Here is a 57,671-nt window from a genome sequence, read left to right as displayed (position 1 = left end):
AAACGCTGGATGCCGGTAGATCTTTACATTGGCGGAGCGGAACACGCAGTATTGCATCTATTGTATGTACGCTTCTGGCATAAATTCTTGTATGATATCGGTGTGGTGCCAACCAATGAGCCATTCCAAAAATTATACAATCAAGGAATGATTTTGGGTCAAAGCTTCCGTGATAGCCGTGGAGCACTTGTACCAACCAACATGGTAGAAAAACGTGATGGTAAATGGTTCAGCATTGAAACTGGTGAAGAATTAGAAGAAGCACCTGCCAAAATGAGTAAATCATTGAAGAACGTTGTAAACCCTGACGATGTGGTGGACAAATACGGTGCAGACACGCTGCGGATGTATGAAATGTTCATGGGTCCATTGGACGCTTCGATTGCTTGGAGCGAAAACGGTCTTGAAGGTTCGCGGAAATTCTTGGATCGTGTATGGCGCCTGATTGTCGATGAAGAAGGTAAAATGCGTGACCATATCACGACCTTTAACGATGGTTCATTGACGAAAGTCTACAATCAAACGGTTAAAAAAGTAACCGAAGACATGGAACATCTGCATTTGAATACCGCTATTTCTCAACTGATGGTCTTCATAAATGATGCGTATAAAGCAGAAGCATTAACTTATGAATATGTGGAGGGCTTTGTGCAATTACTAGCACCAATCGCGCCGCATATCGCCGAAGAACTTTGGGCGATCTTAGGACATGATGAAGACATTTCTTATGTTGCATGGCCAGTTTATGACGAAGAAGCCTTAGTTGAAAATGAAATTGAAGTAATCTTGCAAGTTAACGGCAAAGTGCGTTCAAAAGTTATGGTCGCTGTGGATCTAGCTAAAGACGAGCTGGAAAAACTTGCGATGGCTGATGAACATATTCAACGTAATATTGAAGGCAAGACAATCCGTAAAGTAATCGTTGTGCCAAATAAATTAGTCAATATTGTCGCTAATTAATAGTTAGAACTCCGCAAATTTTTGCGGGGTTCTTTTTTTGTGCGGGGGAATATCGAATATCGTGCTAGTTTTTTTCTTTAAATAGTAGCAAGCGCGCTATTCAAATATGCTAGGATGTAGAAAAAGGAAATGAGGAGATCTCATGGAAAAGATCACTGAACTGTTAGGGATTCAATATCCGATTTTTCAAGGAGCGATGGCTCATATAGCCCGCTATCCACTGGTCAGTGCGGTTTCTGAGGCAGGCGGATTAGGGATTATTGCGGCAGGAGGTTTAAGCGGAGAGGAATTGCGGGAACAAATTCGAGAGACTAAGAAACGTACAAAGAACCCTTTCGCTGTAAATTTGATGCTGCAGATGGAAAATATTTCGGAGCAGGTCGATGTGCTGATCGCCGAAGATATTAAGATCGTAACGACTGGCGCAGGGACACCAAAACCGTATATGGAAAGACTAAAGCAAGCTGGGATCAAAATATTTCCTGTGATTCCTTCAGTAAAAATAGCACAAAAAATGGAACAGTTGGGTGTGGACGGTGTGATCGCTGAGGGGATGGAAGCCGGCGGACACATTGGTGAAACAACGACCATGACATTAATACCGCAAGTCGCACAAGCTGTAAATATACCTGTGATTGCGGCCGGTGGTATCGGGGATGGACATGGAATGGCAGCCGCGTTTGCATTAGGCGCATGTGGTGTTCAGATGGGCACGGCTTTTCTAACAACAACAGAATGTCCGATCCACGAAAATTATAAACAGGCGATCCTACAAGCCAATGATACGGCGACCGTGGTTATTCATAAGGAAAAAGGCGGAGCGATTCGCGGATTAAGGAATGAACTATTGGAAGGTTATTCCAAAAATGAATCAGGGGAGGTCTTTTCTTTAGCAGCCTTGCAACGGGCGGCGGATGATGGCGATGTTCAGCAAGGCAGTGTTATGTCGGGCCAAATTGCAGGAATGCTAACGCAAGTGCGGCCAGTTAAAGAGCTGATTGAAGCAGTTTATGCTGAAGCAGAAGCTGTCAGTCAGAAGATAGTTTTAAGGTAAGGATTTTTGAAGATAAAAAAAAGACTAACGGGAGGTCCCGTTAGTCTTTAATAAATGTTTCGGCCAATTGATAGTCGCCTTCGTAGGGAAGGTCTTCACCGTTAACAGTCATATATTTGTCCGTCCCTTTGCCGGCCAAGATGATCGCATCTTTTGGTCCCGCTTGGTGAATGGCATCTTTGACTGCTTTTTTGCGATCAACTTCGAAAAGGACACGAACGTGATCGTTTTGGATTCCTTGCTGAATTTCAGCAGCGATTTTTTTCGGATCTTCGAAATTAGGATCATCACTTGTTAAAACGGCCACGTCGGCGTACTCACCGATCGCTTGGCCTAATCCTTCTCGGCGCGACTCTGCTTTGTTACCAGTCGAACCGGTGATCACAAGTAGTTCGCCGTCAGGGTGCTGTTCTTTGGCGAATGCCAGCAGTGATTTCATACTTAAATAATTATGAGCATAGTCGACATAGATGTGTGCGCCATTCGGCTTTAAGAGTAAATTCATCCGACCGGGCACCAATGCTTTGGCTAAACCTTGGCGACCAGCGGTTTGATTCGCACCAACTAAAGCACTAGCGATCAGAGCGGCTGCGGCATTTTCTTTATTGAAATCGCCAGCTAATAGAATTTCATAATCTCCATTTAAGTTGAAGCGATCTTTTGTGCTTGATAGCGCAAAGGCCAATGGATGTTCCAACGGTTTTACTTGATAATCAGCGGCTGCATTGCCGTATGTGATAACAGGAATCGCTTGTTTTTCCGCTAATTCGTTTAATAGATCAAAATGGTCAATTTCATGCTGCAAAATAACCTGACGAGAATTGGCAACTAATTGTCGTTTACAATAGAAGTAATCTTCAAAAGTCGGATGCTCGATCGGTCCAATATGGTCTGGCGAGATATTCAGAAAAATCCCTACATCAAAGGTTAAACCGTAAACCCGGGCCACTTTATATGCTTGGGAAGAAACCTCCATGACAAGGTGGGTCATGCCGTTGGCAACGGCCTCTGCCATCATCCGATACAAGTCTAGTGATTCCGGCGTCGTAAGTTTTGATTTGAAAAAAGTCACGCCATCTAGTGTTGTATTTAATGTAGATAAAAGTGCAGTCTTTTTATTTGTTGTGATATCTAGAATTTGTTTCGTGAAATAGGCAACGGTTGTTTTGCCTTTCGTTCCGGTGATTCCGATCAATTTCAATTTTTCTTGAGGATAATCGTAAAAGGCCATACTTAATACAGCCAAGGCTTTGCGAATGTCCGTGACAATGATCGCTAATTCTGCTGGAACTTCATACGGCTGCTCTGCGATGTAGCAGGTCAAGCCTTCTGCTAGGGCTTGTTCCAAGAAACGTTGTTGAAAATTATTGCCTTTACAGAAGAAAAGTGTGTCGGCATCGACCTCACGCGAGTCATAAGAAATTTTTTGAAAGTCCTTGTCAAAAGGAGCGGTCAACGTCCAACGCGTTGGCGTAATGAATTCTCTTAATAACTTTTCTTTTTCAAGGATCTGTTGGATTTGGGTAATTGTCAGCATATCGAGACCTCCAATATATAGTCTAGGCTATTATAGCATAGCTGATCGGTAGTAGAAAAAGTAAAGAGTGATTGTCAGAAGTGTGATTTAGCTTTACTATAAGGGTAACGATTTTGAAGGAGGAGACCATGAAAGAGACACAACCAAGTGATCTGACCTATCAAGAAAAAATGATTCAAGGTTCGGCATGGATGTCGATCGGAAGCATTTTTTCGCGACTGCTAGGTGCGATTTACATTATCCCGTGGTATGCCTGGATGGGAGAAAATGCTCGGACGGCTAACGGATTATTTAATATGGGGTACACATTTTACGCATTGTTCATGATGATCTCTACGGCGGGTTTGCCAGGCGCTATTGCTAAACAGATCGCCCGTTACAACTCAATGGGCGAGTATCGAACAAGTCAGCGCCTATTTATCAAAGCCTTGCAAGCGACAGCTATTTTAGGAATTTTCTTTGGTGGAGTGATGTTTCTAACGGCACCGTTGCTGGCCAGTCTATCCGGTGGTGGACGCGCTTTAATTCCAGTTATTCAAGCGTTAAGTATCGCGGTTGTGGCGTTTCCTTGTATGAGCGTTTTACGCGGATATTTTCAAGGGCAGCAGGATATGCGGCCTTCCGCAATCTCACAATTAGTGGAACAAGCGCTTCGAGTGCTGTATATGCTTATAAGTGTTTTCATTATTATGAAGGTTATGAAGGGCGATTATTTGAGCGCAGTGATCCAATCAACCTTCGCAGCTTCGGTCGGGATGATCGGTTCCTATGGTGTACTGCTATTTTATTGGTTTAAGGATCGCAAACGTAGTGATCATCAAATGGCCTACAGTTTAAATAAAGCAGCGCCAGCAATTGATACAAAAAAGCTATTATTTGAAACCGTCAGACAGGCGATTCCGTTTATTTTACTAGGGAGCGGTATTACCTTTTATAAATTGATTGATCAGGTCACTTTTATTCACACAATGGACGCTAATACAAATTATAGTCATGATCAGTTGGTTGATCTCTATGCGCTTTTCAGTGCGAATCCAGATAAATTGACGATGGTGGTAGTTGCATTAGGAACATCGCTCGCATTGACAAGCCTGCCAATGCTGACGGAGCTTTTTACTCAAAGGCGCAGACCCGAACTGGCTAAACTGGTAAACACAAATATCCAACTTTTTGCGTTTATTATGCTGCCAGCAGTTTTTGGCATGATTCTATTGGCCTACCCTTTGAATACTGTTTTTTATTCGGCCGATGTTTTAGGCAGTCGAGTTTTGATCGTTGCTTGTTGGTCAGGTCTGGTCTCCGCCTTATTCATGATGCTGTCCACGACTCTGCAAGGAGTATCACATAGTCGTATCGCGGTAAGGTATTTGCTAGCCGGTTTATTATTAAAGGCAGTGATTCAAATACCGCTGATTGAACTGCTAGAAGTTTATGGTCCTTTAGTGGCAACTTTCTTCGGTCTAAGTCTAACTTGCGGTCTTTGTTTATGGAAGCTGCGAAGAGTTGTTCGTGCAAACTACCAGCTGGCTCTCCGCCGCTGTGTATTAATTTTGATCTTAACACTAGTGATGCTGGTTGTAGCTGTAATTGTGCGGCAATTGAGTTATCTTGCGTTTGATCCTTCATCCCGTTTATCAGCTTTAGTGATCTGTTTATTGACGGCAGGTGTTGGCGGCGGTGTCTATTTCTACCTAAGTTTGAAGATTAGACTAGTAGATAAACTCGTAGGCCCACAGGCGGTGAAATGGCGGCGACGCCTGAGAATAAAATAAAGATACTTCTACTCTTTGATTGAGAGTGGAAGTATTTTTTTGTTATAAACCAACGTAAAAATTCAAATTCAATAGAAATTATTTGCAAAATAATTTAAAAAGAACAAGGGTATTCCTATCTTTTTCTTTACAAAAAGATTTCAATGTTTCTAAAAATAATTTTTGTAATACAAGACTAAAACAGTTACATTTGATTGAGTCCGCTTGTAGCAGGCTTTTTGCCGAATGAGAAAAATGTAATATATTTCAAAGTGACACACGAGCCGAGGTTTTGTTACATTGTTTCATGTTATTGTAATGAACTGTTACATTATTATTACCCATGAAATACAAAAGGATGGTAAAGTAACTCTCGTAGTCAAGAAGACAGAAGAAAAATACATAAGAAAATTTGGAGGAAGTTACATAATGAAATTAGGGAAAACATTTCTTTTTAGTACAGTATTAGCAGCAGGTGCAGGTTTAGCGATGGGAGCTACAGATGCACATGCATCAGAAACGTATACTGTTGAAGCGGGAGATACTTTATCAACAATCTCTCACAAGTTTGCAGGTAACGACAGCTTAGTAAACGCAATTGCAAAAGCAAATAAAATCTCTAACGTAAATATGATCTTTGCTGGTCAAGAATTAACAATTGATGGCGAAGCTAAAGCTGATGCAGCTCCTGCAAAAGAAGCAGCTCCAGCTCAAGAATCTGTTTCTGTTCAAGAATCAACACACGCAGAACCAGTTCAAGAAGCAGCACCAGTACAACAAACTCAAGCAGCTGCTCCAGTTCAACAACAAGCAGCACCTGTTCAAGAAACTGCTCCTGCAGCGACTGCAGCAACAACTTCTTCAGCTAAAGAATGGATTGCTCAACGCGAATCAGGCGGTTCTTACTCAGCAACAAACGGTCAATATATCGGACGTTACCAATTATCATCTTCTTACCTAAATGGTGATTACTCTGAAGCTAACCAAGAACGTGTAGCTGACCAATATGTAACTTCTCGTTATGGTTCATGGGAAGGCGCTCAAGCTTTCTGGCAATCAAACGGCTGGTACTAAGATTAAGCATAAATTCTAAGCCCAAGTCATTGCGACTTGGGCTTTTTTTGTCAGTTCAACTTTTCGTAGTTTGTTTATTTTGAATGAGTTGGATATTAACTATTCTTCCCCAATAAATAGACAAGCCGTTTAGTTGAATGATATGCGTAGCGACAGACAAAATCATTTTTCCGTTTTTGGGAAAAATGATTCCCTTAATAGGAGTTAGCTGCGAGTTCCACTTTACTCTTTAGAGTAATTAGTGGAATCGTATGTCAACGATGATAAAAATTTGATTCAAATGTTCCTATTAATGGAGTTGCCTGCACTTTTCGCAGTTTATTTTGAATGAGTTGGATCTTAACTATTTTTCCAAACTTAAATAGACAAGTCGTTTAGTTGAATGATATGCGTAACGACAGACAAAATCATTTTTCCATTTTTGGGAAAAATGATTACTTAAATAAAAGGTACTTCCTCAATAAATTACCACAATCCTGGAAGTGCTTGAACAGCTATTTCTTTATTCGTAAATGGATGCAGCAGGTGCAGTTCATAGGCATGCAGCATCAATCGACCCTTAGGATGCTTGCTATATAAAGGATCGCCAACTAATGGATGTCCAATACTGGCTAAGTGGACACGAATTTGATGGGTCCTGCCAGTATCTAATTGACAAAAGACCGCCGTTTGATTCGTTAAGTGTTTCGCGACTGTGACGTGGGTGATTGCGGGTTTGCCACCTTTAGGATCGATCCGTCGTTTTTTGCGATCATGCCGATCTCGGCCGATTTTTTTATTGATCGTTAAGTCTTGTTTTATGCTGCCATGAACGATTGCTTGATAGCGGCGATAAATTTGTTTTTGTTCTAATAGTCGACCTAAAATCGGCAGCACAAAAGGATTTTTAGCAAATAAAATCGCACCACTGGTCTCTTTGTCTAATCGATGGACGACGTGGGGCTGAAAATCAGGTGCTAAATATGCGGCTAAATGATTCAATAGAGTTCCTTGTTCATCTGGTTGGTTAGGATGGGTCTTCATGCCTTGAGGTTTGTTTACGATGATCAGATGCTGGTCTTCGTAAAGCACATCAACCAATCGTTTGTCTCCAAGCAAAATATTGCGTTTGGGATAATCGCCGTCTTCGATCATGACCGTGATTTGATCGCCCGGATGGACTAGCGCGTGAAAAGGACTGACCTCGCCATTAATCAAGATTCCTTTGCGAGTTCGAATAAAATGGCGCACCTTTCGCGGAACTAACCATTCTTGCCCTAAGAGGTCATTGACGGACATCTCGGCAGATTGATCGGGCAGATTCATAGTAAATTTCATTAAATTGCTCCTTCTTATTTTCTCGCTATTTGAGTATAGTCGGACTGATTTCTTTCATTTTTTACCTTAAATAAAGGATTCATCCGGCCTATTGTATCACTTTTAACGGATATTTAAGAAAAAAATCAGCTTTTCCTTGAGAAGCCATGCTAGAATATTTTCAAGTGTGTATCCGTCTCAAGCCCCAAGCTTTAAATAGGCGATCTGTGATACACTGTGTCTGAATTTTGTATAGAATGGAGATCAAAAAAATGGATTTTCAGGAAATTTGGCGCAAATTTAAAAGTGGTGCAAAAATTTTTTGGCAAAAGTTTCGCAGCGGCACAAAAACTTTTTGGCAATGGATCAAGCCCTACTTGATTCGTTTTCACCATTGGCGCAAACGTATTTGGAAAAAATATCATATCAATAAAATCTTGCTATTATTAACACTCGTGGGTGTTTTAGTGATGAGTGTCTATCTGTTTTTCTTAGCGAAATCAGTCAATGTGGAGACGCTGCAATCCAGCTTGAAACAATCGACGGTTATCTATGATGAAAAGAATGAACAAGCAGGAACCCTCTACGGACAAAAAGGGACCTATGTAGAAAGCGATCAAATTTCTCCGTATTTAAAAGATGCGGTAGTTTCTACGGAAGATCGTAATTTTTATAATCACCATGGGTTTGACATCAAAGGGATCGGACGGGCGGCTTTAGGTCTGGTAACCTCTGGTCATATTACCGGCGGGGGGAGTACCTTAACCCAGCAGTTGGCAAAAAATGCGTACTTGAGTCTTGACCAAACCCTAGAACGAAAAGCCAAAGAAATTTTTATGGCGATCGAGATAGAAAAGAAATATGACAAAGATCAAATTTTAACGATGTACCTAAACAATGCTTACTTCGGTAATGGTGTCTGGGGTGTTCAGGACGCAGCTAGAAAATATTTCGGTGTGGATGCCAATCAATTGAGTATCGGCGAAGCGGCGACTATTGTCGGGATGTTGAAAGGGCCAAGTATTTACAACCCAATCGATAATTTGGAAAATGCTGTAAATCGTCGAAATACGGTACTTTCGGTTATGGTCGAAAATGGCAAGCTGTCGAAAGAGCAAGAGGATCAAGAAAAGGCAGCTGATCTTGGTTCAGAACTAAATGACACGTACTCTTCAGCTGATGCAGGTTATCGTTACCCATCTTACTTTGATGCGGTGATTGATGAGGCTGTGGAGCGTTACGGACTGTCTGAGAAGGATCTACTGAATAAAGGGTATAAAATCTATACCTCATTGGATCAGGATTACCAGAAGCAAATGGAAGCCGTTTACGAAAACAATGCGAATTTCCCTGCCAATGCAGCAGATGGCGCGATGCCACAATCGGCTTCGGTCGCAATGGATCCAAAAACAGGTGGTGTCCAAGCATTGGTCGGACGACGCGGAGAGCATATTTTCCGCAGCTATAACTTTGCGACGCAAATGCAGCGCTCGCCAGGTTCCACAATGAAACCATTGAGTGTCTACTCGTCGGCATTAGAAGCAGGTTATAAACCCGACAGTGTTCTAAAAGATGAACCGCAGTCTTATTACAAAGCTAAAAACTATGATGGAACCTTCCAAGGGGAAGTACCGATGTATCAAGCGGTGGCACAAAGTTTGAACTTGCCGGCAGTGTGGCTGCTGCATGAGCTCGGTTTGAATAAAGGCTATAACAAAGCCGAAGAGTTTGGGATTCCATTGAGTAAATCGGATAAATATTACGGATTAGCTTTAGGTGGATTAGAAAAAGGAACTTCTCCAATGCAAATGGCAGCGGCTTACGGTGCTTTTGCGAATGAAGGAAAAATGTATCAGCCGCATTTGGTTACAAAGATCATCGATTCAACTGGTGCTGTGATCGAAGACAACAGTTCACCTAAATATGAACAAGTGATTTCAAAAGAAGTGGCAAATGAAATGACCAGCATGCTGTTAGGTACTTTTTCAAACGGAACCGCGGCGCAAGCGGCACCGGCTGGATTTACGGTTGCTGGTAAAACCGGAACGACCGAAACCAACTTTGATGCCAACAAGGTCAATGACCAGTGGATCATTGGATATACACCAAACATCGTAATCTCAACCTGGTTAGGCTTTGAAAAAGTTAGTGAGACCCACTATTTGAGCGGTACCAGCGGATCAGAAGTAGGACAGGTCTTCAAAGCCGAGGCTGAGTCGATTATGCCTTATGCTGGACAATACTCCTTTGAGGTAGCGGATGCTTATGCAACAGGCGGTAAAGTCGTGGCGGCTGATGAGGTCAATCAAGGAGCTCAAGATTCGGATCAAAGCAAATGGCGTGAAGAGCTGAAGGATATTGGCGGCAAAGCTAGCGAAGGAGCAGCCAATTTCTTTGAGAAGGCCAAAGAAGGCGCCAATAAATTGAAGGAAAAGGGCCAAGAATTGTGGCAGCAATATCAACCAGGAAATTAGGGTTTGAACCCGTTTCCATTCATGTTACAATAGAAAAGTAACTTTTATAGAAAATGAGGGAATAAAAAAATGGCAAACATTTACGATTCAGCGAACGGATTGGAACGCGAAATCCGTGAACTACCAGAATTTAAATCACTAGAAGAAGCTTTTGCAGAATTAAAGAAAAATGAAACAGCTTATGCTGCTTTTAAAGACTTTCAAGCTTTCCAACAAAGCCTGCAAGAAAAACAAATGCGCGGTGAAGACTTCAGCGATGAAGATGCTGCTCAAGCACAAGGATTAGCTGAAAAGGTTCAACAAGAAGAATTGATCAATGAATTAATGGTGAAAGAACAAGCTTTCAGCGTAATCATCAATGACTTGAACCGTATTATCATGACGCCAATCCGTGAATTATACGAAGGTTAATTAGAATTAGAAGCTGCGATGCAAATTTGCGTCGCAGCTTTTTGCATGTTCATTTTTGTTGTAAGTAAAGGAATAATTCCAAATCGATCTCATTTTTAGTAGATTTCAAAAAAATGATTTCTATAAAAAGAACTATCTTACAAAAATCTTACAAGACACGAATAAAAATGATAGATAAGAATAAATCGCAGTTTTTTCTTTAGAAAATTGCTATACTTCAAGCCATAAGGATGGCGAATAAAGGATGAAAAAAATTGTTATTGGAGGCGGCGGGATACTGCTGCTGTTGGCAGGCTGTTTGCTAGCATGGCATATGCAATCGCTGGACTTCCACGCTAAGAAAGCACCGAAAACAAAAATCGAGTCGACAACGACTTCATCGAAAAAGAAAACTAAGCAAACAGAAACATCGGAAACAACGCCCGAGAAAAAGGCAGCCGTCGTTTTACCAGTAACCGCTAATCAAGAGTTGGATACTTATTTAGCGAACCAGCATTTTTCAGGGACTGCTTTAGTCGTTCGCAAAGGTCAGGTGATTCTTAATCAGTCGTACGGATTGGCCGATCAGGAGAAACAGTTGAAAAATACTCCGGAAACTCGTTATTATATTGGTTCCGCGCAAAAGGCTATTATCGCGACAGCGATCTTACAATTAGAACAGGCGGGAAAGCTGAAGGTTGAAGACCCTGTCACAAACTATATAAAAGATTTTCCTAATGGGCAGCAAATCACCTTGAAGAATTTACTTAATCACACGAGCGGACTGACTGGCCGTACTGAGGGAAGCAAAGAGATTCTCCCGCAGCAGATTATCCAGGAAATCGAGGCGGCCGGCAGCAATTCAGCGGTTGGGACTTGGCACTATTCAGATAGTAACTATGCTGTACTGGCTTATATTATCCAATTGGTTAGTCAGCAAAATACTGAAGAATACATTCAAGAACATATTTTCAAACCGGCGAATATGCAGAATACGAATTTTTATCAAAGCGATACGCCAACAAGCAACTTGGCAGAAAGCTATCGAGAAAAGAATGGCCGTTTAGAAAAGGCGCAGCTGCCAAATCTTACACAATTATTCGGTGCAGGAGATATCTATACGACCGCAACAGATTTCTATCTATTTGATCAGGCATTGATGCAAGGAAAATTAATCAATGATGTTGAAAAAAGCAAGATGATGACTGCGGGCAGTTCTTCAACGTATGGAATGGGTTTTTATGTGAATCCGGGCAGCTATTCCAGTCATGGGGTTCTGGGCGGTTTTAATACAATCAATACCTTTACCCATACTGGACTGACATATATCATTCTATTAGCGAACACCAATCAGGTTCAGTCTTTGGGACAAGCATCAGATCACATTTATGAAGTGCTGAATCAGATGGAATAAAAAAGTTAGAAACGGCGACTTAAATGAGCGGCGTTTCTAACTTTTTTTGTTAAAAGAATTTTTTGAATTTATCCATTAAACCATCGATTTTATCAGATGCTAGTAATGCCTTAGCTTTTTCATAATACTCGCCAAGGTCATCTTTGTGCATCTCAACAAACTCTTTGGCTTTATCAAAATTGCCTTCGTTCATTAATTCTTTAGCCTTTTTGATTAACTCGTCCTTATTCATCCAAGCACCCTCTCTTTTTACAGCAATAGTTTATACTATTTGCGCTGTCTTGACGAGGGATAATACTCGGTCAATAGGCAATATCAACATTCATCAAACCATCTTGGTGAAACATTTTGAAAAGAACTAAGCAGACCTAATTTAAGCTGTCTTTTCTTTCTTTTTTTTGAATAAACAGCAGGAAGATTCATAGAAACACGAACAAGTTTTCGTTTTTTTATGGTAAAATATACGGGATTGGAATGATGATTTCTTTTCATTTTTCAATAAAGAGAAGTTCTATTAAAAACTAACGCGCTGATTAGGAGGAAAGAAAATGAAATTTCTACACGCGGCTGATCTGCATTTGGATCGCTCTTTTGAAGGTCTGACAAGTGTGCCTGAGCATTTTCAAAAGCACGTGCTGACAGCCAACCAAAAAATGCTGCAAAAGATCGTTGATCATGCGATTGAACAAGCGGTCGATTTCATTTTATTGGCTGGGGACACCTTTCATCAGAATCGCCCCACGTTAAAGACGCAACGCTATTTCTTCCAAGAAATGGCGCGATTAAATGAAGCGGGAATTCCCGTTTTTATGAATTTTGGCAATCATGATTTTTATCAAGCCGAACGTTATTGGTTTGCTTTTCCAGATAATATTCAATTATTCGTTGATGAACAGGTGGAGACAAAGAATTTTGTTACAAAAGCGGGCGAAAAGATCGCCATTACAAGTTTTAGCTACCAGCATCCGACAATTGAAACAGCGATGAGTGAAAAATTTCCGTATAAGGGTGCCGTTGATTTTCAGATTGGGATGTATCATGGCGGACAGATGCCATATGCACCGTTTCAATTAACGGAGTTGTCAGCAAAAGGATACGATTATTGGGCATTAGGGCATATTCATGTACCGCAAGTTTTAGCGGAACGTCCTTTTGTGATCTATCCTGGTACGCCGCAGGGTCATACGCAAAAAGAAACAAATTTGGCTGGTGTGACCTTGGTTGAAAGTGAAGGCAATCTGTTGGTTCCTAAGAAAATCCCAGTTGAAGTGATTCGCTGGGAAAAACGAATCGTTTCTTTGAAGAACATTCGTCAACCGCGTGAACTTTTTCCTTTAGTGCGGAACTTGTCTGCGGATCTGCCGACTCTATTGCATTTAGAATTTAGCGACACGGAAGGTTTGGGCGAAGAACTGGCTTATCAAGTAGCTTCAGGAGAACTTTTGGAAGCCTTGCAGGAGGAAGTCTCACAGGATATTTTTCTATGGCAATTGACATTAGCCGAACAACCGACAGAACGGCCATATCTTGCAGTAGATAAGGATCTAGTTGACCAGCTAGTCACGACGTATCAAACACCGGAAATTTTTAGTGAGTTATTGGCCGAGTTGGAACAAAATCCTCAACTGCATAGCTTGATGCACCGAGAGTTCAGAGTGGATACTGTAGCATCGTTAAAAGAAAAAATGACTCAGAGTTATCGATTTAGGAGGGACGCCGATGTGGATTAAAAAAGCGGAAATCACGAGTTTTGGCAAGTGGCGTCAGCAAATTTTTTTGTTTGAGGCGAAAAACCAATTGGTTTACGGGTTGAATGAGGCCGGGAAATCGACGCTCTATCAATTTATCCAAGCGATTTTATTCGGCTTCCCTACAAAACGAAAAAAAGGACAAGATTACACACCAAATGACGGCAGTGGATTTGGTGGTCGCTTAATTATTGTTCATCCGACTTATGGATCGGTGACGATCGAGCGCTACAAGGCAAAAAATAAAGGCAAGGCCAAAGTTTGGCTTGAGGATGGGCAGCAAGGAGAAGAAGAGCTGCTGGAAAAGATTCTTTATCCATTGAATCTGCAGCTTTTCCGGCAAGTTTTCACTTTTCAACAAGAACAGCTGCAGCAGCTAGATACATTAAGTGAAGAGAATTTACATGAAGCGCTGATTTCTTTAGGATTATCCGGCAGCAATGAATTATTTGAGCAGCGGATACAATTGAAGAATAATTATGAAGGAATTTATCGGCCGCGCGGCCGCAAACAACCTTTAAATCAGGCGCTGCAAAATTATCAGGATTTGCAGCAGAAGATTAAGGAGAAGGAAGCGCAAGAAGCCAGCTTTCAGCAGTTAGTTCGTCAAGCGGATGAAGAAAAACTGCAAGTAACACAGCAGGCGGCTAGAAATCGACAGCTGCAAGAACAGCGATTGACTTTCGAACAACAACGCTTGAATTGGTCAGGCTATGCGGAATTCTTAGAGTTACAAAAAATGGATCTGCATTTGCTGGCCAGTGACGCTGAACAAACGGAACTCCAAACCTTTTATCAGGAATATCAACAATTAATGAAGGAACAGGAAAAATTACATGCGGCACTTCAGCAACATAGCGGGAATCAGGAATCTGCGCGTTATTACTTCTATTTAGAAAATGAAACGCGTATCCAGCAATTAGCAGATGAAAAAGTAGCGATCACCCGAATGTTGGATGAGGATCAGCGGATTGCCGTCAAATTGGCCCAAACGAAGGATACACCAACAGGGTGGCAGCAAAATCCGCCGCGACCATTTGCAGATGAACAAGCGATCCAAAAACTTTTTGAGCCGCTGCAGGTACAGCAAAAAGCTTTGGCGGAGCAAAAGATTCGATTAGGATTAGTCAAAGAACAACGAGATCAAGCAGAAGCCGGCTTGAATGACTACGAACAGAAACATCCAGAACTCTTCAATCATAAAAAGAATCCCCCATGGTTGTTTATCGCAGCAGGGGTAGGATTAGTACTGGCCTTCTTATTGCCGGTACCTTTGCGCTATATTGTGCTGGCGGCAGCAGTCGCTTGTGTGATCGGCGGTGTGCTGAGGCAAAACAAACCCGCGGATAAGGATGCTTGGCAAGAGAAGTTGGGACAAATGGATGTTTATGAAGGACAAGTCGCAGAGCTGTCCGAAAAAACCACACAAAGTCAGCGTAAGGTACAGCATCTGTTTGATCAAATTCAAAAGGAATTACGGCAAAGAAACTTATCCGAAGCTGGGAATGAGTTTGCGGTAGTCCAAGAAAACCAACGTGCGCAAAATTATTTAGCGCAGCTTCAGACGAATAAAGAATTGCAACAACGTCAATTAGATTTGCGGCAAAAATTGATGCAGCAAGAACAGCGCTTTGAGTTTTTAGCAGAATGGCTGCCATTGCAGGAAAAAAGTCTGTCGGATAAATTGCGGATTTTGGAACAATTTGCCAAAGAGATGGAGCAGATTCGTTTTGCTCAGACCTACCAAGAAAATACCGTCCTGCAGCAGCGGATTCACGAAACACAGAAGCAGCAGCAACAGCTTTTAACCCAGCAGCAATCATTATTAGAAAAATTCCGGCTGGCGTACCCATCAGAGATCCCAGCATTTTTACAACGAGAAGCAGAAGTGAAACAAAAACAGCAGCGTTTGAACGAATTAACCGAGAGCGTCGCTCCGTTGTTTGAAAAAGAAACGACACTGGCAGAAATTGATGATGCCTTACGTATCTTACAACAGGAGATTCAGACGGGTGAACAGCAGCTCCATCAATCACAGGAACAAGAGCAGCGTTCACGCTTGCAAATTCAACAAATGCAGGCTGACGGGACGCTGGATAATCTTTATCAGCAAGTCAGTCAGCAACGGGCGCTGGTAGAAAAATTGACTTCAGATTACGCGGTGGCTAAGTTGGAGAATCAACTGCTGCAAGACATCGCGACAGAATTATCGGAGCAGCAATTACCGGAACTCCTGAAACAGGCGACAAGCTATTTCCAAGAGTTGACGAACAATGCGCATAGCCGTTTAGACTTTTCGGAAGGTCTTTTGACCGTTGATCAGCTGAGTCTTTATAATCTTTCGACGGGAACCAAAGATCAGGTGATGATGGCCTTTCGTTTTGCTTATTTGGCCTTGCAGCAGAAACATCCGCTATGTCCGGTAATCATTGACGATGGCTGGCTGCACTACGATCATCAGCGGAAATATCAATTTGCTAAATTATTACAGCAATTTAGTCAAAATTATCAGGTCATTTGTTTGTCATCTGACCAAGAAATGGTAAGCTATTACCAAGAGCTTCACCAGCCAGTCTGGGAATTGAAGGGAGTCCAACGATGAAAAAAATCAAAGAATTAACGGTCGATGAGCAATTTGAAATGTATGTATTGATCAAAAATGCCGATGTTCGTTTAGCTAAAAACGGCAAAAAATTTATCGCGTTTACTTTCCAAGATACTTCTGGAACGGTCGATGGTAAATTTTGGGACGCGTCCGAAGAAGAAATCAAGCGTTATAGAGCCGGACAAGTCGTTTTATTGAATGGTAAGCGAGAAATGTATCAAGGCAATCCGCAAGTGAAGATCATTCATCTTCGTACCACAAAACCAGAGGAACCAAATGATCCTGCGTTGTATATGGAGCGCGCACCAATCAAACGCGAAGAGATGGAAGAAGAAATCAATCAAACGCTGTTCGAGATTACCAATGCGCATTGGAATCGAATCGTTCGTTTCTTATTGAATAAATATCAAAAAGAATTTTTCGAGTTTCCAGCAGCCAAAAGAAATCACCACGCATTTGCCGGCGGTTTGGCTTTCCATACATTAACGATGCTGCGACTAGGCAAAGCGATCGCGAAAGAGTATCCGCAATTAAATGCTTCATTGCTATACGCAGGGATCATCATTCATGATCTAGGTAAAGTAATCGAGTTGACGGGTCCTTCTTCGACCGAATATACAGTAGTCGGAAATCTGGTCGGCCATCTAGTTTTAGTGGATGAAGAAATTACCAAAGCCTGTGCCGAATTGAAGATCGATGATGCGGACGAAGATGTCGTGATTTTGCGTCATATGGTCTTGTCTCATCACGGATTGTTAGAGTACGGTTCACCTGTACGGCCGCGTATCATGGAAGCAGAGATTTTACATCAAATCGATAACATCGATGCATCGATGCAAATGATTTCCAGCGCTGTAAAAAATACAGATCCGGGAACGTACACCGAGCGTATTTTTGGAATGGATAATCGCAGTTTTTACGTACCGAAAGATATTTAAAACCAAACATGTCGCGGTTTACCTGCGGCATGTTTTTTGTTGGGTCATGTTAGGAGGCAGTGAATGATTATCGAAACAGCAAGACTTTACTTGCGTGAATTGCAGCAATCGGATCTGGATTCACTGAGTAAAATTCTGCAGGATGAACAAACGATGGTTGCTTATGAAGGAGCTTTCGATGATACGGAGGTTCAAAGCTGGTTAGAGAAACAGCTTGATAATTATCGACGCGAGGGCTTTGGTCTGTGGGCGGTCGTTTTAAAAGAAACCAATGAAATGATTGGGCAATGTGGATTGACTTGGCAAGATTTTGCTGGTCAGAAGGTTTTAGAGATCGGCTACTTATTTCAACGAGCATTTTGGCATCACGGATATGCAATCGAAGCAGCCGAGGCCTGTAAAAAATATGCTTTTGAGCAATTAAACGCGGAAGAAGTCTTTTCGATCATTCGTGATACAAATACAGCTTCGCAAAAAGTCGCCGAACGAAATGGAATGACTCGCAGCGGCGAATTCGTTAAACATTATCGCGGAGTCACCATGCCCCATTACGTTTATTCTGTTCAAAAATGAGTCGCGGCTTGCTGCGGCTTTTTTGTTTATCCATAAATAGTTTAAGAGATGATAGCTTTCAATGCTCAACACCGACTTAAAATGCAAGTCGTGGTAAGATAAACATAGAGTAATAAATACATTTTTCGCTGTAAAAACAGCGTTTGTTACAAATGAGATGGGGTGAAACCGGATGAAGAAAAAAGAAGAAGTTCAAACGGTGGAAGAAAATTTTGATGAAGTCGAGATTCCAGCAGAACTAAAAGGATTAACCAATTCGGAGGTTCAGCGAAAAACGGAACAAGGTCAGATCAATCAAGTGGAAGACAATTTATTGAAGTCCGACAAGGAAATTATTAAAGAGAATACGATCAATATTTTTAATATTCTTAATTTGGTATTGGCAGTACTGGTATTGCTAGTAGGTTCGCCGAAGAATACATTGTTTTTCGGAGTAGTAGTCATCAACACATTAATCGGGATCATTCAAGAGCTGCGGGCAAAACACACGATCGATAAATTATCGGTCTTGGCTAAAACCAAGGCAGTTGTATTGAGGGATGACCGCTTGCAGCAGATCGATCAAGAGGAAATCGTTTTAGGGGATATTCTCTATTTGCAAAATGGCGATCAGGTGCCGGTCGACGGCAGTTTACTAGCTGGAGCTGGCGTAGAAGTGGACGAGTCATTACTGACAGGTGAAGCGGATCGCGTACAAAAAAACAAGCAAGATAAGCTGTTCAGCGGAAGCTTTGTGACAGCGGGCGAATGTTTTTATCAAGGAACGGCTGTAGGGAAAGATAATTTTGCCGAACAATTAACTAGTGAAGCGAAAACGAAGAAAACCGGCAGTTCAGAATTAACTAAAGTACTGAGCCGGATGATCGCTGTCTTAACGATCGTCATCATCCCAGTCGGATTAGGTCTTTTTTATAGTCAGTATCAGGCATCAGATTCAATCAAACAAGCGGTTTTAGGAACCGTTGCTGCATTGGTTAGTATGATTCCAGAAGGCTTGATGCTGTTGACAAGCGTGGCCTTTGCGGTCGGTGCGGCAAATTTAGCTCGAAAAAAAGTTTTGGTTCAAGCTTTACCTTCGATCGAAACTCTGGCTCGAGTCGATGTGATCTGTTTGGATAAGACTGGTACGATCACTGATGGAACGTTGAAATTTGAAAATGCATTATTGGAAGATATCTCAGACGATCGATTACACACGATCATGGGCGCGTTACTGCATCATTTAAAAGATCAGAACGCGACGGCAAAAGCTTTACGTGAAGCTTTTCCACCTGCTGACGATTGGCAAGCAGAAAAAATTGTTCCCTTTTCATCAGCACGCAAATGGAGCGGGGCAACATTTAAGGATCAAGGGAGCTTTGCTTTCGGTGCACCAGAATTTATATTTAAGAATATGTCGGACGAGCTGCAGAATAAGCTTCAGCCTTATTTGGAGGCTGGGCAGCGGGTACTTGTATTAGTAGAGTATCCAGGAATGTTGGAGGAAGAAATGACCTATGAGCCGCGTCTGCTTGCAACGTTGATTATCTCGGATAATTTACGGGAAAATGCACGGACGACATTTGGCTATTTCGCCCAACAAGATGTGGAGTTGAAGGTTATTTCAGGAGATCATCCGCTGACCGTTTCAAAAATCGCGCAAAAAGCCGGAATTAAAAACGCCGAGACGTTTGTCGATATGTCTAGTTTAGATGAACCGATTGATTATACGGCGTTAGTCAATCACACGACGGTCTTTGGCCGTGTTACCCCAAAACAAAAGCAATCTCTGATTCGAGCATTAAAAATAAATCACACAGTCTGTATGACAGGTGATGGCGTTAACGATGTACTTGCTTTGCGAGAAGCCGATATTGGCGTTGCCATGGCTAACGGAAGTAGTGCTGCACGGGCCGCGTCGGATGTCATTTTATTGGATTCCGATTTCGCCCGGATGCAAAATGTTTTGAATGAAGGGCGCCGCGTGATCAATAATATTGAACGTGTTGCTTCTATGTATTTAGTCAAAACGATCTATTCGTTAATGTTGGCGGTCATCTTTATGATCATCGCAAGTCCGTATCCCTTTGAACCAGTCCAATTGACACCGATCAATGCGTTAACGGTGGGAATTCCTTCCTTCTTCTTGGCATTGAAACCAAGTTATGAACGAATCAAAGGGGATTTCTTGAATAATATTTTACGAGTCTCCTTGCCAGGAGCTTTGACGGTCGTTAGTGCCGTAATGATTATTCAATTGGCTGATGTTTTGTTTGAGTTAGATTATCAAGCGACATCGACAATGTCGGTCTTTTTAACTGGTTGCGTTGGTTTGCTGGTCTTGTATAAGGTTTCATTCCCTCTGGATAAGAAGAAAATTGCGTTGATTGCAGTTTTGAGCAGCGCTTATCTAAGTTGTTATCTATTCTTTAGAACATTCTTCGATTTTGATAAGCTTTGGAATCGTAATTTGTTTTTCGTTATTCCTTTGACCTTTGGAATTTATTGGTTATTCAAGGGATTGACCTTTGTAATGGATAAATTGGTCGATTGGCGAATTCGCTGGCAAAAGAAACGCGAGGCAAAAAAGAACCCGCAGTCACGAGTTATTTAAAATAGTAAAATTTACTTAAATGAATAAAACTTTCCCGAAAAGGCTTTCTTTTTCGGGATTTTTGGTATAATAGACTAAAAGTAGAATGGAAGTAAGCCAGTCCAACTTTTCTCAGACTGGTTAATTAGTGAAATAGAAAGTGCATCGAAATATCACGTAGTTGGATGGTACGCAGTATAAAGGTAAGCTGAAAAGAATAAACACATTAATATGCATAAGGAGGAAATGATCAATGGAGTTAACAAAATTGCAAAACGGTTCAGATATTCGTGGAATCGCTATCACAGCTGAGGATAAAGTAAAGAATTTAGGGACAGAAGAAGTTCAATTAATCGCTCAGGGAATTCTTAATTGGTTAGCAGACAAGGGTGTGGAGCGTCCGTTCAAGATTGGGATCGGACATGATAGCCGCTTGACCGGACCAGAACTAAAAACTGCAATGATAGGAGTTTTTGAATCAGCTGGCTGTGAAGTGTTGGATTTTGGCTTGGCCACGACACCAGCACTATTTATGGCGACGCAATTTGAAGAGTTTGCTTGTGATGCCGGGATTATGCTGACAGCTAGTCATTTGCCATTTTATTTCAATGGCATCAAGATCTTCAGTCAAACTGGCGGAGCGGAAAAAAGTGATATCGCCTATATTTTGACTCATACTGAAGCTGGTGAAAAAGCGGTTGGAAGTGTGAAGCAAGCGGACTTATTATCTCGTTATGCAGCCGATCTTGTTGAAAAAATCCAACGCGGCAGCGGTAGTGAACAGCCATTGAAGGGCATGAAAATTGTCGTCGATGCTGGAAATGGCGCCGGAGGATATTTCGCGGATAAGGTTTTGGCAGTTTTGGGTGCCGATATTAACGGTTCACAGTTTTTAGAGCCTGACGGCAATTTTCCAAATCATATTCCAAACCCTGATAATAAAGAAGCGATGGCAAGTATCAAGCAGGCTGTGCTGGATAACCAAGCCGATCTTGGCGTGATTTTTGATACAGATGTCGATCGTTCAGCGATCGTGTCGAAAGATGGGCAAATGATCAATCGGAATAATTTGATCGCTGTGTTATCGGCGATCGTATTAAAAGAATACTCTGGCAGCACGATTGTTACCAACTCTCCAACATCAGATCACTTGAAACGCTTTATTGAGGAAAAAGGCGGTAAACAATATCGTTACATTTCAGGCTATCGGAATGTCATCAACAAAGCGATCGAATTAAATGAAGAGGGGATTGATTGTCAGCTGGCGATCGAAACTAGTTCTCACGCAGCCTTTAAAGAAAATTATTTCTTAGACGATGGTGCGTATGTGATCGCGAAGGTGTTGATGCTGCTGCCAAAATTAAAAGAAGAGCAGCGTGAGCTGACCGATTTGATGGCAGAGTTAGAACAACCGTTGGAAACTTTGGAAATTCGCTATACGATTGCAGGCGAGGATTACAAAGAAGCGGGTCAAAAAATGATCGAAAAATTCCGTAAAGAATTGCCGCAGCAAACTGGTTTCTCAGAAAATCCTGAAAACCAAGAAGGTGTGCGTTTCTCTGTGAATGATCCTTATGGAAAAGGCTGGATGCTGCTGCGTTTGAGTTTGCATGAACCTTTATTAGTCATGCAGGTGGAAAATGATCAAACCGGTCAGATTCAAAAACAATTACCGATCTTCCGCAAACTTTTAGCGCAGGATTCGCAAATTGATTTAACTAAACTTAATCAGCAATTAAATAAGTAAGAATACTTGCAAAATGAGCCTCTTCGTCTGATGATAAGAATCAGATGAAGGGGCTTTCTCTCAGTCCAAATTTTGAAGACTTGAGCGATTGGAATTTGTCAGAGGTAAGAGTAAAAACCTGGGAACTATTTTTTTAAGAAAAGGATCTACTAAAACGAGTTAGGAGAGATAGTTATGAATATTACACTAGATGAAGCAGCCAAAGAAAGACTTTCCGCACACTTAGGGGCAGATAAAATTTTGTTGCTAACGTTTGAAGATGGCGTAGGACCCTATTCGCAACACGCCATGATCCATATGCAAACGCAATTCTCCATTAACGTCATTTCAAATGAGATGGAAAAAGCCGATTACGATGAAAAAATCCCATCAGAGATCGGTGATTTTTGGATCAAGGGCTATTCAAAAGAAGATTTGCAAGCAGAAATGCGCATCAAATTTAATCCGCGTTTAAGTACCTTTAGCTTATCAGGTGAAGGCGGCATGATTGATGACAATCTAGGCTTTATTGATTTTACTAAAAATTAATTTAATAAGGATCGTCTTTCAGTTTTTACCGGTTCTTTGATATGATGGTAAAAATGACGTTGCGAACCGGCCTATTATATTTAGGCTGGTTCGTGAAGTCAGATAAATAGAAGAAAGCGGAGGAATACAATGGCAAAAATCATGATCGTTGAAGACGAAGCGGTGATTCGTCAATTGATCGGTGAGGAATTAACGAAATGGAGATTCGACGTTTACCAAACAACGGACTTTAATCAAGTCTTTGAGGAGTTTGAACAGATTGCGCCACAGCTTGTTTTGTTGGATATTAATCTACCGGTCTTTGACGGTTATTATTGGTGTCAAAAAATTCGTGAGGTTTCCAAGGTTCCGATTATTTTTATTTCTTCCCGAAACACTAACATGGATCAAATCATGGCGATGAATATGGGTGCGGATGACTATATTACGAAGCCGTTCCAAGTTGATATTTTGGTAGCAAAAATCAATGCCTTATTGCGCCGCTCTTATAACTACGCCGAAAGCGGTGAGGAGCTGGAACATAACGGCATCACCTTGAATATCGACAACAGCAGCATGACTATTAAGGAAGAAGTTGTGGACCTCAGCAAAAACGAATACCGCTTATTATTCATTTTGATGAAGCAGCACGGCAAAATATTAAGCCGTGACAAATTATTGCGGGCGCTGTGGGATGACGAACGTTTCGTGGATGATAATACATTGACGGTAAATATTAATCGTCTGCGCCGCAAGATCGAGCAAGCGGGAATTGATGATTATATTCAAACGAAAGTTGGACAGGGGTATATTGTTCCATAATGTTAAAGCCACTATATCTGATAGCTTGATAATTTCGTGAAATCATCTATGATCAAAAAGGAGTAAGTATGACATTTGTTAAGTATTTAAAAGATCGATTGCTCGTCTTATTGGGCTGGGCGGTGTTGAGTTTACTGTTGATCTTTATGGTTTGGTTGACACCGGATCTGCATAATTTTTGGGATAATCTCGGCTATTTATTGATCCTGCAATTGTTTTTGGTCTTTCTTTTTTTCACAATTGATTATTATCGGCGAAAAAAATGGTATAAGGCTTTTAATGCTGAAGAAGATTCCCATCTCCAACATTTTGTCGAGGCCGCGACGAACAACGAAGAACGTATGATTCAAGAATACGTGAACCAGCAAGTTCGAGAACATCACTCAATGATGGAGCAATTATTAAATAGCCAAAAAGATCAGAAGGATTATTTAGATTCGTGGATTCATGAGATCAAGGTGCCGTTGGCAGCGGTGGATCTGATTTTGAATTCGATTGAATTTGATATTCCAGATGATAAATTTGTTCTGCTGCAAAATGAGGTCCAGCAAATCGATGAATATGTCGAGCAGATTTTATATTATTCTCGTTCGGATGAATTTGTGAATGACTATTTGATTCAAGAGTATTCTTTGAAAAAAATTATTCAACCGATTATACGCAGTCAGGCGAACTACTTTATCCAAAAAAACTTGCAGCTGACTTTGGCTGAAGAGGATGCCAAAGTTCTGACGGATGCCAAATGGATCGAGTTCATCTTCCGGCAATTATTGAGCAACGCGATTAAATATACGCCCGATCATGGTCAGATCAATATCAGCTTTGAGACGAAAAGCGGCGGTGTTGCGTTGATCTTAAAAGACAACGGTATGGGCATTCCGCCAGAGGATTTAGGGCGGATTTTTGATAAAGGTTTTACTGGTGAAAATGGTCGCAAGGCGCAGCAGCATTCTACCGGACTCGGTTTGTATTTAGCTAAAACCTTAGCAGAGAAGCTTGGCGTGGTTTTATCAGCAGAGTCAACGATGAATGAGGGAACGACGATGACCTTATTTTTCCCTCGATTAGATTATTATCATGAAGAACGGTAAATTTTCAGTTTTTGATTGCCAAAATTCCTTTTTTTCGCTAAACTGTTCCAGTTGTGAATTGAAGGGAGTAAGTTTATGAGTATTTTGATTGCCCTAATACCGATGGTAGCATGGGGAAGCATTGCTTTGGTGAGCGGGAAATTAGGCGGAGACGCCAATCAGCAAACCTTAGGAATGACGATGGGTGCTTTCGTTTTTGCGTTAGTGACCTATTTTATCGTTCAACCGGCAATGAGTAGTTGGATTTTATTAATTGGTTTTTTGTCAGGTCTCTTTTGGTCAGTTGGACAAAACGGTCAGTTCCACGGGATGAAATTCATGGGAGTGTCGGTCGGCTTGCCGATCTCAACCGGGTTTCAATTAATTTTGAATACCGTCGCCGGTGCAGTGTTCTTTCATGAATGGACCAAGACGAAAGATTTTGTCTTAGGTTTTATTGCGTTAGCTTTACTGGTCTTAGGTGCGTATTTAACGGCACGCAAAGATGATGATAGCGGCGTACAAACCGACGACAGCATGTTAAACTTCGGCAAAGGTTTACGTGCATTGATTTTCTCAACCTTTGGCTATGGTGTCTATACGATTATCATCACTTGGGCTGGGCTTGATCCGTTAGCGATTATTTTACCGCAAAGTATCGGTATGCTGGTTGGTGCCAGTTTCTTCGCATTCCGTAAAACGAAAGTTGATCGGTATGTATGGCGGAATATGGCCTCTGGTTTATTGTGGGGGATCGGGAATGTCTGTATGCTGTTGAGTGTCCAAAATATCGGTTTAGCGATTGGTTTCTCATTATCTCAGATGGGGATCATTATTTCGACATTGGGAGGAATCTTCCTGCTGGGCGAACGCAAAACTAAAAAAGAATTGTATTATGTCATTATCGGCTGTCTGCTAATCATTGTCGGCGGTGTCGTATTAGGATATATGAAAGCATAAAAAAGTTCGCACACCTGATGGTGTGCGAACTTTTTTTTATTGTCCGGAATTTATTTCCATTAGTTTTTGTTTTAAGTCGTTTTCCATATGACCGATTTCGATCTCGGCTGCTTGGCGGCGTTCGCGGCCTTCTTTTTGAATCCGCAACGTTTCTTCCAGTGTTTCGACTAGGTCGTTTTGTGTTTGTTGTAATGTATCTAGATCGACGATACCGCGTTCGTTTTCTTTGGCGGTCTCGATCGTTGAAATCTTCAACATTTCTGAATTTTTCTTTAGTAGATCATTGGTTGTTTCAGATACTTGACGTTGTGCTGTAGAAGCATCTTTTTGACGTAATAATGTCAAAGCGATCGCCACTTGGTTTTTCCATAAAGGAATCGCCGTGTTGATTGAGGCTTGGATCTTTTCAGCCAACGCTTGGTTCGTATTTTGGATCAAACGAATTTGCGGTGCTTGCTGGATTGTGATTTGACGTGCCAGTTTTAAATCGTACGTTCGTTTGTCTAAACGGTCCAAAAATTGTGTATAGTCATTGACGATTTGAACGTCCATTTGATCGCCGGAAGCTTTGGCTTTTTCGGTTGCTTCAGGAATCGTTGTCAGCTTCATTTCTTCGATCTTCAATTCGGCTGCAGCGATATAAATATTTAACGCATCAAAGTAGTCTTTGTTTTTGGAATAGAGAGTTTCCAACATTTGGTTATCTCTTAACAATCCATCTTTTTCAACGTTCAATTTTGTAGCGATTTTATCGATTTGAGCACCAATTTTTTGGTATTTCGTAGTAATCTCATATATCGATTGTTTCACTTTACCGAACATTTTTTGGAAAATATTGCCTTCGCCAACGCGTAGTTCATCGGGATTGGCTTCATTCAGACGGTACATCAGCTGATTCAATGAATCACCGACAGGACCGATATCCTGTGAAGAGACTGAATTCAACATTGATTGAGAGAATTCGCTCAACTTGGTTTGAGCAGTCGCACCGTAACTGATAACGGCTTGCGAGTCATTGACATCGATTTTCTTCGATAGCTCTCGCGCTTGTGCTTGTCGTTCGGCTGGTAATTTATCCACTAAGCGATCGGCCTGTTCTTGTGATTGCAAGTGGGAGATTTCTTGTTGTTGAACGGGGGTTAAAGCATCGGTGCCAAATGGGTTGCTTAGTAGATCGTCTAACGTACTGTCTACTGGTTTGGTTTGTGAGTTATTTTCTGGTTCCACTGTGAGTCCTCCTGTTCGAAAAAAATCTAGCTTAAGCTAGATTTTTTTGTTTAGCTATTTTTGTTTTTTTATTTTGTGGACAAATCAGGATCGTGGTCAAGATTTTTTTTCGCGATTGAAATTTCAACATCCATATCATCTAAGTCTTCAGAAACGAATTGTTGATAATCTTTCACGATTAAATCAGCCATTTGATCAATGATCTGAGCGCTTTCTTCTAGTTTACCATAAACTTCTTTTGACTTGACCTCATGTCCATTGATTTCTACATAATTATCAGTCAAATCAACAATGTTTGGAAGATGCGTATAAAGAAATTGGCTGGCTTCAGGTAAACGAGTTGGTTCTTTTACGAGTTCTTTGAATAATGCTTTCGTTGCCTTCAGCATGTCATGCCGTAAATCGATTGCTTTCAATTTGGCATTCTTTTGAATATTTTGCTGCAAAGATAAAACTTGCTGCTTAGAAATATTCATTGTTTCACGGAACAATTCGATCTCGCGTTCGCTCATACCCAATTTTTTATAGTAGTCTTCTTTTTCTTTTGTCAGAAATGGTAATTCCTCTTTTTTCTGTGGACGTACTTTTCTTCCTTTAAATCCACGATAGATCAACCAAAAGCCAACGACCAACATTAAAAAGACGATATAATCGCCGAAGTCCCCTTCAAAAAAGGAGAGGATGCCGATTGCTGCGATGATGATTGGGAATATTTTACTTCGCATAATAATCCTCCTAGTCTAGTAATAACCCATCACATTATTCATTCAAATTACTTGATTTCTTTACACGCTCATCATAGCATGAATTTCTATAGAAATAGTATCGGACTAAAGATGGATTTTTCAGATTTAGAAAAAACATAAGAATTTTCTGTGATACAATAAGGCAGAACCGTCGGGCTACAGCTACTCGGGCTGCCAAGGCCATTTTTGCAGCTATTATTGGGAGAAGATAGGTTACGTAATTAGGCTGAAAAGTTTTAAGAAACTCTTGGGATGGTATACGACTTGAAAAATTAATTTCTTGATAGGAAAAAGGGGGAAAGGTGTCGTAATGTTAGAGTATAAAGATTTTGAAGAGAAGACAATTGAACGGAAAGAATTGTTTAAAGGAAAGATCATTGATGTTTATTTGGATGATGTCGCCTTGCCAATGGGCGGAACTTCTAAGAGGGAGTTAGTTTTCCATCATGGGGGCGTTGGAATCATTCCCATCACTAAAGAAAATAAAATGATCATGGTCAAACAATTTCGGAAACCGCTAGAAAAGGTTGTCATGGAAATTCCTGCTGGAAAAATTGATCCCGGCGAAGGTCAGCATCCAGAAAAAACAGCGATGCGTGAATTAGAAGAAGAAACGGGCTATCGTACCGAAAAATTAACGTACATAAATGAAATGTATTTATCACCAGGATTTTCAAACGAGAAATTATACATTTACGCGGCGACCGATTTGGTCAAAGTTGAAAATCCGCGACCGCAAGATGACGATGAGGTTTTAGAACTTTACGAGTTAACGATGGAAGAAGCAAAACAAGCGATCCAAGATGGATTGATTTGCGATGCGAAGACCATTTTCGCAGTAAATTATTGGGAATTGCTGCAATTAAAAAATAAACAAGCCAATTCCTAAAGGTTATCTATTTATACGGCATGAAAATCAGACTCATTTTTCCTCAAGAAAAATGAATACATTTATAAGAATAAGGATGTCAGTTCCTCTTTTAGTAGGATCATTGAATTGGATATCAAAATGTTCTGATTTGTCTAAAAACGTCAGGCAAAGTATAGAGGAATGATATACGGCATGAAAATCAGACTTATTTTTCCTCAAGAAAAATGAATACATTTATAAGAATAAGGATGTCAGTTCCTCTTTTAGTAGGATCATTGGATTGGATATCAAAATGTTCTGATTTGTTTAAAAACGTCAGGCAAAGTATAGAGGAATGATATACGGCATGAAAATCAGACTCATTTTTCCTCAAGAAAAATGAATACATTTATATGAATAAGGAGAGGATCACGCATGAGCCAATCACCCCTGGTGACGCGCAGTGAATTGCGAAAACGAAAAGAAGAGCAAGAGCGGTTGGCAGAGGAACAACGAAAAGCTGCTGAACGAACGTATGAAAAAAGAGAGAAAGAAATCAGTAACGTTTATCGCAAAGAATTAAAGAAGAATAAACCAGTCACGAAGTCTCGCAGCAGTGAACGCGTGAAACAAAAAGAACGTGGTAGTATACTAAATAAGGCGATTATTTTTGTTCTATTACTTTTGATCGTGGTAATGTTAGCTGTATTCTTTATTTAGTTATGCATTAAACGGACGGATGTGTTTTATTTAGCGAAACACGTAGGAGTCATCGAATGTATTTAACTAAAAATAATTTTATTAATTGAACTAGGAGAATGATTATGAAAATCGGTATTATCGGTGCCATGGAACCAGAAGTTAAAGCATTACGAGAAAGCTTGGAACATCCATTATCTTGGGAGCAATCAGGCGCATTGTTCATTTCTGGAAGTCTGGGCAATCATGAAGTGATTGTTGTGCAATCAGGGATCGGAAAAGTTTTGGCTTCGATCACGACTTCTGTTTTGATTCAACAATATAAGGTCAATATGGTCATCAACACGGGAACCGCTGGCGGAATCGGAACGGGTCTTTCAATCGGGGATTTAGTTATTGCAGACAAAGTTGCCTATTTTGATGTGGATGCGACGACGTTTGGCTATGAAATTGGACAAGTTCCCGGGATGCCTCTTTACTATGAAGGCTCAACATACTTAAAAGGTGAGATGCTGGAAGCCAGCAAAAAAATGAATCAATCCGCACATGTTGGTTTGATCGTTTCAGGCGATACCTTTGTCAGCAGCCCATCAAAAATTTATGAGATTAAAGCGGCATTTCCTGATGCGCTGGCTGTTGAAATGGAAGGGGCAGCAATTGGGCATACGGCTGCTCAATTTGGCATTCCATTCTTGATCGTGCGAGCAATCAGCGACACGGCTGACAGCGAAGCAACAGAAACACACGAAGAATTTGTTAATCGTACAGGAACATTATCTGCACAATTAGTGATTGAATTTGTAAATCACTTAGTCTAACTAATTTGTTACTTACCCGATTTACTTCTTGAAATGAAACAATAGCAATGAAGAACTGAATAATGAGGAGGAACATTTCATGCGTGCATTACTTTCGATTGACTATACTAATGATTTTGTAGCAACTGACGGCAAGCTGACCACAGGGGAAGCGGGTCAGGCAATTGAGCAAGAGATCGTCGCTATGACTGAAAGTTACTTTCAACAAGGTGATTTCATCGTGTTCGCGATTGATGGGCATGATCCCAGTGATCAATACCATCCCGAAAATAGACTTTTCCCGCCGCATAATGTGATCGGAACGAGCGGTCGTGATTTATATGGTTCGCTGGCTGATTTTTATCAAGCAAATCAAGCGAAGAAAAATGTTTATTGGATTGACAAGCGTCATTATTCAGCCTTCAGCGGGACGGACCTAGACATTCGGTTACGCGAACGCGGTATTACAGAACTTTGTTTGACAGGGGTTTGTACAGATATTTGTGTCTTGCATACTGCTGTGGATGCCTACAACTTGGGGTATCAATTGATAATCCCAGAAAAGGCTGTCGCAAGTTTTGATGCAACAGGGCATACTTGGGCGTTGAATCATTTCAAGAATACTTTAGGAGCAAAAATCGTCTAAAAAGAAAAAAAGAAAGCCGCAACGATTTTCTATCGTTGCGGTTTTTTTTATTTCAAATAGTCGGAGATGAATGTTGTGAAATTTTCAATGACGCCATCTTTTGCTAGACCCTCGGCTTCAAGAACGGCACGGTTTTTTCCATCGGGATCAATGGCTACGATCGTACCGATCTTAGCATTGTGAGCAGCTTGTAATCCAGAATAGGAGTCTTCGATTACCAGACAGTTTTTTGGCTCAACACCGATTTTTTCTGCTGCGATCAGGAAAATATCTGGCGCGGGTTTTCCGGGGAAACTGCCAGTATGGCAAACCATCTGGTCGTAATCGAACCAATTGCCTAGATTTAAGTAGTCGAAATAGAAATCCATGTTGATCTTCGGTGATGCCGAAGCAATCGTCATAGGAATGTCGTTTGCCTTCAAGTAATCTAGCACATCTCGCAGGCCTTTTGTAAAATCTTTATGGTTAGAACTTTCTAGAACTGATTTGCGATAGAAAGTCTCTTTTTCATCAGATAATTTTTGAACCTCTTCATCGGTCAGATCCTTTGAAATAAAGTTGCGTAAAATCACGTCGTTGGTTTTGCCGTGAAGATTCTTTAAAATGTCTTCCTCAGTCAATTCTTTCTCTGAATATTTTTGGAGTAAATATAGCCAAGCGGCTTCATGGAGATCAGAATCCATGAACATTGTCCCGTTAAAATCAAAAATGATACCTTTCATACATAACCCTCACTTTTTCCAAGATAGTCTTAGTTTAGCACTTTTTGAAAACAATTGATGAAAAAGAAAGTATTATTTGCAACTTCAAATCAATCGTTTTATAGTGAGAAAGAATGAAATAAATGGAGTTGAAATATATGTTAGACTACTTGGTCATTGCACTTTTTGCATTTGTCGGAGGGACCGCGCGCTATTGGTTAGGCGTTTGGATTCCGGCGGTAGGCGGGTTTCCATTAGGAACGCTGCTGGTTAACTTATTAGGCTGTTTCATCTTTAGTTGGATCGTCAAACATATTTTGAATGATAGCGATGTTTCCGCTCGTTTAGTTTTGGGGATGGGCGTTGGATTCTGCGGAGCCCTGACGACGTTCTCTTCGTTTGCTTTAGACACGATGAAATTAGTACAGGCGGGACAAATCGGATTCGCTTTTCTTTACCTGCTGCTGTCATTTATCGGCGGCTTGGCTATGACCGTGCTCGGTGAAGCGATCTATCACAGAAAGGTGGTAGAGCCATGATCGAGACATTATTGGCAGGCAGCGGTGCCGCAATTGGAGCCCTGCTGCGCTTTACTTTGAATAATTATTTTGAACCTCAGACCAAACGTCTGCCGAGAGCGACTTTTTTCATCAACTTGACTGGAAGCTTGCTATTAGGAATTTTCTTTGGTCTCCATCTGTCTGATCCAGTCTATTTATTTTTAGGCACGGGAATTATGGGCGGTTACACGACCTTTTCTACCTATAATTTTGAATTGTTTGTCTTATGGAAAAAGGATCGGCCGATGTTTTATCGCTATCTCCTTGGATCATATGGATTAGGGTTACTGTTAAGCTTTATCGGAATAGTGATCGGTTCAAAACTATAAAAAATGAGTCACAGAAATTCTGTGGCTCATTTTTTATTTTCTCTGAAAGTATTTGGCAGCTCGCCATAGGCCGCTTTAAACTGTTTGTAAAAATGACTGCGATTTTTGAGACCCACCAATTCAACGATCGAGCTGATTGGCAGCGTGGAGCCTTCAATTAGAAACTTGGCCTGCTTCATTCGCTGTTTTGATAGTAGTTCGGAAAAGGTTTCGCCAGTCTTTTTCTTAATGATATTGCTTAAATAGTTCTTGTTATAGCCGAGTTGCTGAGCGGCGTTTTCCAGAGAGAGGCTGGCATACTCCTTTTCGATTAATTTTAAGGTGTCAATGACGACCTGATGGTTGGTCTTATCCTTTTTCTCTTCATAAAAATCATAGGTGCAATTGCCAATCAATTCTGTAAATAAAATCGGAATGTAGAGAGAAATGATCTCATTCGCAAAGATCGGTTCGGTGAAATATTTATCGATCATTTGATCGAGGATCATTTGAACATGCTCATTTTGGGAGCAGCGGAAAATCAAATATTCCTTTCGTGAACGGGTCGCCATCGTCTGAGCTAAGAAATTGAAGAGCACACTATTCTTATCATTCAAACTAGACAGCCAATCGATATCGACTTTATCATTTGGGAAAATAATGTTGATCAGAATGTCCTCTTCTCCATGTTCACCTAAAGCATGAGAAGAGCCGCGATCGAGCAGTAAAATTTCTCCTTGCTTGATCACTTCGCGTCTGCCATTGATATACTGGACAGATTTTCCTGAATAGACATAATTCAATTCTAAAAAGTGGTGACTGTGTTCTGGATACGGAGCAAACCGCGGGTGCTTACTGATGTAAATCGAATTATTTTTTAGAAAGTATTCTTTGAGTAAAACCATGTTGTCTTCTGCCGTTTGAAAGGATCTTGAGGGGATATCAATCACGAATTTTTTCTTATTTAATTGCGCCTCTTCGATTTGATTATGGTTCTGTAAATAGTCTTTTACGATTTTATGCATGTCAACACATCCCTGTAATTTCGTCACAATCATTCTATATCCACGACATTGAAAACGCAACCATAAATTCCGATAATAAACATGTAAATAAATTTAAGGAGCGAGTAAGACATGAGCGGACAAAGCGGTGGAGGAAAAAAAGAAACGATTGCAGTTTCTTTAACGAACTATTTGGATTCTGGCTGTATCGTAGCAGGTGCGAGCGGGCTGACCTTATGGGCTCAGCATTTTGGTCTAAGTAGTTTCGCGGTTGGATTATTAGGAGCATTGAGTGCAAATGCTTTTGGTGCCGCGATTGGTGCGCTAATTGGCGGGCGTTTATCGGATAAGTATGGACGAAAATTCATCTATACCTATAACTTATTGATTTATATGTTCGGCGCATTGTTTATTATTTTTGCAATGAATTTTCCGATGCTTTTAGCAGGATTTTTAATTATGGGATTGTCTGTTGGTGCTGGAGTTCCCGCATCATGGTCTTATATTGCTGAAATGGCCCACCCTGATTCACGGGCACACAATATCGGCATCTCTCAATTGGCCTGGTCATTAGGGCCTGCGATCATTTTCACACTAGGTGTAATTTTGGCACCATTAGGTCTGCTTGGAAGTCGTTTATTGTTTGTTTCGTTAGTAGTAGTTGCACTGATTGCTTGGATTTTGCAACGTCAATTAGAAGAATCGAAAGACTGGGAAGCAGAAAATGCGCGACAAGCAGCAACAACAGAAAAGGCTCATCCTTACAAAGAGCTGTTTTCAAATGTTGTGAATAGAAAATCAGTTCTATTCTTAGTGGGCGTGTATTTATTTTGGAACTTAGTAGCAGGTGCGATGGGATTCTTCATGCCATTTGTTTATGAAACAGTCGGCGGATTGACCAATTCGCAAGCTAATATGCTGCAAGCAGCTTTGTGGATTTTGACTTCAATTGGTTCGTATTTTGGTTTTGCCAAATTAGGGGACAAAGTTGATCAACGTAAATTCTATTTTGTAGGCGCTTTAATGGCGGTAGTTTCATGGGTCGTCTTAACCTTCGTTGGGATGTCTTGGTTAGGCTTAGGAGTTTTCGTAGTTTTATGGGGACTCTCAGCAGGGATTGGGGCCCAAGCCTTCTATGCTTTGTGGGCGTCAGAATTATTTCCAACTAAATTCCGCGGCGGGGCACAAGGAATCATGTTCTTCTTAGTTCGCGGCAGTTGCGGTGTTTGGTCAATCATCTTCCCTATGATCTTAGCCAGCTTAGGCTTTACCGTTGCTGGGACAGTTATGATCGGTTTGCTGATTGTATCATTAGTGATTGGAACCGTATGGACACCGCAAACACAGGGGAAAACATTAGAACAAATTACGAAAGAGCGTTATGGAGACAGTGTCGAAGCTGCAAAAGAAGCAACTGAAGATCTGCCTCATGGCCAAGAGGTAACAAAATGACGGAAACCTATATAGCAGTAGATATTGGTGCATCAAGCGGACGATTGATGCTTTCAGAAAAAAATCCCTTCAACAAAATTTCTTTGGAAGAGGTTCATCGCTTCAAAAATGGTTTTTCTGATAATAGCGGCACAGACTATTGGAACGCGGATCATTTGATTGAAGAAATTTTGATTGGCTTGGAAAAAGTGAAGCAACGCGGCGTTGAAAAGTGCTATGTCGGTATCGACACTTGGGGTGTTGATTACTGTTTGCTGGACAAGCAGGGTCAGGCATTAAGTCAACCTGTCAGCTATCGCGATGATCGAACAAAGCAGGCGATGGAAGAATTTGATCAGCAATTTTCATTGCAAATGCTTTATCAAAAAACCGGAATTCAGCTTCAGCCATTCAATACGGTTTTCCAATTGTTCAAGGAAGATCGGGAAAAATTGGCTCACGCCAAACAGTTATTATTGATGCCGGATTATTTGGGCTACGTACTGACTGGTCAAGCGGTGTTAGAAAAGACCAATGCATCAACCATGCAGTTGATGAATTTGAAGTCTAGGAAGCTTGATGAGGATGTATTAACAGCGATCGATGTTGTAAAAGAATTATTTCCGAACCCGGTAGAACCGGGAACTATCTTAGGTCCGATCTTAAAAGAAAAATTTCCGACATATGATTTGCCAGATGCGACGTTCATCACGATTGCTTCTCACGATACGGCGTCGGCCGTTGTAGGAACACCGGGCAAAGGTGACAACTGGGCTTATATTAGTTCAGGGACTTGGTCATTGATGGGCGTGGAGATCGAAGAAGGTATTTCGACTCCAGAAGCGTTTGAGGCAAACTTCACCAATGAGTGGGGTGTTCAAGGGACGATCCGTTTCTTGAAAAATATTATGGGGATGTGGTTGATCCAAGAAGTAGCTAGAATGCAGGATTATCAGTATTCGTATCCTGAGTTGGCTGAACTGGCGAGCCAAGAAGAAGCATTCGTCAGTTTAATCGATGTCAATGACTCGCGTTTTATGAATCCTAAAAATATGATCACAGAGATTCAGTCTTATTGCCGAGAAGTGGACCAAAAAATACCGAAGACGGCAGGGGAGCTGGCACGTTGTATATATGACAGTTTGGCTCTGTGTTACGCGGTGGAACTCGAAAAGCTTGAGAAAATTACTGACCGCACGATTACTCAATTGCATATCGTGGGAGGCGGTTCGAACAATGATTTCTTAAATCAATTGACCGCGGATGCTTGCGGCATCAATGTTCTGGCTGGACCGGGTGAAGCAACCGCCATCGGCAATATCATCGTGCAAATGGTTGCAACAAAAGGTTTCGGAACACTGGCAGAAGGACGCGAAGGGATAAAAAAATCCTTTCCGATGAAAGAATTTCAACCACAGATAGACAACCAGTGTGCTATTGAGAAATACCAATCATTAACAAAATCATTCGTATAAAAATGATTCATCATTTTAATGAATAAATAGAAAGAAAAGGGAGCAGAAACGAAATGACAAAAACAGTTGAAGAACGTTATGAAGACGCAAAAGCGCGTTACGCAGAAATCGGTGTCGATACGGATGCCGCATTGAAAAAATTACAAGATGTAAAAATCTCAATGCATTGCTGGCAGGGGGACGATGTAAAAGGATTCTTAAATCCCGATGGTGAATTAACCGGCGGTATCATGGCAACCGGAGATTATCCCGGTGCAGCTCACACTCCGGATCAATTACGTCAAGATGTTGAGAAGGCTTTTTCATTGATTCCAGGCAGCCATAAATTGAATTTGCATGCCATCTACCTAGATACCGATGAACCTGTCGATTTAGATGAAATTAAACCAAAGCATTTTGCAAAATGGGCCAGCTGGGCTAATGAACAAGGTGTTGGCTTGGACTTCAACCCAACCTTCTTCTCTCATCCAATGATGAAAGACGGAATGACCTTAGCTCACCCAGATAAAGAGGTTCGTGATTTTTGGATTGAACACGGCAAACGCAGCCGTAAAATCGCTGAATATTTAGGCAAAGAAACCGGACAAACTTGTATCGACAACTTCTGGATGCCAGATGGTATGAAGGATAATCCGATTGATCGTTATACACCTCGGAAACGGATGATGGAATCACTAGATGAAATCTTTGCGGAAGATTTGAATGAGGAATATACCCAAGAATCTGTTGAAAGCAAGCTGTTTGGCCTTGGCGCTGAAGCTTATACAGTTGGCTCCCATGAATTTTATATGGGGTATGGCTTAACCAGAAACAAACTGATCTGCTTAGATGCTGGCCATTTCCATCCAACTGAAGTGATCTCAAACAAATTGACCTCACTGGCGCTGTTCTCTAAAGGAATTATGCTGCACGTTTCTCGCCCAGTTCGTTGGGATTCTGACCATGTTGTAATTATGGATGATGAATTACAAGAAATTGGTAAAGAAATCGTTCGCAATGATCTTCTAGGAAAGACCAATATCGGCCTAGATTTCTTTGATGCCACAATCAACCGGATCGCTGCTTGGGTCATCGGTACTCGTAATACTCAAAAAGCTCTATTGAAAGCCATGCTGGAACCGATCGAAGACTTGAAGACCATTGAATTGGATCTTGATTATACGAAACGCATGGCTTTGACCGAAGAATTAAAAGATTTCCCTTATGCTGATGTTTGGAATTACTTCTGTGAACAAAACAATGCTCCAGTCGGCATGGATTGGTATGAAGAAGTCATGAATTATGAAAGAGATATTTTATCAGCGCGAGACAAAGAGTTCGCACACGCATAATGAATTGGTGGGGGGCCTTGCCTCCCTGCCTTGTTAGATAAAACTTGGAGGAATCAATCGTGAAAAATATTTTAGAAGCACCTTTTGTCAAAGAAATGGTAGATGTAACCAGCAACCTGTATCGACTAGGCTGGGATGAACGGAATGGCGGCAACGTATCTTATCTATTAGAGGAAGCGGACGTCAGAGAATACTTGGATACTGCAAATGTACTGCGGAATATTCCGATGGATTTTGACGGATCAGCGCTTAAAGGAAATTATTTCATCGTAACCGGTTCGGGAAAATATTTTAAAAATGTGACTCAAGATCCCGCCAATAATCTTGGTATTTTGCGAGTAGCTGAAGACGGACAAAGCGTGGATTTACTTTGGGGGTATACAGATGGCGGAGTTCCAACGAGTGAACTGCCTGCTCATTTTATGAGCCATATCGCCCGCTTAGAAGTTGATCCTGAAAATCGGATCGTAATGCATTGCCATGCGACTCATTTATTGGCAATGACTTTCAGCCATGAAATGACCGCGAAAGCTATCACACGAACACTTTGGGAGATGTGTACTGAGTGTATGGTCGTTTTCCCTGAAGGTGTTCAAGTATTGCCATGGTTGATTCCAGGCTCTAATGAGATTGGTGAAGCGACGGCCGAAAAAATGAAGCAAGCTCGTTTAGTGCTTTGGTCATTTCATGGTGTTTATGGAGCCGGTCGTACGATGGATGAAACTTTCGGCTTGATTGAAACGGCCGAAAAAGCGGCACAAGTCTATACCTATGTTCAGGCGCAAGGTGGTGTGCGTCAAACGATTAGTGATGAAAACTTTATTGCTTTAGCTAAACAATTCGGCATCACACCAAATCGAGTTTTTTTTGAAGCCGGGGTGCCTAACGCATGATCAAAAAAGCGGTTCGAATGAAGTTGTATCCTGGATTAAAAAAAGAATACGCAAAACGCCACAATGATTTATGGCCTGAAATGCGTGAAATGTTGAAAGCACATGGAGCAAAAAGCTATTCTATCTTTTTCGATCCTGAAACAGATTTTCTCTTCGGTTATTTGGAAATCGAAGATGAAGAGAAATGGGCTCAAACAGCCGACACAGAAATCAATCGTAAATGGTGGGATTATATGGAAGACGTCATGGATACAAATCTGGACCACTCACCCGTAGCGGTAGACCTAGAACAAGTATTTGAGCTGTAAAAGAGACTGGCAACAGTTTCTTTTACACATATATGTGAAATTGTGTGCAAACGTAGTCGAGATCGAATGCGTTTATAGATGACTCGTTAAAGCCTGCCGAATATTGGAAAGGGAGAGGAACATGAAATATCTTGTACAGGTTGAAACACTTGCTGGGGAAAAACAAGAAAAGGATTTTCAAAATTATCGCGAGGCTTTGTGTTGTGCAACAAATTATGTCCACCTCAAATTCAGCAAAATCATTCGGCAGGGGGAAGTCATTAATAAATTTAAGTTTTAGCAGATAGAATAAATAGAAATAAAACACAAGCAAGTCAAAATATTTTTTTTATAATGGACGTTGTTTTTTATGACAAGAATTTACAATTAGAAGTCACAGAAAGCGGTTTCTTTTTATGGGATAATCAATTGTGAAATACAACACAATAAAGGAGAGAATACAATGGTAGTCAATCGAATGATTTTAAATGAAACATCTTATTTTGGTAAGGGCGCGATCCAAGAGGTAGCAAATGAAGCCAAGAAGCGCGGATTCAAAAAAGCTTTGGTCGTTACAGACAAAGATTTATTGAAATTTGAAGTAGCTACGAAAGTCACCGCGATTTTAGATGATGCAGAGTTGAGTTATGAGATATTTGACGGCATCGTACCTAATCCTTCAATTGAGGATGTTCAGGCCGGAGTGAAAGCCTGTCAGGCGGCCGAAGCGGATTATATCGTGGCAATCGGCGGCGGTTCGCCAATTGATACAGCCAAGGCGATTGGAATCATTACGACAAATCCTGAGTTCTCTGATGTGATCAGTCTTGAAGGTCCTGCCGATACAAAAAAACCGGCTTTGCCGATTTTGGCAGTACCAACTACCTCTGGAACAGCAGCAGAAGTGACGATCAATTATGTAATTACCGATGCTGACAATCATCGCAAATTTGTTTGTGTCGATCCCCATGATATTCCAGTCGTTGCTTTTGTTGATAGCGATATGATGATGGGGATGCCAAAAGGATTATGCGCTTCAACCGGGATGGATGCTTTAACTCATGCGATCGAAGGCTTTATCACCAAGGGTGCTTGGGAAATGAGCGATATGCTTCACATTAAGGCGATCGGAATTATCAGTCATGCGTTGAGAGACTCCGTTGCGGAAAATCAGGAAGCGCGAGAAAAAATGGCTTTAGGACAATATATCGCTGGTATGGGTTTCTCTAATGTCGGCTTAGGCTTAGTTCACGGAATGGCCCATCCATTATCGGCTTGGTATGACACACCTCATGGAGTTGCTTGTGCGACATTACTGCCATTGATCATGGACTTCAATAAGGAATATACCGGTGAAAAATACCGGGAAATTGCTATTGCGATGGACGTAGCAGGAGCAGCGGAAATGTCGTTAGCAGAAGTTCGCGATGCCGCTGTTCAAGCTGTGAAGCAATTAGGAATCGATGTTGGGATTCCTCAAAGCCTGACTGAAATCGGAATGAAGGAAGCGGATGTTCAGCAAATAGCTGAAGATGCTTTTCGAGATGTTTGCTCGCCGGGGAATCCACGAGATGCGACGGTGGACGAGATTATCGCGCTATATAAGTCAATGCTATAAGAAAAAGCCAACCTCGCGAGGTTGGCTTTTTTTAATGAGCTAAATTATTCGTCCTCTTCAGGAACTTTGTTGTCTAAGTCTGTCCGAACAATTAAAACGTCACAAGCAGCGTTGCGAATGACATATTCAGAAACTGAACCGATAAATAAACGTTCAACCGCATTTAAGCCAGTTGCACCAAGCATAATCAAATCGATTTGATTATTTTCTGGAATTTGATTGGCGATCATCACTTTTGGCGCACCATATTCAATGACTTTACTGATGTGTTCGACACCAGCACTTTTTGCGTCAGCTTCATAATCGTCTAACGTTTGTTTCGCCATATCGGTAGCTTGTTCTGCTAGAACATTATCGAAAGAAGAAACTGTTTGAAACGCACGTGTATCAATGACATGAGCGAGTAGTAATTCCGCTTGATTTCGCTTTGCAACATTTACTGCCTTTTTGAATGCTAATTCTGCTTCATTAGAACCGTCGACTGCCACCATGATTTTACTGTATTCTTGATCCATCGTTTCCAACTCCTTTTCTCATCCTTATTTTAAATCAAAATTCTTAAAAATGGTACTGTTAACCTTTTTTTGTTTTTGATCCCATTAATAAAGCGAAGATGGCCGCAACCACTAAAAGGATGACTAAGTACATCATCGAATACGTTCGTTGATTGATGATGCCGACAACGATACTAACAATTCCGAGAAGTGCATAGACATAGCCGAATTGACGTAAAAAGCTGCGAGACTCATCTTTTGATTCTTTACTAAAGAGCACTAAAAGTCCTTGCGGTTTTTTTATCAAATAATAGCTGCAGATTAATAAGACAAGTGCTAGTAAAAATAATAAAATGCGGATCATTTTTTTCCTCCAATATAATAAAAAGCAATTTGCAGTACGCAAATTGCTTTCATTCCATAAAAAATGGAAAATTCCGTCGATGCCGTTATTCACCCGATAGTATTGATCCCGCAAAATCTAGCAGGTGGGTTCCATGGTCTAAGCATCGAACTACCAAATGAAAAGGCATGTTACCAACTTTGACACAAGACGGATCCCAAGATATCAATAAAAATGTTCGGTCAACACTGAAATAGGCAACGCGCACATCACAGAATTTCCATCTCAATCATAGCACAGTCATTATTGAGACGCAACGAATGGGTCTCTATCTCTAAACTTGAAACGACCCAAAATATTTATGTCTTCTATACGTATATTGTATAAAAAAGGAGACGCATATGTCAAAAAAAATTGCTTATTTTTTGGTCTATCTATTCATTTTTTTATTTGTCCCTTTTACAGCGGGAGCTGAGGCCGCCTCTTTAGAACTTCTTCCACCGATCAATCAACAAACAAACTATGATTTAAATGTTGAAGGATTTAAAAAACTGCTTTTTGATCTTTATCAATTTGGAACCGAAACTAGTTATACGATTCAAATTGACGGAACGCTTGATCTTAGTCAGACAACTATTGGTGCTGATGAAGTCCCATCTGATATTACACTTGAAACGATTACGTTCGGAAGTGTGCCAGCAAAACTGACCTTCGAAGGGACTGATCCTGACGCTGAGTTGTATTTGCCAAGTCATTGCTATTTCGGACAAGATATTCGTTTAAGAGAATTGACTTTACAAGCAGAAAAAATTTACGGCAATGGGCATCAGCTTTCATTTGAAGAGATTCAGCATGTCCAAACGACTCAATTGTTTGGCGGCAGCGACCGTGATCTGATAGGGAATCCTAAACTTATGTTTCAGCAAGTTATTGGCGGAACGTGGGAAATTTATGGCGGAAACGAGTCCGGAACGCTGACAGGAAACCCGATGATACAAATACTTGATATGACAGGAGACATTAATCGACTGTCCGGTGGTTCGCTGGCTGGGAAAATTATTGGGAGTCCCACAACTGAAATCAGAAGTCTTAATGGAACCTTGAGTAATTATTATGGCGGCGGATTTGGGTCTGAAGGGAATATCGCCGAAGTAACAGGTGAAGTAAATAATCAATTGACATCCAGTTCAGCTAGTTTTACATTGGGAAATTTTGTCGGTGGCGTGGCTCACGGAAAGACCGGACCTATCAATACAACAATCAACGGAACTGGCGGCTTTTCGCCAACGGGGATTTTAATCGGTGGTTCCCAAACAGGTGAAATCTTTGGAAAAAATCAGGCCATCACAACGGCTATCGATACTAGACAATTTAAAGCAGGCGACAGGAGTTTTGTCGGCGGAAACCAGTACAGCGGTGTGATTCATGGTGGAATCGAAAATCTCATTTATGCTGGAAAAGCCGATCACGGATCTTTCAAGCGGATTGATGGGGGCGCAGGAATGGACGTACAGAAAGCGAGCCTGACAAATTCTCCTGATTTGGTTCCGGAGGTTCATTTGACGGATCCGCAAAAACGGACCGCAGAAGAACTCCATTACGATCAACTAACACCAGCTGAACGGTTGGCATTGGCAAAAGATCAGACTAGTTTCTTAGTTGAAGGAAATGTCACCACGCGTTTGTTGGGCGGATGCGTCAGTGGCGGAATGGGTGTTGAAAATAATGTTAGCGGAGCTGGGTATGCTGGGGTAATTGAAGGCAAGATCCACTTGGTTTTAGGTGAAGAAACGCTAGTTTACAGCAAGCGTTGGGGTCAGATTGCTCAAGAAAGAGGAATTGATCCAAACTGCTTACCGAATGAGGACAATCTGGGTTCTAATTATGGATTTAGCGCAGCTGCAGGTGGCGGGGATAGCCAAAATTTTTGGGAGAATGCTCTTTATATTAAAGGAGAAACAGAAATGAGCATCAACCAGGCATTGTTAAGTTATGCCTATGGCGGCAGTTTCAGCGGGATGCTTGAAGGAAATTGTCGGTTGCGTCTATCTGGTGGTCAAAGCAGCGGAGTTTGTGGAGCAGGCGGCGGATTTTACCGAATTTATGGGGATAGTATGCTTGAAGTCACAGGTGGAAAAGCGGAACGATATGCGGTAGCGGGAAGCAATCAGGATCGGCGAATGTTCGGCAGTGCCCGGACGGAAATCTCTGGCGGCACTTTTCTAGGGCTGCTAGCAGCTTCCTATGGCGTGCGCTCGAATCATATGATCGATGGAAATGTTGAAACTATCGTTAGCGGTGGAACTTTTACAAAAAGTAATGATGCGACTCAAATAATGGGCGGATTGGCCAAAAATGGAATGATCAGCGGCAATGTTTCGCTGAAAGTAACAGGGGAGCCTAAGCTTGCTGCGGGAATCGGTATTTCGGCAGCCCGTCCAAGAAATGCCAGCCTATTGAATCGTTTGGGAGGTGCAGATAAACAAATTGGTTTCGAATTAGCAACAAAAGAAATTTTTTCTGAACTTGAGGTATTAGGAGACGGGGGCGAAAACCCTATGTCGCTCTATACACCCAAACTGGATTTAGAAATCAATGCGCCACAGGGAAGTTTTGCTCTGATTCAAGGAATGATCAAAAATGGTTATACTGGAAAATTGACCCATGACCTGGCGCTAGACATCCAAGCGGCTCAGGAAATCAAAAAACTTGTCGGCAGTGATCTGACAAGTTTCACGAATCGCCTGATCGCCAACAGCACGGCGAAGATCGCCTTAACGATCGGGGGAGCTCAGAAAGAGATTCCATTCGAAATGATTGATAATTTTACACAATTAACTATCGGAAACAAGGTATCAGCAAAATCAATTTTGAACGGCAACGGAGCAGCCGAAGATAATTTTGCACAGGAGTATCATCGGTTCGGCGATCTTTCTTTAGAAGAAGGAGCATCTCTGACTGTTGAAAAATTAAAAACCGGCAGTCTTACAGCCGCTAAAAAAACAGAACTGCATTCGCCGGCTGGCGCCGAGAATATTTTTTTGCGAGATTTATTGTCAGAGGAAAAACTAAATTGGCATTTGTTAAGGCTAAAAGAGCAAGAAATAGTTGAAGGAAACTATTTTGCTAAGCAAAAAGGTTATTCCGTCCTGACACTCGTTGGAGCTGAAAGCACATTGTCGCCGGAAAATTTTATCGGCTATGACGAGACGGGACATGTTTATACGGGGGACATGAATGCCAGTATCGGATTGGCAGTTGCCGCGACAATTATTGACTATCAAGTAGAAAGTTCGTTAGGCAAAATTACTCATGATCTGTCTTTGCGGCCGAATAATCATCCTTTGCCGTTGAAGGTTTGGGGGATTGCTGATCGTAAAAAGGGAAAGTTGATTATTCCTGCTGAGAATAAAATCACTCCGATCCTAAGATTTATTGAGACCGATCAGTTTTCTTTTAAAGAAGCTCAGTTGACTGTGAGTAACGGCGAGAAGAATGTATTAAAAGAAAATACTTGGCAACCAACAGACCATTATCATTATCAGATCCAAGCTGGTTTTCAAAAGGCAGAAGGCAGTTTAAAGCTGCTTTCTGTGCCTGAGCAATTTGACTTTGGTCAGCAGCCAATAGGAAAAAGAAGTTCCTTCTTTCCTAGAGTATCTGGCGAACTGATCGTAGAAGATCAGCGACCTGAGAGCGCTCCGTGGCAATTGACCCTTCAAGCCGAATCTTCAGAGATCGGAGAATTGTACTTTCAAGAGGATGGAAAAATCGTTTCATTGGAGGAGGCAGTTCCATTATTTATGCAAAAAGGGTCATTGCAAACAAACTTCGATGACTGGGATGAAACAAAAGGAATCTTCTTGTCTGTTCCAAAAGAAAAACAGAAGCGTGGTGAACATACGCTGACCTTTCATTGGACGTTGAGTACTAAAGTCGAATAATTTTGTTGAAAAAGAAACAAAAATACCCTAGAATGGTCTTGCGCTCGTTGGAGTGTTTGGTTACTCATGGTTCATAAAATTCTTTAGAATAGGGCCATACAAGGTGGAAAATACCTGAGGAGGGAACGCATGAACAAAAAAGAAGAAGTTCTTGAAGGCTTTGCCGAAGTGTTTAATAAGCGAGCTTGGTTGGACAAAGTCAAGATGGAGAAGGCTTTAGCGGGATATGCGGCTTCAGAAGTTCACTGCATTGAGTTTATCGGCAAACACAAATATCCAAATGTTACGAAAATGGCTGAATCAATGTATATGACGCGGGGAGCCATCAGTAAATTGACAAAAAAAATGCTGAAGAAGCAGTATATCGAGAGTTATCAAAAAGCGGATAATAAGAAAGAGATTTATTTCAAACTGACCGCCGAAGGAAAAAAAGTTTTTGAAATTCACGAACAGCTGCACAAAGAGTTTGAAAATCGTGACCAAGCCGTTTTTGAACCGATAAAGGACGAACAATACGACGCCTTTCTAAACTTTCTTGAACGTTATAACCAGCATCTAGATCAAGAAATCAAAAAACAAAATCTGACAATCAAATAAGGATGAAAGCAGTCTCAAAAAGAGGCTGCTTTTTACTCGATTAGTTTTTGTTGACATGGAAACAAAATAGTTGTATTGTTTCCTAGGAAACTAAAAAACGAGTTGTTCTTCGACTGCAGCGAAAACGATTCTAGAAATGAAATAGTTTTAAAACACCGTATGGAATAATATACGGCTCGAAAATCCATATTTTCCCCTTAGGAAAATAAATCCTTAATACCGAAATACCGAGAAAGGATGCCAGTTCCACTTTTCGCAGAATAATTCAAAACGAAGACCGCTCGATTTTTGTAAGAGAAAATAGATTTCAACTTGTTTAGTGGAATGGTATACGGCTCGAGAATCTATATTTTCCTCTTAGGAAAATAAATCCTTAATACCGAGAAAGGAGTTCTTCATGACTCAAACATCTAATACATCTAATAAACTACCTAAAGAGGTTCTATCGGCAGCTTGGGCGATCGCCCTTGGCGCCATTGCACCAATGCTCGACTCTACGATGGTGAATATCGCCATTGATCAATTAACCAAAAACTTTCATACGACACTATCCATCATCCAATGGGCAATTACGGGTTACGTGTTAGCGTTAGCTATCGCTGTACCGATTGCTGGCTGGTTGATGAACCGCTTCGATGGCAAGAAAATCTTCATCGGGGCCGTGATTCTTTTCGGGGTCACCTCTGTTCTTGCCGGAATCAGTTGGAATGTCACTAGCTTCATTGTCTTTCGTTTACTTCAAGGCTTTACAGCGGGGATCATCACACCATTGATGTCTACTCTGTTAGTTAAAACCGCTGGGCCAGAAAATATTGGCCGAGTAATGGCAATCGTCAGTACGCCCATGATCTTTGGTCCGATCCTTGGTCCGGTTCTTGGCGGATTTATCATTCAAGCTGCCTCTTGGCGCTGGATTTTCTTCATCAATGTCTTTATTATTTTGATCGCGGCGCCTTTGATGATGCGGACATTGCCGAACTTTGAACCATTTAACCGCAAGAGTAAATTGGATATTTTTGGTATTCTCGATTTATCTGCAATGAGTGCGGCTCTGATTTATGGCATCACTAAAGCGGCGGATCACGCGACCTTTAAGAATAGTGAATCATTGATTTGGACAGGACTTGGTCTGTTATTTCTGATCGTCTATATTGTCTATGATTATCGCAAGCAGCATGTCACCGTTTTACCGCTGACGATCTTTTCACATCGGAGTTTTAAGGCATCCAGTGTAGGATTATTCTTTGCCAATATCGCGATTATGGGACCAATGCTGATTTTGCCGCTGTTCTTCCAAAACTTCCGTCATTTTTCCGCAATGGAGGCAGCGATTGCGCTGATTCCTCAAGGTCTTGGCATGCTGGTGACGCGACCGCTGATCGGTAAGCTGATTGATAAGCTAGGTGCCAAATATGTCGTGATCGTCAGTTTGATAATCTCGTTGGTCGGGACTATTCCTTTGGTTTTTATCACAGACAAAACCAGCATGGTTTGGATCGCGTTGATTTTGTTCATTCGTGGGACAAGCTTTGGCGGTATCAACCTGCCGTTAACCAGCGATGCTTACACCGGACTCGCGGATGAAGAATTGCCGGATGCAGGTGTAGGAATCAACATTATCGAGAATCTCGGCTCAAGCTTTGGCTCGGCAATAATCGCTACGGTCGTTGCGACTGTCTTGCAAGGAGTGCAGCCAACGATTACTCACGAGTTATCCGCCTATCATGCGGGCTTTCTGTTCTCTGTCATCGCACTAGCCTTGATCTTCATTCCAAGTATCTTTCTAACGAATAAAACGAAAAGCACAGTCGAATAATTTCGACTGTGCTCATTTTTTCTTTTTCCACTCTTCGATTCGTTGATATTGTTGTCCGAGTGCCTGCTCATATTTACCAGTTGTTTTTGGTTCATAGTAATGCGCATCTTTGATTTTGTCAGGTAAGTATTGCTGATCGACCCAAGCATTTTCAAAGCTGTGGGGATATTGATAGCCGATACCTCGGTTCAAATCTTTGGCTCCTTTGTAATGGCTGTCCCGCAAATGATCCGGAACTTCGCCAGCATTTCCCGCCCGAATATCTGTGATCGCTGCATCTAAGGCTACGTAGGCCGAGTTAGATTTTGGCGATAGGCAGAGATCCACGACGGCATCTGCTAAAGGAATACGCGCTTCGGGAAAGCCAAGTTTTTCTGCGGCTTGGACAGCTTGAACAGTTCGGGCTGCGGCTGCCGGATTGGCAAGGCCGATATCTTCATAGCCCATTACCATTAAACGGCGGCAAATAATCGGCAGATCCCCCGCTTCGACTAGTCTACCCAAGTAATGCAGTGCGGCATTCACGTCGCTGCCGCGGACGGATTTTTGAAAAGCTGAGATCACATCGTAATGGGCATCGCCATCTTTGTCATGAGTCAAGGCTTTGCGTTGCACGCATTCTTCGATGATTGAAAGAGTCAAGTGAATCTTTCCGTCCTCATTTTTTGGTGTGGACTTGGAAGCCAGCTCCAAACCGTTCAACGAACTCCGCAAATCACCATTGGTGGCACGGGCTAGATGCCTCAACGCTTCTTCATCCAATTCAACCGGGTAGTCCCCTAAACCGCGTTCTTTATCTTCCAAGGCAGATTTGACCGCGGTGATAATGTCCTCTTCATCCAGCGGCTTCACTTCAAAAATCTGTGTCCGGCTGCGAATAGCGGGATTGATCGTGATATATGGATTTTCCGTGGTCGCGCCAATCATAATAATTCGTCCGCTCTCTAAATGCGGAAGCAGAAAATCTTGTTTGGTCTTATCTAAACGATGGACTTCATCAAGTAATAGAATGACCGTGCCGCTCATCTTGGCTTCTTCGGCGACGATCTGTAAATCTTTTTTTGTATCTGTGGCGGCATTCAACATGCGAAAAGCATAATTCGTTGAACCCGCGATAGCACTGGCAATACTAGTTTTCCCAGTACCAGGCGGTCCGTACAAAATCATGGAAGAAAGCATCCTAGCTTCCACCATGCGGCGAATAATCTTTCCAGTACCGACCAGATGCTGTTGTCCGACAACTTCATCTAGGTTGCGAGGACGCATGCGATAAGCTAATGGCTGCTGCATAAGAAACCTCCTTGATTAACAATCAGAATATATGTTCTCATTATAGCATTTTTACATCTATTTTGCTTTATCAGCGCAACTTTTGCTGGTTCTGAAAATCTAGCTGGCATTTGTTAGAAAGGAGAAGACGTGGCAGGTTGATTAATAATGGCGGCAAAATAATTAAACGAAGGACTTGCGAGCCAGTCAAACATTTGGGATTGCTGAGTTTTGGTTGCTGGGCGTAGCATGCGGCAGGATTATTGTGTATCATGGAGAAGGTGAGAAAAATGGAGCAAGTAATCAATTATTTTAATACGGAAACAACCGAGAATATCGCAAAATATTTGCTGGGTATGTATTTGGAACACGAAACGCCTGAAGGAAGATTAGGTGGTTATATTGTTGATTGTGAAGCCTACTTGGGTCCCGACGATGAAGCGGCGCACAGCTACGGTATGCGCAAGACTCCGCGTGTCCGAGCGATGTACGAAAAACCTGGGACGATCTATCTATATACGATGCATACGCATTTGATTTTGAATATGATCACACAACCAGAAGGTCTGCCCCAAGGTGTGATGATTCGCGGATTCGAGCCGGTGGAAGGGGTCGACCAAATGATTGCTAATCGTCATGGCAGAACAGGCGCGGCAATTTCAGATGGACCGGGAAAATTGGTCGAGGCATTAGGGATTGAGCGTGAATTATATGGGGAATCGATTTTTTCAAGTTCATTGCATCTGGTCCCTGAAAAACGTCGAATACCAAAAACAATCGAGGAACTTCCGCGTATCGGAATTCCTAATAAAGGAGTTTGGACGGAACGCCCTTTACGGGTTGTCGTTCGGGGAAATCCTTACATAACGAATCAACGAAAGTCTTTAATAGAAGAAAACAATGGATGGGAGAAATAATAATGGCAAAAGAAACCATGATTACTTATTTGGACAGTTACTTAAACAAGAAAATTCCCGATTATGAATTAGCGTTGGATTGGGACACGCGTAACCGCAGTTTTGAGATTGCTTTTCGTATTTACGGGGAGAACAAAGGACAAATTGAAATCGATGATGTGGATGGTGTAGCGACCGAAGAAGAAATCATTGAATTTGAAGACGGGATTTTGTTAGTTGATCCTGAAAAATCAGTTTATGCCCCAGAAGACTTTTTGGCAGTCATTCCTTATGAAGGAAAAAAGGGCATGAAGAAAAATGAATTGACTGCTGTCGTTGATTACTTGAAAGATGTGATCGAAGAGGGTCAAAGCGACTTATTAGATTTCTTAGCAGACGATAGTGAAGACGCGATTTTTGAAATGAAATGGGACGATGCAGTTTTCAAGGCGACCATCAAGCCAACAGATAGTAGCTATCTGCCGTATCCAAGTTATTAAATGAGTCGAATAAGGATAAATAGAATGAATGATAGACGCGGTGAAGGTCATAATTTTTTTGAAAAGTGAAATCATGGCTAGGAACTAGGAGGGGCGAAAAATATGAAATGGAATGAAGTCAAAGTAACAACGGAAAGTGAGGCAGTTGAAGCTGTCTCAAATATTTTAATGGAAGCTGGCGCATCGGGTGTAGCGATCGAAGATGCCTTGGATTTTGAAAATTATCAAGAGGATCAATATGGCGAATTATTGGATAAGGAAACTTTTTCTAGCTTAGCTGAGGGCGCTGTCGTGATGGCCTATTTCCCAGAAACGATTTTCTTGCCGGAAATTTTACCGTTCATTAAAGACAACATCACAAAATTACCGGAGTTCGGATTGAATATCGGGAAAAATATCGTGGAAGTAAGTGAAGTGGAAGAGAGCGACTGGGCGACCGCTTGGAAAAAATATTATCATCCGGTTCGTGTAACGCGCTATTTAACGATCGTTCCCAGCTGGGAAAAATACGAGGCGCAGCATGAGGATGAAAAAATCATTACTCTAGATCCGGGAATGGCCTTTGGAACTGGCACACATCCAACGACAAATCTAACCTTGCAGGCATTGGAAACTGTTTTGCGTGGCGGTGAAACGGTCTTAGATGTCGGAACAGGTTCTGGTGTGTTGAGTATCGCCAGCTCTATTTATGGAGCGAAAGATATTTATGCTTATGATTTGGATGAAGTAGCGGTTCGTTCGGCACAAGAAAACGTCGATCTAAATGCCAATACTGAAAATATTCATGTGTCCGCGAATGATTTGTTAGTCGGTGTGGAGCAAGAGGCTGATGTGATCGTCGCCAATATTTTAGCGGATATCATTGTTTTGATGGTCGAAGACGCTTGGCGTTTATTGAAACCAGAAGGGACATTGATTGTTTCAGGGATTATCGAAGACAAAAAAGATATGGTGCTGGAAGAAATGTATACTCAAGGTTTTGAAGTCGATCGAATCTTTCAACAGAAGGATTGGTTTGCGATTATTTTGAAGAAACCAGAGGAAGATTAAGATGCAGCGCTATTTTATAGATCAGGCCTACCAGCCGTCAGTAGAAATTAGCGGTGAGGCGCATCATCATATGTCGCGGGTAATGCGGATGACTGTCGATGATCAGGTTTTTCTTGTTTTCAATGACCAAACCGCTGTTAAAGCGAAAATCGTGACAATCGATAATGAGAAGGTGACACTGGAAGAGGTCGAAAAAGAGGACTTGCACCGGGAATTGCCCATTGACGTTACAATTGCCAGCGGCTTTCCTAAAGGCGAGAAGCTGGAGCTGATCGTGCAAAAAGGGACAGAGCTGGGTGCTCATGACTTTATCGCTTTTCCTGGCGAGAGCTCGGTGGCGAAATGGGATGCAAAGAAGCAGCAGAAAAAGCAGCAGCGCTTAAATAAGATCGCGCAAGAAGCAGCCGAGCAATCCCATCGACAAGCTTTGCCGACTGTGAATTTTGCTTCAGAAAAAGAATTGATCGCACATTTTACTGACTACGATGCGGTTTTGATCGCTTACGAAGAATCAGCGAAGCAGGGAGAACAGGCTCAATTGGTTCAAACTTTTCAGCAATTAAAGGCGGGACAAAAATTATTGGTCGTCTTTGGTCCCGAGGGTGGATTGACACCGAAGGAGATTGAAAGTTTCCAGGCAGCTGGTGCGAAACTTTGCGGTTTAGGGCCGCGGATTTTACGAACAGAAACCGCACCGTTGTATCTTTTGAGCGCGGCGAGCTTCTATTATGAATTGCAGCACTGATTTGATTGAAAAAGCTTACCATAGTTTGTATAATAAGAGCAATCATTTTCAGAAAATAAAGGGGGAAACGTCGCATGGCAAAAGAAGTTGAATTGACCGGTCCTGACGTCATCAGGATGGTTAGTACGTACATGGGAAAAGAGCACGTGGCGTTTGTACAAAAGGCTTACGACTTTGCTTATGAAGCCCATAAGCCCCAGATTCGTAAATCAGGTGAGCCATACATTATCCATCCGATTCAAGTCGCGGGTATTTTGGCTGATTTACATATGGATCCTCACACTGTTGCGACAGGCTTTTTACACGATGTCGTAGAGGATACACCGGTTACGTTAGATGATTTAAAAGTTGAATTTGGGGAAGACGTCGCTTCATTAGTTGACGGAGTAACTAAATTAGGGAAGATCAAATACAAGTCACACGAAGAACAATTAGCAGAAAACCACCGCAAAATGTTGTTGGCGATGGCGCAGGATTTACGGGTTATCATGGTAAAACTGGCCGACCGTCTGCACAACATGCGGACTTTGAAATATTTGCGCGACGATAAACAACGGCGAATTGCGCGCGAAACGTTGGAAATCTATGCCCCATTGGCTGATCGTTTAGGGATGAGCCGGATCAAGTGGGAGTTGGAAGATACAGCACTGCGCTATTTGAATCCAAAACAATACTATCGCATCGTTCATCTAATGCGCAGCAAGCGTGACGAACGGGAAGGATTTGTTGAGAAATCCGTCAATGAGATCAAGGAAGCGACGAAAGAACTTGGGATTGAAGCAGATATCTATGGTCGACCGAAACATATTTATTCAATCTATCGCAAGATGCGGGATCAGAAGAAACAATTCGATGAAATCTATGACCTGCTGGCGATCCGTGTAATCGTGGATTCTATTAAGGATTGTTATGCCGTGTTGGGAGCGATCCATACTAAATGGAAACCAATGCCCGGTCGTTTCAAGGATTATATTGCGATGCCAAAGACGAATATGTATCAATCACTGCATACGACGATCATTGGACCAAGCGGGAACCCGATCGAAGTTCAGATTCGTACGCATGAAATGCACCAGATCGCTGAGTTCGGGGTTGCGGCTCACTGGGCGTATAAAGAAGGCAAAACCGATAAACAAGAGACGAATCAAGACAACAAACAGTTGGATTGGTTCCGTGAAATCATCGAATTGCAAGATGAAAGCTATGATGCATCCGAATTTATGGAGAGTGTTAAAGGCGACATCTTCAGTGATAAAGTGTATGTGTTTACACCTAAGGGCGATGTTACCGAGCTGCCAAAAGGTTCAGGTCCGTTGGATTTTGCTTACAGCATCCACACGGATATCGGAAATAAAACTACCGGTGCCAAGGTCAATGGCAAGATGGTGCAATTAGATTACAAGCTGAAGAACGGCGATATTATTGAAATTATGACCTCGGCTAATTCCTTTGGGCCAAGTCGCGACTGGTTGAATCTAGTGAAAACCAGCAAAGCGAAAAATAAAATCAAACGCTTCTTCAAAACACAAGATCGTGAAGAAAATGTGTCAAAAGGCCATGATGCAGTCGTTAAGTGTATTAATGACTTAGGTTTTGTGCCGAAAGAAATGCTGACGAAGGACAAGCTTTCTGATGTCTTGGACAAATTCAATTTCCATAGCGAAGAAGATTTGTATGCAGCAATCGGATTTGGCGAAATGAGTGCACTGACCTTTGCCAATCGTCTGACGGAAAAAGAACGCCGCGAACAAATGAAGCAAAAACAGCGGGATGCTGTGGATGAGATGGTCAGCAGTCCGAAAGAACCAGAAAAAATCAAGGTTCGCCACGAAGGCGGAATTGTGATCCAAGGGATCGAAAACTTGTTGATTCGGATCAGTCATTGCTGTAATCCGGTTCCTGGGGACAGCATCGTTGGTTACATTACAAAAGGCCGCGGGATTTCTATCCATCGTTCGGATTGTCCGAACATCACAAAGCAAAAAGATATCCAAGAGCGTCTGATCGAAGTGGAGTGGGAAGATACGACCAATTCGGTTCAGGATTACAATGCTGATTTGGAAATCTACGGCTTCAATCGTGATGGCTTATTGAATGATGTATTGAATATCGTTAGCGGTATGACTAAGAAATTGGTTAGCGTTGAAGCAAAACCGACGAAGGATCGCTTAGCACTGATCAATCTGACCTTCAAGATCCAGAATTTGAATCACCTGTATTCGATCGTGGATAAGATCAAAACGGTTCCTGATGTGTACAGTGTGAAACGAACGAAAGGCTAGAAGATTAAACTAAAATGACAATAACTTTCTGGAGGTTTTTATGCGAGCAGTAATTCAACGAGTGAGCGAAGCAAGTGTCGCAATTGATGACAAAATCATCGGTAAGATCGACCGCGGCTTTATGATTCTTCTAGGTATTCATGAAGAGGATACGCAAGCAGATGCGGATTATTTGATTCGGAAGATCCCTTTATTACGAGTGTTTGAAGATGCAGAAGGGAAAATGAATCAGTCCTTGCAAGATGTTGGCGGCAGTGTCTTGAGTGTATCGCAATTCACTTTGTATGCAGATACGAAAAAAGGCAATCGCCCTAGTTTTGTGAAGGCCGCACGACCAGAAACAGCGATCCCTTTATATGAATACTTCAATGAAGGCTTGCGCCAAGCAGGCTTGACGGTCGAGACTGGAGAATTCGGCGGCGACATGGATGTGGCGCTGGTCAATGATGGGCCAGTAACGATCTTATTTGATACACGGGATAAATAACGAACGAAGGACAAAAATCTACGGGTTTTTGTCCTTTTTTTCTACCCTTTTCACATCAAATGAGGGATAATTGAACAAAATGAATGCAGGATACTGGACAACTGAGCAGGGAAAAGGGTATCTAATAATATAACTATAAGGGGTCGACTAAATGGAAACACGAACAGAACAAGATTCAATGGGGCCAATCGAGGTGCCGAAAGAAGCCTATTGGGGAGCGCAAACCGAGCGCAGTCGCCAAAATTTTAAAATTGGCGGAGAAAAAATGCCGCCGGAATTATTGCATGCGTTAGTTTTAGTCAAGAAAATGGCAGCGATTGCGAATCAGCGAACGGGAAAACTAGATGCGGAGAAAGCTTTAGCCATTCAAAAGGCGGCGGACGTGCTGCTGCAAGGAAAGAACTGGCAAGAGTTTCCATTAGTCGTTTGGCAGACCGGCAGCGGAACGCAAACGAACATGAACGCGAATGAAGTCATCGCTCATCTGGCAAGTCAAAAGGATTTAGCGATCCATCCGAATGACGATGTGAATATGTCGCAGAGTTCCAACGATGTCTTTCCAACAGCACTGCATATTGCCGGGACTTTTGCGATTGAACAAAAACTGCTGCCGGCCATCCATGAGATGATTGGTGTGTTAGAGGAGCTTGAAGAACAGAATCAGCACGTCATCAAGATCGGTCGAACGCATTTACAGGATGCGACGCCGGTTACTTTCGCACAAGAAATCAGCGGCTGGCGTTCGGCACTTGAGCACAATGAGAATATGCTGATCAACAGTCTCGCTGAATTGCGGCAGTTAGCCATTGGCGGAACAGCTGTCGGGACCGGCCTGAATGCTTCAAGAGTCTATGAAGAATCATTTATCGAAGCGTTGAAAGAGGAAACGGGGATTCATTTTATTAGTGAAAGCAATAAATTCCACGCTTTAGCCAACCGTGACGCGGTTGTTTTTGTCAGCGGCGCATTAAAAGCATTGGCGGCTAACTGCATGAAGATGGCTAACGACATCCGCTGGTTGGCTAGTGGCCCCCGCAGCGGTTTAGGAGAGATCACGCTGCCAGCAAACGAACCGGGGAGTTCGATCATGCCTGGCAAGATCAACCCGACCCAGTGTGAAGCGCTGGCGATGGTAGCTGTTCAGGTGATGGGGAATGACACCACGATCGGTGTTGCAGCTTCCCAAGGAAATTTTGAATTGAATGTCTATTTGCCGTTGATCGCTTTTGATTTATTACAAAGTGTCCGCTTGCTGACCGATGCCTTGCATTCTTTCACGGATAAATGCTTGAAGGGTATCGTGGTTAATGAAGAGCGGATGGCGGAATTGCTCGATAAATCCTTGATGCTAGTAACTGCTTTGAATACACATATCGGCTACGATAAAGGCGCGGAAATCGCCAAAAAGGCCTTCAATGAAGGAACAACCTTGCGGGAAGCCGCTTTGACTCTAGGCTATCTAACGGAAGACGAATACGATGCTTGGGTCAGACCAGAAAAAATGATTGGAGACAATGACAATGACTATCTACGATGAGGCGTTAGCAGCACATGAAAAATGGCGTGGCAAGATCGAGGTGACGAGTAAGGCCAAAGTCCAGAATAAAGATGATTTATCTTTAGCTTATACACCTGGTGTGGCAGAACCTTGTCGTAAGATTTTTGAAGATAAAAATAAAGTCTATGACTATACTTGGAAGGGCAATAGCGTGGCAGTTGTGACGGATGGTACTGCTGTTTTAGGCTTAGGCGATATTGGTCCTGAAGCCGCTTTGCCCGTAATGGAAGGAAAAGCGCTGCTCTTCAAAGAATTTGCTGGGATTGATGCTGTTCCGATTTGTTTAGATACTAAAGATCCCAAAGAGATCATCCAAATTGTTAAAGCAATCGCACCGACATTCGGTGGAATCAATTTAGAGGACATTAGCGCACCTCGGTGTGTCGAAATCGAACGGGCGTTGATCGAAGAATTAGATATCCCTGTCTTTCACGATGATCAGCATGGCACCGCAGTTGTAGTGACGGCGGCATTGATCAATGCGTTGAAGCTGGTAAAAAAAGAACCACATGAGTTAAAAGTAGTCATTTCCGGTACTGGTGCTGCGGGGAGTGCCATCATCCACATGCTGATTGATCTTGGCGTTAAGAATATCATTGCATTCAATAAGGACGGCGCCTTGAACGAAGCGATGACGACCGCGACTTTTGTTGAAAAAGAAATCCTAGAGTTGATCACGCCGAAAGATTTTACTGGAACAATGGTGGATGCCTTTGTAGGCGCAGATGTTTTCGTGGGTGTCTCAGCACCAAATTTAGTGACGAAAGAAATGGTCGCTTCAATGAATGAAGGAAACATCGTCTTTCCGATGGCCAATCCTGAACCAGAAATTACGTATCAAGAAGCATTGGCTGGCGGAGCCGCAGTTGTTGGTACAGGCCGCTCTGATTTTCCAAATCAAATCAATAACGTGTTGGCTTTCCCAGGACTATTCCGCGGAGCCTTCGCAGCTGAAGCGACGAAAATCACCCCTGCGATGCAGTTGGCTTGTGCCTATGCAATTGCAGATTCGATCCCTTATTCAGAATTGAATTCTGATTATATTATTCCCTCAGCGTTTGATGAAAATGTGGTGGATTTGATCACGATGAAGGTCGCAGAAGCTGCCAGAGAAGATGGTGTGACACGCTAATTCTATACGCTAAAACCCTTGATAGATCAAGGGTGGAAAGGATTTTCTATCGACAGTTTTATGCTGATACAGTAGTTTGGAAGCAAATACGACTATCGAAGGTGATCACATGGAAATCGGACAACGAATCAAAATAGAACGTCAAACCGCAGAATGGACACAGGAGCAATTAGCGGATAGAATTTTTGTATCGAAGCGAACGATTTCGAATTGGGAGACAGGAAAGACAGTCCCTGACATCGAGAGCGTTCTTCGGTTAGCAAAAATATTTAAGTTGTCTTTAGACGATTTACTAGTAGAAGATTCTGCCATAGTAAAGGAAATCAAACGGAAGGAAGAACTCACGAATCTATCAATTATTTATTATGTTGGCCCAGTGTTGACGGGATTGATTCTGATGGGGATGATGTATTTTTCTTCAGCGTTAGGTAAAGAAGGATCATTGTACCTAATCACTGCTGCGTTACTGACAAATTTTATTACTATGTGCATG

52 protein-coding genes and 1 other RNA gene (2 of these 53 cut by a window edge) are annotated in these 57,671 nt (G+C 41.9%); 42 read left to right on the top strand and 11 right to left on the bottom strand.

From position 1 onward, the window contains the following. Both leuS and PGP85_RS16365 read left to right on the top strand, forming a co-directional pair. Positions 1-960 carry the 3' portion of a leucine--tRNA ligase gene (gene leuS, locus PGP85_RS16370; protein ID WP_090406813.1) on the top strand. The gene continues 1,554 nt to the left of window position 1, outside the view, so only the last 960 of its 2,514 coding nucleotides appear in the window; the start codon falls outside the window, past its left edge; its stop codon occupies positions 958-960. 142 nt (positions 961-1,102) lie between these two features. Beyond that, positions 1,103-2,014, top strand: a complete 912-nt coding sequence (locus tag PGP85_RS16365; RefSeq protein WP_270328467.1) for an NAD(P)H-dependent flavin oxidoreductase — start codon at positions 1,103-1,105, stop codon at positions 2,012-2,014. Between the two features lie 40 nt (positions 2,015-2,054). Here the strand turns inward: PGP85_RS16365 and PGP85_RS16360 are convergent, their stop codons facing one another. Continuing rightward, on the bottom strand, positions 2,055-3,551 hold the full coding sequence (locus PGP85_RS16360; protein WP_270328466.1) for a UDP-N-acetylmuramoyl-L-alanyl-D-glutamate--L-lysine ligase: 1,497 nt from the start codon (positions 3,549-3,551) through the stop codon (positions 2,055-2,057). Between the two features lie 128 nt (positions 3,552-3,679). Between PGP85_RS16360 and PGP85_RS16355 the strand changes: the two genes are divergently transcribed. Together PGP85_RS16355 and apf are read left to right on the top strand one after the other, a co-directional pair. Then, positions 3,680-5,323, top strand: a complete 1,644-nt coding sequence (locus PGP85_RS16355; RefSeq protein ID WP_270328465.1) for a putative polysaccharide biosynthesis protein — start codon at positions 3,680-3,682, stop codon at positions 5,321-5,323. A gap of 408 nt (positions 5,324-5,731) precedes the next feature. Continuing rightward, positions 5,732-6,376, top strand: coding sequence for an aggregation-promoting factor (apf, locus tag PGP85_RS16350; RefSeq protein WP_090406824.1), 645 nt, complete (start codon positions 5,732-5,734; stop codon positions 6,374-6,376). A gap of 465 nt (positions 6,377-6,841) precedes the next feature. On the opposite strand, the gene PGP85_RS16345 is transcribed toward apf, so the two are convergent. Continuing rightward, on the bottom strand, positions 6,842-7,693 hold the full coding sequence (locus PGP85_RS16345; RefSeq protein WP_270328464.1) for an RluA family pseudouridine synthase: 852 nt from the start codon (positions 7,691-7,693) through the stop codon (positions 6,842-6,844). Between the two features lie 251 nt (positions 7,694-7,944). Between PGP85_RS16345 and PGP85_RS16340 the strand changes: the two genes are divergently transcribed. The 3 genes from PGP85_RS16340 (at position 7,945) to PGP85_RS16330 (ending at position 11,950) form a co-directional block, all read left to right on the top strand. Next, positions 7,945-10,146 (top strand): PBP1A family penicillin-binding protein, encoded by a 2,202-nt coding sequence (locus PGP85_RS16340; protein WP_232089400.1) that lies wholly within the window; start codon positions 7,945-7,947, stop codon positions 10,144-10,146. A 69-nt stretch (positions 10,147-10,215) separates the two neighbouring features. Next, a complete protein-coding gene (locus PGP85_RS16335) occupies positions 10,216-10,557 on the top strand; it encodes a YlbF family regulator (RefSeq protein ID WP_010741072.1) in 342 nt (113 codons plus the stop codon). 244 nt (positions 10,558-10,801) lie between these two features. Further along, positions 10,802-11,950: a serine hydrolase domain-containing protein gene (locus tag PGP85_RS16330; protein WP_270328463.1), complete on the top strand. Its 1,149-nt coding sequence runs from the start codon at positions 10,802-10,804 to the stop codon at positions 11,948-11,950. 49 nt (positions 11,951-11,999) lie between these two features. Here the strand turns inward: PGP85_RS16330 and PGP85_RS16325 are convergent, their stop codons facing one another. Further along, positions 12,000-12,182: a hypothetical protein gene (locus PGP85_RS16325; RefSeq protein ID WP_010741070.1), complete on the bottom strand. Its 183-nt coding sequence runs from the start codon at positions 12,180-12,182 to the stop codon at positions 12,000-12,002. 316 nt (positions 12,183-12,498) lie between these two features. On the opposite strand from PGP85_RS16325, the gene PGP85_RS16320 reads away from it, so the two are divergent. The 10 genes from PGP85_RS16320 (at position 12,499) to PGP85_RS16275 (ending at position 25,492) form a co-directional block, all read left to right on the top strand. Beyond that, positions 12,499-13,680 (top strand): metallophosphoesterase family protein, encoded by a 1,182-nt coding sequence (locus PGP85_RS16320; protein WP_270328462.1) that lies wholly within the window; start codon positions 12,499-12,501, stop codon positions 13,678-13,680. Beyond that, positions 13,670-16,300: an ATP-binding protein gene (locus tag PGP85_RS16315; RefSeq protein ID WP_270328461.1), complete on the top strand. Its 2,631-nt coding sequence runs from the start codon at positions 13,670-13,672 to the stop codon at positions 16,298-16,300. Before PGP85_RS16320 ends, PGP85_RS16315 begins: the two co-directional genes overlap by 11 nt. After that, positions 16,297-17,241, top strand: coding sequence for a 3'-5' exoribonuclease YhaM family protein (locus PGP85_RS16310; protein ID WP_010741067.1), 945 nt, complete (start codon positions 16,297-16,299; stop codon positions 17,239-17,241). Before PGP85_RS16315 ends, PGP85_RS16310 begins: the two co-directional genes overlap by 4 nt. Positions 17,242-17,304: 63 nt before the next feature. Then, positions 17,305-17,814: a GNAT family N-acetyltransferase gene (locus PGP85_RS16305; protein WP_270328460.1), complete on the top strand. Its 510-nt coding sequence runs from the start codon at positions 17,305-17,307 to the stop codon at positions 17,812-17,814. 172 nt (positions 17,815-17,986) lie between these two features. Beyond that, on the top strand, positions 17,987-20,407 hold the full coding sequence (locus tag PGP85_RS16300) for an HAD-IC family P-type ATPase (protein WP_270328459.1): 2,421 nt from the start codon (positions 17,987-17,989) through the stop codon (positions 20,405-20,407). A gap of 232 nt (positions 20,408-20,639) precedes the next feature. Beyond that, on the top strand, positions 20,640-22,133 hold the full coding sequence (locus PGP85_RS16295) for a phosphohexomutase domain-containing protein (protein WP_270328458.1): 1,494 nt from the start codon (positions 20,640-20,642) through the stop codon (positions 22,131-22,133). Between the two features lie 174 nt (positions 22,134-22,307). Continuing rightward, entirely contained in the window at positions 22,308-22,661 is a 354-nt protein-coding gene (locus PGP85_RS16290) for an iron-sulfur cluster biosynthesis family protein (RefSeq protein WP_010741063.1), read from the top strand. 129 nt (positions 22,662-22,790) lie between these two features. After that, complete coding sequence (sapR, locus tag PGP85_RS16285; protein ID WP_010741062.1) at positions 22,791-23,462, top strand: two-component system response regulator SapR; 672 nt, start codon at positions 22,791-22,793, stop codon at positions 23,460-23,462. A 68-nt stretch (positions 23,463-23,530) separates the two neighbouring features. Next, positions 23,531-24,553 carry a two-component system sensor histidine kinase SapS gene (gene sapS / locus PGP85_RS16280; protein ID WP_010741061.1) on the top strand — a complete coding sequence of 341 codons (1,023 nt, stop codon included), beginning with the start codon at positions 23,531-23,533 and terminating at the stop codon, positions 24,551-24,553. 75 nt (positions 24,554-24,628) lie between these two features. After that, on the top strand, positions 24,629-25,492 hold the full coding sequence (locus PGP85_RS16275) for a GRP family sugar transporter (RefSeq protein WP_010741060.1): 864 nt from the start codon (positions 24,629-24,631) through the stop codon (positions 25,490-25,492). Positions 25,493-25,528: 36 nt separating this feature from the next. Here the strand turns inward: PGP85_RS16275 and PGP85_RS16270 are convergent, their stop codons facing one another. After that, a complete protein-coding gene (locus PGP85_RS16270) occupies positions 25,529-26,719 on the bottom strand; it encodes a toxic anion resistance protein (RefSeq protein ID WP_010741059.1) in 1,191 nt (396 codons plus the stop codon). Positions 26,720-26,787: 68 nt separating this feature from the next. After that, positions 26,788-27,444: a 5-bromo-4-chloroindolyl phosphate hydrolysis family protein gene (locus PGP85_RS16265; RefSeq protein ID WP_010741058.1), complete on the bottom strand. Its 657-nt coding sequence runs from the start codon at positions 27,442-27,444 to the stop codon at positions 26,788-26,790. Between the two features lie 331 nt (positions 27,445-27,775). Between PGP85_RS16265 and PGP85_RS16260 the strand changes: the two genes are divergently transcribed. From PGP85_RS16260 to PGP85_RS16245, 4 genes are all read left to right on the top strand, one after another. Beyond that, a complete protein-coding gene (locus tag PGP85_RS16260) occupies positions 27,776-28,354 on the top strand; it encodes an NUDIX hydrolase (RefSeq protein WP_270328457.1) in 579 nt (192 codons plus the stop codon). Between the two features lie 396 nt (positions 28,355-28,750). Beyond that, positions 28,751-29,035 (top strand): cell wall synthase accessory phosphoprotein MacP, encoded by a 285-nt coding sequence (gene macP / locus PGP85_RS16255; RefSeq protein WP_010741056.1) that lies wholly within the window; start codon positions 28,751-28,753, stop codon positions 29,033-29,035. Between the two features lie 104 nt (positions 29,036-29,139). After that, positions 29,140-29,832, top strand: a complete 693-nt coding sequence (locus PGP85_RS16250) for a 5'-methylthioadenosine/adenosylhomocysteine nucleosidase (protein ID WP_010741055.1) — start codon at positions 29,140-29,142, stop codon at positions 29,830-29,832. Between the two features lie 79 nt (positions 29,833-29,911). Then, entirely contained in the window at positions 29,912-30,457 is a 546-nt protein-coding gene (locus PGP85_RS16245) for a cysteine hydrolase family protein (RefSeq protein WP_010741054.1), read from the top strand. Positions 30,458-30,504: 47 nt separating this feature from the next. Here PGP85_RS16245 and PGP85_RS16240 read toward each other — a convergent pair whose 3' ends face one another. After that, a complete protein-coding gene (locus PGP85_RS16240; protein WP_010741053.1) occupies positions 30,505-31,179 on the bottom strand; it encodes an HAD family hydrolase in 675 nt (224 codons plus the stop codon). A 137-nt stretch (positions 31,180-31,316) separates the two neighbouring features. Between PGP85_RS16240 and crcB the strand changes: the two genes are divergently transcribed. Both crcB and PGP85_RS16230 read left to right on the top strand, forming a co-directional pair. Then, positions 31,317-31,697: a fluoride efflux transporter CrcB gene (gene crcB / locus PGP85_RS16235; protein ID WP_010741052.1), complete on the top strand. Its 381-nt coding sequence runs from the start codon at positions 31,317-31,319 to the stop codon at positions 31,695-31,697. Then, positions 31,694-32,047: a CrcB family protein gene (locus PGP85_RS16230; protein ID WP_270328456.1), complete on the top strand. Its 354-nt coding sequence runs from the start codon at positions 31,694-31,696 to the stop codon at positions 32,045-32,047. Before crcB ends, PGP85_RS16230 begins: the two co-directional genes overlap by 4 nt. A gap of 26 nt (positions 32,048-32,073) precedes the next feature. Here the strand turns inward: PGP85_RS16230 and PGP85_RS16225 are convergent, their stop codons facing one another. Next, on the bottom strand, positions 32,074-33,051 hold the full coding sequence (locus PGP85_RS16225) for an AraC family transcriptional regulator (protein ID WP_034709332.1): 978 nt from the start codon (positions 33,049-33,051) through the stop codon (positions 32,074-32,076). A 111-nt stretch (positions 33,052-33,162) separates the two neighbouring features. Here PGP85_RS16225 and PGP85_RS16220 point away from each other — a divergent pair, with 111 nt between their 5' ends. From PGP85_RS16220 to fucO, 7 genes are all read left to right on the top strand, one after another. After that, positions 33,163-34,482 carry an MFS transporter gene (locus tag PGP85_RS16220; protein WP_010741049.1) on the top strand — a complete coding sequence of 440 codons (1,320 nt, stop codon included), beginning with the start codon at positions 33,163-33,165 and terminating at the stop codon, positions 34,480-34,482. Further along, positions 34,479-35,936, top strand: coding sequence for a rhamnulokinase (rhaB, locus tag PGP85_RS16215; protein ID WP_010741048.1), 1,458 nt, complete (start codon positions 34,479-34,481; stop codon positions 35,934-35,936). Before PGP85_RS16220 ends, rhaB begins: the two co-directional genes overlap by 4 nt. A gap of 53 nt (positions 35,937-35,989) precedes the next feature. After that, positions 35,990-37,267, top strand: a complete 1,278-nt coding sequence (gene rhaA / locus PGP85_RS16210; protein ID WP_270328455.1) for an L-rhamnose isomerase — start codon at positions 35,990-35,992, stop codon at positions 37,265-37,267. 59 nt (positions 37,268-37,326) lie between these two features. Further along, positions 37,327-38,160: a rhamnulose-1-phosphate aldolase gene (gene rhaD, locus PGP85_RS16205; protein ID WP_270328454.1), complete on the top strand. Its 834-nt coding sequence runs from the start codon at positions 37,327-37,329 to the stop codon at positions 38,158-38,160. Further along, positions 38,157-38,468, top strand: coding sequence for an L-rhamnose mutarotase (gene rhaM, locus PGP85_RS16200; RefSeq protein ID WP_010741045.1), 312 nt, complete (start codon positions 38,157-38,159; stop codon positions 38,466-38,468). Before rhaD ends, rhaM begins: the two co-directional genes overlap by 4 nt. Before the next feature lie 121 nt (positions 38,469-38,589). Then, on the top strand, positions 38,590-38,748 hold the full coding sequence (locus PGP85_RS16195; RefSeq protein ID WP_010741044.1) for a hypothetical protein: 159 nt from the start codon (positions 38,590-38,592) through the stop codon (positions 38,746-38,748). Between the two features lie 162 nt (positions 38,749-38,910). Further along, the gene (gene fucO, locus PGP85_RS16190) at positions 38,911-40,065 is read left to right on the top strand and encodes a lactaldehyde reductase (protein ID WP_010741043.1); all 1,155 of its coding nucleotides are present in this window, start codon (positions 38,911-38,913) and stop codon (positions 40,063-40,065) included. A gap of 44 nt (positions 40,066-40,109) precedes the next feature. On the opposite strand, the gene PGP85_RS16185 is transcribed toward fucO, so the two are convergent. From PGP85_RS16185 to ssrS, 3 genes are all read right to left on the bottom strand, one after another. Further along, positions 40,110-40,580: a universal stress protein gene (locus PGP85_RS16185; RefSeq protein ID WP_010741042.1), complete on the bottom strand. Its 471-nt coding sequence runs from the start codon at positions 40,578-40,580 to the stop codon at positions 40,110-40,112. A gap of 58 nt (positions 40,581-40,638) precedes the next feature. Next, complete coding sequence (locus PGP85_RS16180; protein ID WP_010741041.1) at positions 40,639-40,923, bottom strand: hypothetical protein; 285 nt, start codon at positions 40,921-40,923, stop codon at positions 40,639-40,641. Between the two features lie 66 nt (positions 40,924-40,989). Beyond that, positions 40,990-41,183, bottom strand: a non-coding RNA gene (gene ssrS / locus PGP85_RS16175) — 6S RNA. A 120-nt stretch (positions 41,184-41,303) separates the two neighbouring features. On the opposite strand from ssrS, the gene PGP85_RS16170 reads away from it, so the two are divergent. The 3 genes from PGP85_RS16170 (at position 41,304) to PGP85_RS16160 (ending at position 47,259) form a co-directional block, all read left to right on the top strand. Further along, on the top strand, positions 41,304-44,846 hold the full coding sequence (locus PGP85_RS16170; protein ID WP_270328453.1) for a hypothetical protein: 3,543 nt from the start codon (positions 41,304-41,306) through the stop codon (positions 44,844-44,846). 129 nt (positions 44,847-44,975) lie between these two features. Next, entirely contained in the window at positions 44,976-45,443 is a 468-nt protein-coding gene (locus PGP85_RS16165; protein WP_270328452.1) for a MarR family transcriptional regulator, read from the top strand. Between the two features lie 397 nt (positions 45,444-45,840). Then, positions 45,841-47,259, top strand: coding sequence for an MDR family MFS transporter (locus tag PGP85_RS16160; RefSeq protein ID WP_270328451.1), 1,419 nt, complete (start codon positions 45,841-45,843; stop codon positions 47,257-47,259). A 12-nt stretch (positions 47,260-47,271) separates the two neighbouring features. Here the strand turns inward: PGP85_RS16160 and PGP85_RS16155 are convergent, their stop codons facing one another. Further along, a complete protein-coding gene (locus tag PGP85_RS16155) occupies positions 47,272-48,549 on the bottom strand; it encodes a replication-associated recombination protein A (RefSeq protein ID WP_010741036.1) in 1,278 nt (425 codons plus the stop codon). Positions 48,550-48,818: 269 nt separating this feature from the next. Here PGP85_RS16155 and PGP85_RS16150 point away from each other — a divergent pair, with 269 nt between their 5' ends. The 9 genes from PGP85_RS16150 to PGP85_RS16110 form a co-directional block, all read left to right on the top strand. Next, positions 48,819-49,445, top strand: a complete 627-nt coding sequence (locus PGP85_RS16150) for a DNA-3-methyladenine glycosylase (RefSeq protein ID WP_010741035.1) — start codon at positions 48,819-48,821, stop codon at positions 49,443-49,445. A 2-nt stretch (positions 49,446-49,447) separates the two neighbouring features. Next, entirely contained in the window at positions 49,448-49,924 is a 477-nt protein-coding gene (locus tag PGP85_RS16145) for a DUF3013 family protein (protein ID WP_270328450.1), read from the top strand. A gap of 102 nt (positions 49,925-50,026) precedes the next feature. Next, positions 50,027-50,974 carry a 50S ribosomal protein L11 methyltransferase gene (gene prmA, locus PGP85_RS16140; protein ID WP_090406901.1) on the top strand — a complete coding sequence of 316 codons (948 nt, stop codon included), beginning with the start codon at positions 50,027-50,029 and terminating at the stop codon, positions 50,972-50,974. Between the two features lies 1 nt (position 50,975). Further along, entirely contained in the window at positions 50,976-51,719 is a 744-nt protein-coding gene (locus PGP85_RS16135; RefSeq protein ID WP_270328449.1) for a 16S rRNA (uracil(1498)-N(3))-methyltransferase, read from the top strand. A 74-nt stretch (positions 51,720-51,793) separates the two neighbouring features. Next, positions 51,794-54,001: a RelA/SpoT family protein gene (locus PGP85_RS16130; protein ID WP_010741031.1), complete on the top strand. Its 2,208-nt coding sequence runs from the start codon at positions 51,794-51,796 to the stop codon at positions 53,999-54,001. Between the two features lie 40 nt (positions 54,002-54,041). After that, positions 54,042-54,488, top strand: coding sequence for a D-aminoacyl-tRNA deacylase (gene dtd / locus PGP85_RS16125; RefSeq protein ID WP_251866671.1), 447 nt, complete (start codon positions 54,042-54,044; stop codon positions 54,486-54,488). A gap of 151 nt (positions 54,489-54,639) precedes the next feature. Next, entirely contained in the window at positions 54,640-56,025 is a 1,386-nt protein-coding gene (gene fumC / locus PGP85_RS16120) for a class II fumarate hydratase (RefSeq protein ID WP_090406909.1), read from the top strand. After that, positions 56,009-57,178, top strand: a complete 1,170-nt coding sequence (locus PGP85_RS16115) for an NAD(P)-dependent malic enzyme (RefSeq protein ID WP_270328448.1) — start codon at positions 56,009-56,011, stop codon at positions 57,176-57,178. Before fumC ends, PGP85_RS16115 begins: the two co-directional genes overlap by 17 nt. A 109-nt stretch (positions 57,179-57,287) precedes the next feature. Next, a protein-coding gene (locus tag PGP85_RS16110; RefSeq protein ID WP_270328447.1) for a helix-turn-helix domain-containing protein crosses the window boundary here: on the top strand, positions 57,288-57,671 show its 5' portion. It continues 132 nt past the right edge of the window; the window shows 384 of its 516 coding nt (coding positions 1-384); the start codon lies at positions 57,288-57,290; its stop codon lies beyond the right edge, outside the window.

Origin of the sequence: Enterococcus malodoratus (assembly GCF_027659535.1) — a bacterium.
GTDB classification, from domain to species: Bacteria; Bacillota; Bacilli; order Lactobacillales; family Enterococcaceae; genus Enterococcus_A; species Enterococcus_A malodoratus.
The sequence above is the reverse complement of the archived record's forward strand: the minus strand, read 5'-3'. Positions and strand labels throughout refer to the sequence as shown.

What these genes read in the sequence shown, in the direction of transcription:
- PGP85_RS16165 (WP_270328452.1), top strand. Translation starts at nt 44,976, where the DNA reads ATGAACAAAAAAGAAGAAGTTCTTGAAGGCTTTGCCGAAGTGTTTAAT.
- PGP85_RS16230 (WP_270328456.1), top strand. Translation starts at nt 31,694, where the DNA reads ATGATCGAGACATTATTGGCAGGCAGCGGTGCCGCAATTGGAGCCCTG.
- rhaM (WP_010741045.1), top strand. Translation starts at nt 38,157, where the DNA reads ATGATCAAAAAAGCGGTTCGAATGAAGTTGTATCCTGGATTAAAAAAA.
- macP (WP_010741056.1), top strand. Translation starts at nt 28,751, where the DNA reads ATGAGCCAATCACCCCTGGTGACGCGCAGTGAATTGCGAAAACGAAAA.
- PGP85_RS16345 (WP_270328464.1), bottom strand. Translation starts at nt 7,693, where the DNA reads ATGAAATTTACTATGAATCTGCCCGATCAATCTGCCGAGATGTCCGTC.
- PGP85_RS16130 (WP_010741031.1), top strand. Translation starts at nt 51,794, where the DNA reads ATGGCAAAAGAAGTTGAATTGACCGGTCCTGACGTCATCAGGATGGTT.
- dtd (WP_251866671.1), top strand. Translation starts at nt 54,042, where the DNA reads ATGCGAGCAGTAATTCAACGAGTGAGCGAAGCAAGTGTCGCAATTGAT.
- PGP85_RS16150 (WP_010741035.1), top strand. Translation starts at nt 48,819, where the DNA reads ATGGAGCAAGTAATCAATTATTTTAATACGGAAACAACCGAGAATATC.
- PGP85_RS16245 (WP_010741054.1), top strand. Translation starts at nt 29,912, where the DNA reads ATGCGTGCATTACTTTCGATTGACTATACTAATGATTTTGTAGCAACT.
- PGP85_RS16220 (WP_010741049.1), top strand. Translation starts at nt 33,163, where the DNA reads ATGAGCGGACAAAGCGGTGGAGGAAAAAAAGAAACGATTGCAGTTTCT.
- PGP85_RS16275 (WP_010741060.1), top strand. Translation starts at nt 24,629, where the DNA reads ATGAGTATTTTGATTGCCCTAATACCGATGGTAGCATGGGGAAGCATT.
- apf (WP_090406824.1), top strand. Translation starts at nt 5,732, where the DNA reads ATGAAATTAGGGAAAACATTTCTTTTTAGTACAGTATTAGCAGCAGGT.
- PGP85_RS16295 (WP_270328458.1), top strand. Translation starts at nt 20,640, where the DNA reads ATGGAGTTAACAAAATTGCAAAACGGTTCAGATATTCGTGGAATCGCT.
- PGP85_RS16320 (WP_270328462.1), top strand. Translation starts at nt 12,499, where the DNA reads ATGAAATTTCTACACGCGGCTGATCTGCATTTGGATCGCTCTTTTGAA.
- PGP85_RS16325 (WP_010741070.1), bottom strand. Translation starts at nt 12,182, where the DNA reads ATGAATAAGGACGAGTTAATCAAAAAGGCTAAAGAATTAATGAACGAA.
- PGP85_RS16240 (WP_010741053.1), bottom strand. Translation starts at nt 31,179, where the DNA reads ATGAAAGGTATCATTTTTGATTTTAACGGGACAATGTTCATGGATTCT.
- PGP85_RS16170 (WP_270328453.1), top strand. Translation starts at nt 41,304, where the DNA reads ATGTCAAAAAAAATTGCTTATTTTTTGGTCTATCTATTCATTTTTTTA.
- PGP85_RS16185 (WP_010741042.1), bottom strand. Translation starts at nt 40,580, where the DNA reads ATGGATCAAGAATACAGTAAAATCATGGTGGCAGTCGACGGTTCTAAT.
- PGP85_RS16115 (WP_270328448.1), top strand. Translation starts at nt 56,009, where the DNA reads ATGACTATCTACGATGAGGCGTTAGCAGCACATGAAAAATGGCGTGGC.
- PGP85_RS16160 (WP_270328451.1), top strand. Translation starts at nt 45,841, where the DNA reads ATGACTCAAACATCTAATACATCTAATAAACTACCTAAAGAGGTTCTA.
- PGP85_RS16195 (WP_010741044.1), top strand. Translation starts at nt 38,590, where the DNA reads ATGAAATATCTTGTACAGGTTGAAACACTTGCTGGGGAAAAACAAGAA.
- PGP85_RS16335 (WP_010741072.1), top strand. Translation starts at nt 10,216, where the DNA reads ATGGCAAACATTTACGATTCAGCGAACGGATTGGAACGCGAAATCCGT.
- fucO (WP_010741043.1), top strand. Translation starts at nt 38,911, where the DNA reads ATGGTAGTCAATCGAATGATTTTAAATGAAACATCTTATTTTGGTAAG.
- sapS (WP_010741061.1), top strand. Translation starts at nt 23,531, where the DNA reads ATGACATTTGTTAAGTATTTAAAAGATCGATTGCTCGTCTTATTGGGC.
- PGP85_RS16155 (WP_010741036.1), bottom strand. Translation starts at nt 48,549, where the DNA reads ATGCAGCAGCCATTAGCTTATCGCATGCGTCCTCGCAACCTAGATGAA.
- rhaB (WP_010741048.1), top strand. Translation starts at nt 34,479, where the DNA reads ATGACGGAAACCTATATAGCAGTAGATATTGGTGCATCAAGCGGACGA.
- PGP85_RS16145 (WP_270328450.1), top strand. Translation starts at nt 49,448, where the DNA reads ATGGCAAAAGAAACCATGATTACTTATTTGGACAGTTACTTAAACAAG.
- PGP85_RS16135 (WP_270328449.1), top strand. Translation starts at nt 50,976, where the DNA reads ATGCAGCGCTATTTTATAGATCAGGCCTACCAGCCGTCAGTAGAAATT.
- PGP85_RS16305 (WP_270328460.1), top strand. Translation starts at nt 17,305, where the DNA reads ATGATTATCGAAACAGCAAGACTTTACTTGCGTGAATTGCAGCAATCG.
- PGP85_RS16260 (WP_270328457.1), top strand. Translation starts at nt 27,776, where the DNA reads ATGTTAGAGTATAAAGATTTTGAAGAGAAGACAATTGAACGGAAAGAA.
- PGP85_RS16360 (WP_270328466.1), bottom strand. Translation starts at nt 3,551, where the DNA reads ATGCTGACAATTACCCAAATCCAACAGATCCTTGAAAAAGAAAAGTTA.
- PGP85_RS16315 (WP_270328461.1), top strand. Translation starts at nt 13,670, where the DNA reads ATGTGGATTAAAAAAGCGGAAATCACGAGTTTTGGCAAGTGGCGTCAG.
- PGP85_RS16355 (WP_270328465.1), top strand. Translation starts at nt 3,680, where the DNA reads ATGAAAGAGACACAACCAAGTGATCTGACCTATCAAGAAAAAATGATT.
- fumC (WP_090406909.1), top strand. Translation starts at nt 54,640, where the DNA reads ATGGAAACACGAACAGAACAAGATTCAATGGGGCCAATCGAGGTGCCG.
- crcB (WP_010741052.1), top strand. Translation starts at nt 31,317, where the DNA reads ATGTTAGACTACTTGGTCATTGCACTTTTTGCATTTGTCGGAGGGACC.
- PGP85_RS16225 (WP_034709332.1), bottom strand. Translation starts at nt 33,051, where the DNA reads ATGCATAAAATCGTAAAAGACTATTTACAGAACCATAATCAAATCGAA.
- PGP85_RS16250 (WP_010741055.1), top strand. Translation starts at nt 29,140, where the DNA reads ATGAAAATCGGTATTATCGGTGCCATGGAACCAGAAGTTAAAGCATTA.
- PGP85_RS16180 (WP_010741041.1), bottom strand. Translation starts at nt 40,923, where the DNA reads ATGATCCGCATTTTATTATTTTTACTAGCACTTGTCTTATTAATCTGC.
- PGP85_RS16265 (WP_010741058.1), bottom strand. Translation starts at nt 27,444, where the DNA reads ATGCGAAGTAAAATATTCCCAATCATCATCGCAGCAATCGGCATCCTC.
- PGP85_RS16310 (WP_010741067.1), top strand. Translation starts at nt 16,297, where the DNA reads ATGAAAAAAATCAAAGAATTAACGGTCGATGAGCAATTTGAAATGTAT.
- PGP85_RS16300 (WP_270328459.1), top strand. Translation starts at nt 17,987, where the DNA reads ATGAAGAAAAAAGAAGAAGTTCAAACGGTGGAAGAAAATTTTGATGAA.
- sapR (WP_010741062.1), top strand. Translation starts at nt 22,791, where the DNA reads ATGGCAAAAATCATGATCGTTGAAGACGAAGCGGTGATTCGTCAATTG.
- prmA (WP_090406901.1), top strand. Translation starts at nt 50,027, where the DNA reads ATGAAATGGAATGAAGTCAAAGTAACAACGGAAAGTGAGGCAGTTGAA.
- rhaA (WP_270328455.1), top strand. Translation starts at nt 35,990, where the DNA reads ATGACAAAAACAGTTGAAGAACGTTATGAAGACGCAAAAGCGCGTTAC.
- PGP85_RS16365 (WP_270328467.1), top strand. Translation starts at nt 1,103, where the DNA reads ATGGAAAAGATCACTGAACTGTTAGGGATTCAATATCCGATTTTTCAA.
- PGP85_RS16330 (WP_270328463.1), top strand. Translation starts at nt 10,802, where the DNA reads ATGAAAAAAATTGTTATTGGAGGCGGCGGGATACTGCTGCTGTTGGCA.
- PGP85_RS16340 (WP_232089400.1), top strand. Translation starts at nt 7,945, where the DNA reads ATGGATTTTCAGGAAATTTGGCGCAAATTTAAAAGTGGTGCAAAAATT.
- PGP85_RS16290 (WP_010741063.1), top strand. Translation starts at nt 22,308, where the DNA reads ATGAATATTACACTAGATGAAGCAGCCAAAGAAAGACTTTCCGCACAC.